Here is a 57671-nt window from a genome sequence, read left to right on the forward strand (position 1 = left end):
TTGTTTGAGCATCGTTTTGAGCCCTGTCGGTGCAATGGCGATACACCGGGGCTTGTCGAAGCCGCTTGCCGCGGCGGCTGGCCCGAGGCGATCGATATGGTTTCGGCTGACGCCCAGCTCATCGCCCGCGAATATCTCAACACCACGTTTTCGAGCAGCTTTCCGGCGGTCGGTCTCGACCCCGATATTGCTCGTCGAGTCTCTGCATCGATCGCGCGCAATCTGGGACAGGCAACCACGTATAAAACGATTCTTATGGATATGTTCGGTGCCGAGGAGGAGCCCGCAGCGTTTGCCGACGAGACCAAGGTGCGTAGGTACCTGGATGCCCTCAAAGGCATGTTCATTCTCGAGGAGGTCCCCGGTTGGGTTCCCGCCGCGCGCGACAAACGACGCTTTACCGTCAAGCCCAAGCGCTATCTGGCAGATCCGAGCCTTGCTTGCGCCTTGCTAGGTATGTCCTTGCAGGCGCTGCTTGCCGACTGGCAGACATTTGGTCTGGTGTTTGAGAATTTGGTCATACGCGACCTTTCGGTCTACGCACGTTCGCTCGACCTGCTGGATAGCACGCCCGTGCGCTATTATCGCGACGATTCGGGCCTTGAGTGCGATGCTATCGTGCAGCTAGCCGACGGACGGTGGGCCGCCTTTGAGATTAAGGTGAGTGAAGATAAAGCGAGCGCCGGCGTCGAGAGCCTCAAGCGCGTTCGCAAGAAGGTCTGTGGAAATCCTCGTTCACGCACACGCGAACCGGAGTTTATGGCCGTGATTGTGGGGGTGGGTGAGTACGCCCGCGAGGTCGAGGACGGTATCTACGCGATACCCGTGCGCGCGTTGGGGTGTTAAGGGGCGGCACGCCGTGTGCCCGCTGCCCGGTGCTGCGGATTGGTGCAAGTGGTCAGGTTTGTTTGCACCATGTCCTTGGCATATGGAAGAAGCTGCTATTCGTAATCTTTAAGACATCATTAAGGCTTGCGCTGTGGAGCAAACCGCAGGTCAATGCTATTCTTTTACCTTATCGTATGGTGTTGTATTCTGCCTGAATTCTATGCCTACGAGCAACGGATTGATCGCGACCAAGCGGAAAGGATGGCACGCCCGCTAGCAGGGCAAACGCAAGCGATGAGTGGCATGGACCGACATAGCGAGCTCCAGCAGCACAAGACGGCGGCCGAGTACCGCCAAGCTGCCGACGAGCACGCGCGGACCCTCAAGGATTTCTGGAAGGATTTCCTGGTGAGCGGTCTGTTTGTGCTGGCCGCCATCGTTGCCATCTTTGCATGCCTGGCCTGGTTTGCCGCGAATAACCGAGTGAGTGCCACGGGGAGCACGATCGCGGCGAAGGGCCCGCGGTTTGTGCTCTCGGGAACGCAGGGCGGCACGGCGGGTAAGTACGACACTCAGGACAACTACGCGTCGGACAGTACAAGCCTTGCCGTGAACAATCTTTTCAACCTCAATAACATGAGCGCCGATGGCGGTCTCTCTCCGGGGTCGGCCGGCCAGCTCCAGCTCAACGTCAGGCCGCTCTGCAATGACCTGCACGATATCACGGTGGAGATGACCTGGGAAATTTCTGTTCAGACGAGCGTTGCGGGCACGGGCGGCACTGCTGCGGATGCATCGAAAAACGAAGAGATCATCAACTCGCTTAAAGATTTGGTGCGCGGTCATATCCTGGTTTTTCAGGGCAAAGACGCCTCTGGCTTTTACTCGAATCCGCTGGTCCCTACGACCACCACGGTGACCCAGGACGGGGCCAGCGTCACCGTCATTACGCAGAGCTTTACCATCCCAAAGTCGAGCTTTTACGCTGCGGACTCAAATAGCACGACCGAAACCGTCACCAAAACCCTCTACTGGATTTGGCCGGAGCAGTTCAAGAGCTATGTTCACACGGGCAACGCCGGCTACGGTGGCAACCTTTTCGCTAACACAGGCGACGAGGGGGGATACACAACCCTCGTCGGCGACATCAACAATAACCACGCGCGCTATTTCCGCGCCGATAGCACGAGCGTGCCAGGTCAGGCGCCTAGCGCGGTTCCGCCTGTCGGAGCCGGCATGTCCTCTGCGGATGTGGAGACCTGCGCCAATTATTACAACAACGCCGACGAGATTATCGGCAAGAACGTCAAGTACATTCGCGTGCGCTTCACCGCCAAGGAGGCGGATAAATAAATGGACGAGCAGCTTAATGCCCGCGAGCAGGGCGATATCAAACACAACGAAGGAGCGGCAAACCCCGGCGGCAACGGGTTCGGCTCGCACGGCGAAGCGCGTCCGGCTGGCCGCATCGAGCGCATCAAGGCTTGGGTGAGCGACCACCGTCGCGAATCCCTGGCCATCGTGGGTCTGGTGGCCGTGCTTCTCGTGTTGCTGGGATTGACGCTCGGATGGTTCGTCGATGCCAATCGCGGCTCCACCGTCGGCAAGATCAAGGAGCCGGCAGAGCTCAAGGTGCTGGGCCCCAACGCTACGGCAGCCGAGCAGATCGACCTGAGCTACAACCCCGAATACGGCGATACCAAGACTGGCAGCACGGTGACGCTCAAGCGCCCGTTTTGCGTGCAGACGGGCGGCGACGGGTTTGAGCTGCAGCTTGCGAATACGACCAACATTAAAGGTCTCACTATCGAGCTGTATAAAGCCGAGAATCCGGGCCTAGGTGATACTCCCGACGTGAGCGGCACTGCGGGCGGCAAGCCCTATAGCTGGAAAATGTCTGGAACGGATCTGCTGAAGAGCTTCACGCCCATTAACGACCCGGGCGACGGCCTGGCAGCCGTGCCGGGCGAGGGCACAAGCGACCCTACATTCAAGGACTATCAAAACGTCCAGCGCAACGCGCGCCCGCTCTACCGATACAAGAAATTCGGCAAAAGCGAACTCAACGCCAAGACGCTCGACGGCTCGACTGGCAATGACACACTCAACTTTATCATCAAGCTTTCGTGGGACGAGAGCACCAAAGAGACCGACGTGATCTACCTGATAGCGCGCAACACGAGCGGTAAGTAGGAGAGGGGGCGCACATGGAGAAGCAAGAGAATCAGCAGGATGCCGAGTGCGAGCAGCTGGCAAAAAGCAAAAGCCTAGTCAAGAATAAGCTGGTTGTGGCAGCAATCGCACTTGTTTGTGCCGTGGCGCTCGTGGCGGGTGGCTACTTTACCTATTCCGCCTACATCGCCAACGGATTTCTTAAGTCCGTCGCCGCGACAGGCACCGCTCAGAGCCTGTTTGCGAGCGACCTGCTCACGGGCTACATGAGCGCGCCCGGCGATGCCGAGCTTGCCCGCGCCCAGCGCTCCGTTACGGTATATCCCAACAACAAGCAGTGCAGCTTCACCTTTAGCATCTATAACTATTTGCTGAGCAACAGCAACTTCTGCAACGATAAAAACGTGACGTATACCTTAACGGTCGAGGGGTGTGGGCTCGATGGCACCACGTGGAGTTATGCGCCCCAACCCGCCGGCAACGTCAAGCTTCCGGAGAATCAGCCCACCAAGCACGACTACACCGTGACGTTCCCTGAGGACAAGTTGGGACATGCCTACTTTGTGATTAAGGCCATGGTTGTTTCGAAGGAGAGCCCCGGCACCGAGCTCACCTGTCTGGCGGCGAAAGTCGTGCCGTCAAAGAAGGCCGAGGTCAAGACCGCGGCGGTCGAGGGCGCGCTGGTCGATGAGGCTGGCAAGTTTGCTGATTACGCTGCGTACAACTACCGCGTGACGGTTACGGGCGCACCGGCAAACGTCGAACTTAGGTGGGGGGAGAACGTGGAGATCGACCCGTTCTTTGAGATCAACCATGGCGCGACGGTGGATGCTGCAGCTCGCAAGGCTACGTTCACCATGGAGCCGGGTTCGATGGTCGTCAACTTTTACCGAGCGGACGGCAAAACGCCCGGTGGCTGGGGTGACCTGGGCATTAACGTGAGTGGAACTACCCTGACGGGCACGACGGAGACTCAATAACTCTGGAAGCAGAGTTTTTAGGATAAGAGGTACGGAATCGATGAGAACGGCAAAGCGCATACTCGCAGAGTTCATGACGGTGGTCATGGTGCTCCAAGCATGCTCGCCCACGGTGGTTGCTGTGGCGGCAGGCTGGCAGAACATCTCGAACGAGATTGCTGCCGCATCTGCGAAGGCGTTGGATACTGCCGAGGGCGGCGAGACCAACGGCGATGTCACGATCGGGTCTGGGTCGAGTGATACCGGCGCCGACAGCGACAGTGCTGGGGATGACGCGGCGAAGGATGACGCTGCAGCAGGCGATACCACCGATAGCGCTACGGGTTCCGATTCCACGGGCGACCAGACGGAAGACGACGATGCCGCTGACGATGCCGCCACTGACGACGCCGAGCAAGATGCCGATGATGCGACTTCGGAGGACGCTGATGCCCAGGCGGGTGCGACGATCACGGATTTGAATAAGCTCGTCGAGCTGCTCGAGAAGAACGGCGCGGAAAGCATCGTGCGCAAAGACGACGAGAGCGGAATCCGAAGCCTCGATGTCAAGTCGTCGGAGGCGTTCGCCGTCCTGTCTAACGCCGACGCTTCGCTTTACTATGATGCGCAGATCAAGGTTATCATCACGGGCGATGCGAAGCTCACCGAGTCGGCTAATAACGGCATGTCTTTCCAGGGTCTTGGCAGTGATGAATGTCCGTTTGAAGGCAGGATCTATAGGGACGTTGATAGTCCCGTCGAGCTTACGACTGATCGGACGGTTTTTAATAACCTCAAGCTGTCTGACCAAAACAAAACGGTCAGGATAAAGTGGGTAGGCGCGACTAGCTATAGCGCACCGATGGTCGCTTCGAAGGTCAGCGGTGCGGAAAACGGCGAAGAGAGCAAGACACTCATCGCGTCGGTTGACATCGTGGAACCCGTGAACGTTGATGTGAAGGATGCGACTTCCGCCTTGACGGCACCCCTCCTGGGTGCGACGACGGGCGACCTTGCTGCGAACGTTACCTATAGCCTCACCGATTCTCGAAAGAATCTCAACGCGAATGCGACGGGCAACATTGGCTTGATTGCCAACACGGTCGAGAGCGGGAGCTTGACGGTTGAGTCCGTCACGTTCCCCAACGATCTGACCTCAGGCGGAGCCGTCAAAACGAGCTCTGGCAACGCTGGCCTGCTCGTAGGCGAAGTCAAGGACGGTGCGACCCTGAGCATTGGCACTCTGGCAAACGTTCCCACCGCCACCGTCCAGTCTACGAACGGCTCCGCCGGTGGCGTTGTAGGACTCGTTGGCTCGAGCACGGGTGCCATGGTCAACGTCGCGAAAGCTCTCGACCTACACGCGCTCACCGTCAAGGGCACAACTGCCAGCGGCGGTTTTATTGGTAAAGCGACCGTGCTCACACTGGGCGCGGATAATAAGCAGATTGGGTGTCCTCTAAATATTGGCGACGAGAACAGCGCTTGCTCTGGTGGCGTTATCGGCGACGTGAGCTTTGCGCAAGGATTTGCCGTTACGTCCAATATGTTCGACCTGGGCGACCTTGTGACTCTTGGTGCGTCGCAGCGCGCCGGCGCTCTTTTTGGCATGGCCGATATCTCTAATGGAGACATCGTGGTGCAAGGCGGGACGTATAAGAGCAAACTCGCCTTACCAGAAGATGTTAGTGTCAACGGCAGCTACGGCGGCCTTGTCGGCAAGGTGTTCGCGACGAAAACGGACGACGACGGCGCTTTGCGCGCCTTTGTTGTTGAAAAGGATGCAGATAATAAGAATACGTGCTCAATTGAGTTTGACCTTGCGAGCAAGTTGTCCGACGCAGGCGGCGTTGTCGGCTATGTTGGCGATAGCGCAAATCCTAACTCGCAGCCCGTTGCCGTTGTCTTCAACGGCGTGACGGTTGCGTGCAAGGGAGATGCTTCGGCGCGAACGGGTACCGGAAAGTTCGGTGGCGCCGTGGGCGTTGTCGATACGCGCAATGTCCTTGACGTGCGAGATTTCAAACTTACAAGCGACAATCCTATCGGTAAGGCGCAAAGCAACCGTGCCGCGGGAATTGCGGGATCCGCGTGGAATGCTGTAATCAAATTCAGCGGCATCACGGATCTGTCGGGCGCAAGTTTTGCCGAGAACGCCACGACGGGTCAGCTCGTATACGAGAACCACAACGCGCTGATCTTCGCTGCCGGCAATGGCTCTAATGGTGATCTGGGAGACAAGGGCGCTGCGGTCTGGACCTTCAAGCGTAGCAACTCAGCCTCAAAGACGGACGACATCGCGACCTACGGTGAAGTTGTTCGTCTGGGCGGCGACTTCATTAAGCTTGATGTGGACACTCATAAGTTGACCTTGCCGGATTCGCTGACGGCAGCTAACGGTGCCTACGCCCTAACCACAGCTGAGGATTTCGCCAAGCTTGCGATTACCTGGCAAACCAACGGCTACTACTCGATGGTTGACGGCGTTACCGAAAACAACCTTAACGGCTTGCAGTCCTCGACCATTACGGTGAACGGCACTATTGATCTCAAGGGCACGGGCCTGACGGGTTTCACGCAGGATCGTGCAGACGGCTCGCAAGTTTTCTCGGGAACGTTGAACGGTGGCGGCACAATCAATCTTGCCGTCGGCGAGGCGTACGGCAAGCGTGGTGAAGACGTGCTCGACGGCAATAACACGAGCAACGGCAACGGCAAAATCTACCGCCACGGCCGCTTGGGCTTGTTCGCGGCCGTCAACGGTGCAACCATCTCCAACGTCACAATCGCTGGCTCCATGAAGTTCGATAACGGTTCGGCTATCGATGCCGGGTCGCTTGCGTGTGCCATCGTCGGCAACCTGTCATTGTCTGGCGTAACGTGCAAAACGAATATCGCGTGCGATGATACGTTTGCCAATGACGTGAACATTGGCGGTATTGCGGGCAGCGTGCTGGCGGCTTCTACGGTTGCGTTTAAGGATAACAGCAAGGCTCAAGCGACCATCGCTGCAACTAAAACGCTTAACGGCAATAGTCGCATTGGCGGCGCCATTGGTTATGCGGGCGATTATGGCTCGTCATTCAATGTTGCGGGCCTCGAAGTCGCCGGATCAATCGAAACTGGCGATTGCGCCGGCGGCAAGATTGCCCAAGTCGGTGGTCTTATCGGCTGCATCGCACAGAGTACCTACAATGCAGGGACAATAGCCAACTCAGCTGATAAGTACGTGAACATTTCGGGCCTTTCGTTCAATTCATTCGAAATGAAAGTCGGCAGGAACGGCGATAAGCTCAATGGCACGGGTGGTTTCTTGGGTTATAGCTGGGGCAACGCGGTCGTAACTATCGGAGATGAGAGCATTAACAAGAATGAAAACTCTTATGCTCTGAAAACGACCAACGCTTCTATAACCGCGACTGCGGATGATTCCAAGGAACTCGGTGGTCTTGTATACGCCGCGAGCGGCCACTGGATTATCAACAACTATGCCATCGATCTCTCGGGCACAACCATTAATGCGGGCGCCGCTCAGACGCTCGGCGTTCTAGTTTGCCGCGGCTGCAAGGTGGATGATAAGACGACATATGGCGTCGAGAGCTACCTAGGCCTGTACTTGGAGGACAGGGCTTATTGGGATACCGCCTATAGGGTGCCCACCGGCGAGGGGGCCATCGTTGCGTCGGGCGTAACGTCCTTCGATGAATGGGTTGGCAGCGGTGTAAAACCAAACAACGGCAGCAAGCTCATGGACGCCGACTGGAACACGGTCGTTTCGCTACACACACAGAAAAACAAGCTGGACATGGACGGCGATGCCACAAAAGACAACAGCTACCATAATCGCTCGTCTTTCGGTCGAAGCCAGAATACGAACGGCAATACCCGCTACTTCTACAACCTCGACATAGCCTCTAAGAATTGTGAAGGCGGCTTTAGTGGCAGTCAAATCGATACAGCGGAAAAGCTGCTCTTATGGTCTGCTTACCGTTATGCTCCCGAAGGTATTCGTTCGACAATCGTTCCCAATGGCACGACAGGGCTCGATGATTCCATAACCATAACGGGTACAATCGATTTGGCCGGCTACAGCTATTATCCCACTCAGCCGAGCGGAGAGGTGACGGTTGAGAATGCGACCATTACCTTCTGTTACTCCAAGATCAAGGCCGAGCAGAATGGCAACAAGCTAAATTCCGATGCTACCCAGCACGAGAACATGCACTGCGGTCTTTTTCGAACGGTGGCAAACGGCGATCTCACAGTAAAAAACGTCACTTTGCGTGGTACTGTTGGGCCCGTTATTAATGACGGAAAGAGCTCTGAAGACACTGATGGAGCAAGCGGAAGCTCTTCGGGCGCGCTCGTGTGCCGCTGCGTGTATGGGTCCAGCGACGGCAATGGCACCAAGATTAGAAAGATCTCAATTGATGGTCTTACGCTCAACAATCTGATTGTCGACGGCGCCAACAGCGCCACGGATGCTAACGCCTATATGCCTCTGCTCATCAACGAGATGCAGAAGTACGTGAGCCTGAACGCGAAGAATATCAAGACTACTGGGTACACGAGTGACACCAAGGCGGCTACGTCGCTGTTCGGAAAGCTTGGTGTAGGCAGTGAGGCCGATCAGGTGACGGCAAAGTTTGAGCAAATCAGCTTGCCCAGCCAAAAGAACAAAACGATCTTCACCCATGCGAGCCTGCTGGAGAGTTTTGGCTACGGAAGCACGAGCACGGGCTCTGCGGACTACACCTTTACTAAGGCCGATGCCGATGCCGATGCAGGCAAGGTGACATACGGATCTGAGATTGATGGGAGTACGGAGTACCCGGGCAAGCAGCTTTGGTATTACGACGAAGCGACGTATGGTGCCGTGAGCGGCTATGTGACGGTTGATGGTAAGAAGGACGGTGACGTCAGGCCTTGGTTTGGTGGCTATCTTCCTTATGTTTATAAGGGAAAGGCCACCGAGAGCGGCGTCCAATATCATGAAATTAAAGTCAACCAGCGCATTCCAAAGCTGGTAGAGGGATGCGGCACATATGGCGATCCGTATGCCGTTAAGGACGCGACTGAGATGAACGCCATCGCCAACTACATCAACAACCAAACTGCGCTCGACGGTTGGGAGGTCACCATTGCCGTCAACCAGAGTACGCTCTGTACTCGCCGCAGCGACAATAAAACCGACAATGAGGTTACGTACGTCTATAAGCAGGCGAAAGACACTGGGAAGAAGTGGGAAAAGAAGACCGGCGACACCACTGATCCTTCGGCCACACTTTCCGACGAGATGATGCACCGCTATATCCAAAGCGCGTACTACAGTATTGAACCTACCGGGGGTAATACGATCACCCTTGACGGCGCATCGTTTGGCGGTTTTGGCAACAAAGCCAACCCGTTCCGTGGCGTCATCGTTGGCAACCCTAAAGGTGATAAAAAGGCAACCATCAAGATAGAGAATAACGAGGGTTCGCTTCGCGGCCTTATTCCCTATAGTTACGGCAGCGTGGTGCGCGATCTGAATATTCGCTATGTGAACGCGTCGGCGACTATTACTTATTCTGCCAAGGATGCCGACGGTGTTCCGACGTCGTTCTTCGGTGGCGTTATCGGCTGCATCCTTGGCGGCGATAACATTATCGACGGTGTGGCCGTGAATGGGACAACGCCCGATAACTCCACAACCGGCTTTACGGTTGCTGGTGGCGGAACTAAGCCACATCTTGTTCCCATCGGCGGTTACGTTGGTGCCATTGCGGGCGGCGGTGTGATCTTCCGCAATATGTCAGGGACGTCTTGGCGCGCTGGAACCAGCGACAAGTCTCAGGGTCTTGGAACGGGCAACTTCCGGCAGTACGACAATCCCTACGTTGGTCGTGTGATTGATGGCTATGCCTTTAGCGAGGGCTGCAAAGTCGAAAACGGTAACGCTAACTACAAGATCAACGAGCTCACAAACAAGGGAGCTGCCTGCGTCACTACCACGGGCACCGACAACAAGTATATCGGCACTGATGCCGAGGCACCCGTGACCACGGTGGAAAACGCCCAGGGCCTTTTGGTGCTCTCGGCCATCATTAGCTCGGGTGCGGGTGCTGGAGCGGCACATACTGACTACGCTAATTATGGCGTGTTCCGCGGCTCCAAGGCGTACTGGGGCAGCGATAAGCAGGACCCGGCGATAAACGGCTACCTGTTTGGCAACAAGGAATATGGTAAGGTGCGAAATGCCAGCTACGACTGCGTGGGCAAGCCTGCGAGCGCTTCCGGCGATTTCGAAACCGCCAAAAACGATGACCAGAAGGCCCCGGGCAAACAGGGGTGGCACGGCCCGCTCAACCATGATGACGATGTAAATTCGCCCTACCTGGTGGCGTCCTACGCTGCCGACTACCAAACGGGCTACGTGTGCGCGTCGAAATCGATCGGCATGAGCCTGGAGTTCAAGGAAAATGCCACCTATGATATGACTGGCTACGGCACGGGATACGTGGGTCTCAGCGGCCGTTACTATTCCAATGCTTGCAGCTCGAACGAGGCGTCCACCGATCGCGACCGCATCACGCCGCACGTGGCAACGATCGACGGCAACGGGGCCACCATCACGGTGGGCACCAAAGATGCCACTTACGGCGTCGTCGAATATGCCGATGACGACTATAAGGTCTCGGGCGTGGGCGGCCTATTCAGCACCGTGATGTTCACCTCAACCAATGTGGGGCAGAGCGTCACCGCGAATGACGGCGCTCAGGTCAAAGACCTCACCTTTAGTAACTGCAACGTATCGCTCACGTACAAAGACGCCAACGGTAGCATTGCCTCGGGACCGGCATCGAACGACCTCATCGGCACCGGCCTTTTGGCGGGCGCAACGGCCAACTACGACGGCAACACGCGTGGCGTCTACCGCAACGTACAGATGAAGAACTGCACCGTGTTGGGCGCAAAGAGCGTAGGAGGGCTTCTTGGCAGCTCGGGCCGTACCAGCCGAAGGACGGATAACGACGTGACCTATATGGTCAATTTCGGCTCCGGCACGCAGGCGCCCGCGAATCTCTGTGACTGCTCATACACTGGCCTTAGCGTCACGGGCGAGAAGTACGTTGGCGGCTATGTGGGTGCGATCGCCTCGCCGTGCGGCGTGTGGACAACCGCGGCCACAGGGGTATACGAGAAGACTATTGGCAAAAACTCGACCATAACCGCCACGGGTACAACACCCTACGTGGGCGGCGTGTTCGGTTATACCTCCAGTAACGTATCGGTGAACACCAAAATTGGCATCACGGAAGCCGTCGCATCGAGCACGGCAGTCATCTCTGGGGTAAATGTACTCGCCACCGGGTCGAACACCGATAAGTACATGGGCGCCGGCGGTGTGGTCGGAAGCGCCTATAGAGGCGTTATTTCTATAAGCAACGTGCGCATTGATGCCGGAGGCGATGCCAAGAGCGCCATCATCGGCGATGCCACCGGAACGAACAATAGCATCCGTAATGCGGGCGGCTTGATTGGCGAGGTCACGAGCAGTGGCAGCCCCAACACGTACTGGTTTGAGGACTGTAGCGTCGAGAATATCAACATTGCCGGCACCGACCAATGCTCGGGCGGACTTATCGGCTACTACTTCAGCAATGTGAACATAGCCTGCAACAATATCGCGATTGAGAGCGCCACGATCAAGGGCAGGTGGAGCGGCGGTCTACTTGGCGCGATTAACAGCGGTGCCGACGTCATCAACGTCACCAACACAAAGGTATCTAACACAACGTTTGGCGGAACCTCCAACGGCGGCATTGCGGGCGACGGACGCGGCCAGTTCCATCTGGTAAACGTGCTCATGGACAGCAATACCTACAAATTGGGCTCTAAGCAGGGCGTGCTCTTAGGCGAGGTTGACACAAACGGCTATAGCCTCTCCGCAGCGGGCGTGAACGTAAAGCTCGGCAACGGCAAGACCACGCGTGATCTGCCGCCGATGGTTTACACGACCAATGCGGCCGCCGTAAACATGAAGTCGTATATCGCGTTTGGTGACTATAACGACACACTGGAAGCACCTGACAAGGGGATCACGCTCTACGGCGCGGACAATACCGCCACCACGGCAGCGAGCCCGTATGTGACCACGAGCCCCGTAAGCACGCTGGCGGCGCGTGCCTCCGACAACGACACCACCGATCGCTACCTGTTTGGCGACGGCGCCACCATCGACACCGCGGCGACCGTCCAGAGCGAGGCAGGCACCGGTGTTGCCGATCGCTACACCTACACGAATATCGGCGGCATTAATGACAACGGCGCCTATCAAAATAAGTCGAGCTACGATGCCTCATCCGTGGCCAGTAAGTTCAATTCGAATAATGATACAAGCAGCAACCAAGCCACAGCGGATTTCCCCGTTTTGGTGATCTCTGGCAACGACAACACGACGGTCAAGAGCTATCTAAACATCGTCACGAACGGCGGCTTCTCCGATGCCTGCAGATTGAATAACGAGAATGGCACCAATCCGCACGTGACGGCCAAAGCAGAGGTTTTCCAACTCAAGGACGGTGTGTTCGTTAAAGACGGTGACGCGTCGAACAATCCCACGCTTCGCGTAGTGAACAATGGCAAGAACAATATGTCGTTTAGCCCAAGCTCCGATTGGGACAACGGCAAAGGTCGCTTTACGCTCCTGACCGTTACCTTTACCGAGGCGGGTCAGAGCTACAACGTTCAGGTGCCGATCATCGTTAAGCGCAAGCTCGAGATCGATTTCACTGCAACGTATGATTACGGCACTCAATTTAAAGAAAAAGACTACGCTAACCTTGGAAAAGATGCACACGTGCTTACGAGCTTTGGCGAGCCGATGACGGGTCTGCTTACCTGGACATACAATTCTGCCAATGGGAAGGAAGTCGACTTTGGCTGGGACAGCTATATGGCTGCTGGCGGCTCGATGAAGGGGCTCGGCAAGAGTATCCTCTTCAATGGTGCCGACGGAAGGTTGCCCCAGGGCACCCAGCTTACGCTCATCGATGCGAACGTTGATGGCAAGGCCGGTGGCAGAGAGTATCACTATACGGTGGGCGAAGGCGGAGCAACGAGCGTTTCCCTGAGCGGAAACGACGGCTTTAAGGATTCTGCGGGCAATCCATATCAGGAGCGATGGCTGAGCGAGATCTTGGGTGTGTCGGCCACGCAGGATGGCGCCGGCACATGGACCGTGTGTGATAACGAGGCAGAGGCGACCGCTAAAGCGAAACTCGATGGCAAGTGGACGCTGTTTAAGGTTGCGGGTGCTGACGTTCCCAGCAACAGTCGCTATACGCTAAAGGTACCCAAGGAGAAGGATACCGGCAGAGAGAAGCGTGCATCGGAGAGCGTCTACCTAGTTGTCAACGTGCCCAAGTCGGGCGACGGCGTGACGCAAGCTAGTATCAACGGTTTTACGGCTTCGTCTATTGACTCGAATTCTTCGGGTGGCCGCATATCTTGGAATCTGCATCATGTTTTACGCACCGATGGCAGCGACGATATTCAAAACAGTACGGCATCGACATACAGCATCTTGTCCAATTATGAGCAGAATGTAGTCGACAAAAAAGATGGGGCGTGCATTCCGGTTTCGAAGTCGGAGGACGGTGCCGCCTACGTTCTTTCTCTCGATGTCATGGATACGGTTACGTTTAGCCCGAGCCAATACTATACAGAGAGCGACCATCTGTTCTATCAGCTCGATACATCGCTGTGTCGCTATGGCGCCAACAACAACCTAATGGGAGTAAGCAGTTTCCCGAGCGGAACTTCGGCAATTGCGAAGTTCTATGTTGCCATCGGCAATCAGAACTACAGGTGGAGTGGCAGCGATTGGGAGCCGTATGACGCTTCGACGCCTGCGTTTACACAGATTGTGACGGATACGGGTGATGACTCACTGAGGCTCACGCTCGACCATGACCTTGCCGGAATCCGCAAGCGTGCAGCGGGCGGATCCTTTACCGTGCGTACGGTAGTGGAAGAGATTCGCCTTACGCCGGACGGCTGCAACAAGGTTATCTCCCTGTCCAAGCAGTCTGGCGAGGACGCCTGTACCAAGATGTCCTATACCGCCAAGCTTTCGACGCGTAAGGAAGGCCTTAATACCTCGAGCCTGACGCAGACGAAGCGCGGTAACGTCGGATACTATCGCATGGACACGGGTGATACGACCATTACGCTTTCTGCGCCAGATAAGTCGCAGCTTGGCATTAACGTGGACGACCTGCGTCCGATCGCGAATGGCACGATTGGTCTGGGTGCCACGTATGAACTGGGTGGACTCAGCAACGCCGCCGAGGCAATTGCGAACGCAGACTCTGTTGTGTACACGCTCTCGCTTCAGCGCCGCGGAACCGACGGCACGTATGAGAGCGTAACGGATGATATCTCAAACTACGTAACAGTGACGGAGAGTAAGCTTGCCGCGGTCGCTCCCTCCGGTAGCACGATCACCTTCACTGACTCGAAGGAGAACGGCAAGTTCAAAACGAAGAACGGTAATACGACGTTTAGCCTGCCCTTTACCGTTAAGGTCAACACGCAGGTTGAACAGCGTGAGCAGTTCCACGCGAACTATCGCTTGGTGATGACAGCGAGCCTGGTTAAGGGTGACGTGGCGAGCGCAACGCCTCAATCGCCCGACTATGTGACCTATACGCTCACGAGGGTGAACCTCAACGGCATCGACCACTAGTTCCGAAGCCAACTGGCTTCGCAAAGGGGGCGGCAACCACCCGGTTGCCGCCCCTTTTCTTGTTCTCCTGGCCTGCTGCTGCCCCAGCTTCCCACCTAGCTTTCCAGCTTTCCACCTTAGGTGGTAAGTTAAGTGGAAAGCTGGAAAGCTAGGTGGAAAGCTGGAAAGTAAGTGGAAAGTTGACATGTAGGTGCGGGCTGAAGAGGGGTTAATAATTACACAAACCATACCAGCCAAACAAAAAGATACCAATCTGGTTGGTAAAACACCGTCAATGAGCCGCGAGCTAACTAGCTGCGTAAATAAAACCTAAAGAACTGTTGCAAATTAATGGCAAATGCCCAGATGCCGCCGTGCGATTTTCAATTAACTGTTACGCGCAAACAGCAAAATGCTACTATCTAACATGCACGTAAGAAAGCAGATTAACGGTTAAGGCTAAGAAGTGGCAGGTATGTCGGAAGCAACAAGGACTCGCACGCATGCGCCCGAGGTTAGGCAGCGCGCCGTCGAGGTCCTCCAAGAGGGGGTCGGTCATCGCGCCCTCGCCGCGGAGCTCGGCATTCCCCAGGCCACGGCTCGTCAGTGGGCCCGCGCATATGCCGTGGGCGGTGCCGACGCCGTTCTCAACGCCGGTTCGCATCATCACACCTATTCGTACGAAGTTAAGCTCGCCGTGGTCAAGGACCGCTTGGAAAACGGCTTAACGGTTCGCGAGGCCATGATCAAGCACAAGATTCCTAGCGAGTCTTCGGTCAAGGCTTGGTGCCGTCAGTACCGCGAGAGCGGTGAGTCCGCACTGGTCGATAAGCCGCGCGGTCGCAAGCCGCGCGTTAAAAAGGCGGAATAGCAAACGGGATGGTGCACCCACAGGGGCGCATTTTTCTTGCCGCCCCTCTGCTCCAATGCGGGCGTGCCCTTACCCCGTACGCCTAAAATTCCCCAGTTGACCGAAAACCCGCCGCCGCTACTCCTCAATTGAGCTATAACGTTAAACAATTGCAGCGTTTTAGCATGGGGGAGTGATGGTATGACGCTACTGTATTTCCTTACCCTGTTTCCGCTGGTACCGGCGCTGGGCATGCTGCTCGCGCGCGGTGACCGCGCCCGCGATGCGGCGGGGCTCATAGGCTCCGGCATTATTATGGCGGTGACAGTTGTAGTCGCCGTCATGTTTTTTGGCACGGGTCCGCAGAGCTTTGAGGTTGCCCCCGGCACCTCGCATGTGCTCTCGATCATCAGTTCCGTTATCGACGTCATCCTGTGCGCTGTCATCCTGTACAACGCGTACAAATATAGGAACGCGCTCACCACGGTGCTCGGCATAGTCCAGCTGGTGGGCTCGCTCGCCTTTGCAGCCATGACGCTGCCCGCGGCCGAAGCCGTCACGGCAACGCCACTCTACCTGGACTACATGAGCGTGATCATGGTCCTCGCCGTCGGCATCGTTGGCAGTCTAATCTGCTTGTATGCCCTGGGCTACATGAAGGACTTCCAGGCCCATGACGAGCACGAGGCCGCGCTGCGCGGGCAGACCGCGCCCGACCGTCGCCCGCAGTTCCTGGCGCTCATGTTCCTGTTCCTCTCGGCCATGTTCGTCATCGTGACGAGCGACAACCTTGAGTGGCTGTTCTGCGGCTGGGAAATCACCACCGTGTGTTCGTTCCTTATGATTGGCTACACGCGTACGCCCGAGGCCATCAAGAACGCCTTTACCCAAATCATCCTCAACATGCTGGGCGGCATCGCGTTTTTGGCCGGACTCATGTACCTGCACGTTAACGGCATGCCGCTGACCATCTCGGGCATGATCGATCTTTCCGGTGCCGGTACCGCGCAGTCCGCGCTGCTGGTGATGCCGGTCGTTCTGCTGTCGCTCGCCGCACTCACCAAGGCCGCACAGATGCCGTTCCACACCTGGCTGCTCGGCGCCATGGTCGCCCCCACGCCCACGAGTGCCCTGCTGCACTCGTCCACCATGGTCAAGGCCGGCGTGTTTTTGATGGTCAAGCTGAGCCCGCTGTATGCCATCTATCCCGTGACCGGCTTTATGGTCACGAGTGTGGGTGCCATCACGTTTTTGCTCGCGGCCCTCATGGCCATCTCGCAGAGCAACGCCAAACGCGTGCTCGCGTACTCCACCATTTCCAACCTGGGCCTCATCAGTGCCTGCTTGGGCGTCGGCGCGCCCGAGGCCGTGTGGGCCGCCATCTTCCTGATCCTGTTCCATACGGTGGCAAAGTCACTGCTGTTCCTGTGCGTGGGCACGGCCGAGCATCATATCGGCAGCCGCAATATCGAGGACATGGACGGCATGTTCAGCCGCATGCCGCACCTGACGCGCCTGATGATGCTGGGCATTATGGGCATGTTCGTGGCGCCGTTTGGCATGCTCGTGTCCAAGTGGGGCGCCCTGGTGGCGTTTGCGCAGACCGGCAACGTGCTCATGATCATGGTGCTTGCCTTTGGCTCGGCCGCGACGTTCTTCTTCTGGGGTAAATGGCTTGCCAAGCTTTCGGGCGTCGACCCCACGGCTCAAAACGTTGAGGTCAATGTCCATAAGACCGAATGGATGGCCCTCAACACCATCGCCGCGCTGCTGATTCTTTGTTGCGTGGCGTTCCCGCTCATCTCGAGCGGCCTGGTGTCGCCTTACTTGGCCATGGTGTTTGGCCGCGTGCCGTACGTTATTGGCAAGGACTCCATGTATTTGATGGTGGTTATCGTGGCGTTTATCGCCGTGGTGCTGCTGACTTCATTCCGCGTGAGCAACAAACCGCACGTAAACGTATATCTTTCGGGCGTGGGAACCGACAATTACCGCCATTTCCGCGGCTCGATGGGACACGAGATGAAGGCCGAAAAGCGCAATTGGTACTCGGAGGACGCCCTTGGCGAGAAGCGTATTGGCCCCGCGGGTAGCGTCGTGTGTTGCAGCATTATCTTGTTTGCGCTGCTGTGTTGCGCGTGGATTGGGCCCGAGCGGCTTGCCATGAGCGCGCCCTCGGTGCTGCGCGGCAAGTATTTTGAAGGTTCGGGTGTCGTGGGCATATTTATTGGTACCGTGGCGTTTGCCTTGATTGCGCCGCTTGTGGGTGGACTGATCGACGGCCTTGATCGCAAGCTTTCGGCCCGCATGCAGGGCCGCGTGGGTCCGCGCCTGCTCCAGCCTTTCTACGACGTTGCCAAGCTGCTGCGCAAGGCCCCTGCCAGCGTAAACACCATGGATGATACCTACATGGCGTGCGCACTCATCTTTACCGTGGTGGGCGGCGGCATCTTTGTGTCGGGCTCCAACACGCTGCTGTGCGCCTTTATGGTGACGCTCGCCGCGATCTTTGTTGTGTTGGCGTCCGCCTCGACGCAAAGCCCGTTTGCCCAGGTTGGCGCCGATCGTGAGTTGCTGCAGGTTATGAGTTACGAGCCCGCCGTTCTGCTGATGAGCGTGGGCCTGTACCTTGCCACCGACAGCTTCGATTCCATCGCCGTGACGGGACAGTCGGCCCCCATCATCGTGTACAGCGCGCCCATTTTCCTCGCGCTGCTCGCGGTACTCACCATCAAGCTACGCAAGTCGCCGTTCGACCTTTCGTACTCGCATCACGCGCATCAGGAGATTGTCCAGGGTGTCGCCACCGAGATGAGCGGCGGCACGCTGGCCAAGATGACCCTCATGCATTGGTGCGAGACCGTGCTGTTTTTGATGTGGGTGGGCATGTTCTTTGTTTGGGACAACCCGGTGAGCTGGGTGGTTGCCCTGGTCGTGATGGTCGCGACGTATTTTGTCGAGGTGCTGATTGATAACACCTTCGCGCGCAGCACCTGGCGCAGCTGCTTTAAGCTCGGCTGGGGCGTGGCGCTGGTGTTTGGCCTGCTCAACCTCATGCCCATCCTTGTCGACGTGTTTATTTAGGAGGCGGCATCCATGGATCATAAAATGTCGCGCTCGCCGTGGGTTATTCATTACGACGGCTCGAGCTGCAACGGATGCGATATCGAGGTGCTGGCCTCGCTCACGCCGCTGTTCGATGCGGAGCGCTTTGGCGTGGTCAACACCGGCAACCCCAAGCATGCGGATATCTTTTTGGTGACGGGGTCGGTCAATGCCCAGAACCTGCCCGTCGTGCGCCAGATCTACAACCAGATGCTCGAGCCCAAGTGCGTTGTGGCGTGCGGCATTTGCGCGTGCTCGGGCGGCGTATTCCGCGATGCCTACAACGTGATCGGCGGCGTGGACCGCGCGATTCCTGTGGACGTGTACGCGCCCGGGTGCGCCATTCGCCCCGAGACGGTGATCGATGCCATCGTGGAGGCGTGCGGCATCCTGGACCAGAAGGAGGCCGTGATGCGCGCCGGCGGCGATCCGCTCACCGTAGGCGGTGCTGCTACCTGGGACGGTGGCGTTGATCTGGGCGAGGACGGGTTTGTGGCCGCGGCTGGGGCCGGCGACGCGCCTGCCGCTGGCGACGCGCCTGCCGCTGGCGACGCACCTGCTGAGACGCCCGCCGCGTCCGTCGCTGCAAAGGAGGCCGAGTAATGCAAAAGGCTATCTATACCACCGTCGGGATCGACGAGCTCCTGTCGCATGTCCAGGCGCTTAAGGGCGTCGGTGCACGCTTTGTGCAAATGCACGCCGAGCGTAGCGTCGACGACGGCTCGTATCGCTTGGTCTATACGTTTATCAACGTTCGTGCTGCTCAGGAGCATATTGCGCAGGACGGCAGCTATGCGATTGAGAACCTGGTGGCTGAGGGCATCGACCAGTACCAGGAGATTCCGTCCATCAGCTCGTATTACCCCGCGGTGTTCCCGTTTGAAAATGAAGCGCACGACCTGTTTGGTCTTGCCATCACCGACATGCAGATCGACTTTAAGGGCTTTTTCTACCAGGTCTCGACTGCCGAGCCCATGAGCGTTATCACGCCCGAGGTGAAGGCCGCGCGTGAGAAGGCCATGAAGGTCCGCGCGGCTGCCGAGGCTAAGGCGCGCAAGGCCGCGGCCGAGAAGGCCGCCGCGGCTGCGGCTGTTGCGGGGGAGGGCGTTGCGGGCGCCGGCGATGCCGCGGGCGCCGCTGCTCAGCCCGCTGCGGCTGCCGGCTCCGATACTCAGCATGACGAGGCCGCGGCCAAGGCCGCACTTAAAGCCGCCGAGATGGAGGCAAAGCTCGCCGCCATGGATCCCGAGAAAGCGGCCAAGGTCCGCGCGGCGCTTGCCGCCAAGGCCGCCCGCGACAAGCAGAAAAAGGAGGCGTAAGGTCCATGGCACATCGCTCCGTTATTCCGTTTGGCCCGCAGCACCCGGTGCTGCCCGAGCCGCTTCATCTGGACCTGGTGATCGAGGATGACCGCGTTATCGAGGCAATTCCGCAGATCGGCTTTGTGCACCGCGGACTCGAGAAGCTCACCGAAAAGCGCGACATGCATCAGTTTGGCTACATCGCCGAGCGCATCTGCGGCATTTGCGCCGTGGGCCACAGCTACGGTTATGCCAGCGCCTGCGAGCGCATGCTCGACATCGAGGTGCCCGGCCGCGTGCAGTATATCCGCACCATTTTGCACGAGCTTTCGCGCATCCACTCGCACCTGCTGTGGCTGGGTCTGCTCGCCGATGCCTTTGGCTTCGAGGCGCTGTTCTATCGTTCGTGGACCCTGCGCGAGCAGATTCTCAAGATCTTCGAGAGCACGTGCGGCGGTCGCGTGATTCTGTCGATCAACGAGATTGGCGGCCTTAAGCACGATATTGAGGACTCCGAGCTGGCCGGCATTGTCCAGACGCTCGATGCCATGCGCCCCGACTACGAGGCCCTGGTGCATACGTTTTTGGACGACGCCAGCTGCGGCGAGCGCCTGCATGGCGTGGGCGTGATCAGCAAGAAAGATGCACTGGAGCTTTCGATGGTCGGCCCGTTCGGCCGCGCCTCGGGCGTGGATTACGACGTGCGCATGTTCGGCGACGGTGCCTATGCGGATCTGGCTGCGTTTGAGCCCATCGTGGCGACCGACGGCGACTGCTATGCCCGCTGCCAGGTGCGTTGCGCCGAGGTCACGCAGGCCATGGACATCATTAAGGAGCTTGTTGGCAAGATTCCGCACGACGGTATCGGCGGGCGCACCAAGCTCACGCCGGCCGACGGCGCGCGCGGCGAGGTTGTGATTGAGCAGCCGCGCGGCGAGGCGTATTACTATGTGCGCGGCAACGGCACCAAGAACTTGGACCGTTTCCGTGTGCGCACGCCGACGTCGCAGAACCTGGCGGGTCTGACACATGCGCTGCAGGGCGTGCTCCTTGCCAACGTGCCCATGATTATCCTGACCATCGACCCCTGCATTAGCTGCACGGAAAGGTAGGCACGGCATGAGTTTGCTGACATTTGCCAAGACGGCCTTGGGTTCTATGGTCAAGCAGCCGGTCACGGTGTGCTATCCGCAGGAGAAGCTCGCGGCACCCGAGCGCCTGCGCGGGCACATCGTCAACGACATGGACGTGTGCATTTGCTGCGGTATGTGTGCGCGCCGCTGCCCGGCGGGCGCGCTCGCGGTTGATCGCAAGGACGGTACCTGGTCGATCGATCCGTACGCTTGCGTGGTGTGCGGCGAGTGCATCGAGAGCTGCCCCAAGCACTGCCTGACTATGGATACCGCCCACACTCCGGTCGCGGCGAACAAGGCTCCCACGGTGGAAACCAAACCGGAATAGAGCTGGGATGGGGCTGGTATAGCGCTGGAATGGGGGCCGGCGGGGCAAAAATGCCCCGCCGGCCCCGCGCTTAAACGCGCCGTGGAGCCGCCGTGAACAAAACTATGCCGGATTACTACGATAAATCGCCTACCCCCAACCGCGCCGCATTTGGCAAAATCAAAACCGCAGGTAGACGGCTTGCGGTTTTGCGAAAAAGTCACGCGTGGTCGGGGATCTTATTTTTATCGTAGTAAACCGGCATAGTTTTGAAATGGCGCCATATCGGTGACGGCCCTTGATCCCCCAAGGACGGAGGAAAACGGATCATTTTGGCCCTGCGAGGGCCGCCACGTGACCCCGCCGCCACGAAACCGGCCCATCTACTACTTTTGAGTGGCAACCCCCAACCATAGCGAAAAACGCAAAAACAAAACCGCAGGTAGAACACCTGCGGTTTTTTATGAAACGCGGTTATGGTCAGGGGTATCGGGCTAAACGTAGTAGATGGGCCGGTTTCGTGGCGGGGTTTATTAATCAACCCCCTCTGGCTGGAGGAAATTGGGCCATTTTGGCCCGTCCATCTTCGGTCGCACCCGTTTTCCTGCGAAAACGCCGTGTCTCAACTTTGGTGAGACATTTGTCTCACGCCCAAAACAGAATCTGGAACATGTGTCACCTGCCCAAATTGTGTCTCATTTCGTAACTTTAGGCTGTTGCAAGGTCTGAGACCGCGAGAAGGGAGACGCGATGAGTAAGTACACGAGGGGTCTCTTGGCGGTGATACTTGCCGTAGTGCTTGTGTTGCCGGCTGCAGCATTTGCCATGCTGCCCGAGGCCAACGCCAGGTCCAGCACAGGAATGGACGGACCGGCCATGACCGGAAAAACGGTCGTCGACCGCGATACCAGCAACTACTGGAAGTTCTGGGCCGGCGGCTATGACGGCAAGGAAGTAACAACTCAAAACGTCGGCCGAATCTGGACCGATAAGACGGTCAAGGCAGTCGAGAACGGGGATTCTGATTTCCTGACCACGCTGTCTGCTATCTCTTCGACATCCGATACGACGGTCTCCGGCAAGCCGCTCGACATCGTGCTGGTGTTGGATGCTTCTGGCTCGATGAAGGATGACATGAGCGGAAATGACGGAACCAAGCGTATTGATGCGCTGAAGAAGGCCGCCAATAGCTTTATTGACACCATCGCCACGCAAAACCAAGGTATTGCAGATGAGTCCAAGCAGCACAAGGTCGCCATCGTTAAGTTCGCGGGCACAAAGTCCACTGATGTCGGCAACGGTAAGGATAGATACGGCTACAACTATTCGCAGACCATGAAGAAGCTGACGCTCTGCAAGGGCGAGGACGCGGAGAGCCTTAAGAGTACGATCGACTCCATCAGTCCCGCTGGCGCCACGCGAGCCGATTACGGCTTACAACTGGCTGAGGGCATTTCGTCTGATCGCGCCGACGCCAAGAAGGTCGTCGTCTTCTTCACCGATGGCTCGCCCACGAGTTGGGACGAATTCGAGAACGAGGTTGCCAATGACGCTATCAACAGCGCCAAGAAGATCAAGGATAAAGGTGCCGACATTTATACGATCGGTATCTTTAGCGGCGTAAACCCCAGTGCCATCCCCACGGCTGATGGCACAAGCAAAGAGAATAAGTTCATGCATGCCGTGTCGAGCAACTATCCTGCCGCCTCATCCAGCATTTCTGTCTGGGACGAATGGACCATCAACTTTGGTGCGCGCGCAGAAAACGCCAATTACTACAAGTCGGCAACCAGCGCTTCTGAGCTCGAGAAAATCTTCGAAGAGATCTCGGGAAGCATTATCCAAGCCGGTTACCCGACCGAAGTTCACGGCGGTTATGGCGAGCATAAGTCTGGCTATATTACGTTTACTGACGAGCTGGGCGACTTTATGCAGGTCGACAACTTTACGTCTGTCGTGTACAACGGCGAGACGTTTACTGGCCCGGCAATGAAGGCCGAGGGCAATGTCGATACCTATACATTTACTGGTGCCGCCGCGAACTTGGTTATCACCGTTCAGCATGCCGGAAAGGGCGAGCCCCAGACCGGCGATATCGTAACGGTCAAGATTCCCGCGTCGCTGATTCCGCTGCGCCACTTTAAGATTACCGATGGCGTTCTTACGGTCGACGATACTGAGCCCATCCAGGTGAACTACACCTCGAGTGTTAAGAAAGACGCGCTCGATAACCTGTTTACACCCGAGCAGGTAGTGGGGCTTAAGGACTACATCAAGAGCAATACGATCACCGCGGAGAACGGCTCCAAGACTGTTAACTTCTACGCGAACAAGTGGAATGGCGGTACGCTGGGCGATACGATTGCGAACTTTGAGCCCGCCGATTCCAATCGTTATTACTATTTCCAGAAGCAGACTCCCATTTATGTGGATAAGAACTGCACAACGCCTGCGACGGGCTCGCTGGCTGCCGAGGGCATCTATTACTACAAGGATGAGTTCGAGGCGCTGGGCGCAGACGGTAAGGCCGAATCCCGTATTGCCGTTATTGAGTTTACCGGCGGAGACGCCGCGAGCTCTGAGGACGCCTTCGTGCGCGACGCGAACGGAAACCTGTCGTTTAGCAAGGGAACCGCGCGCCTGGCCTTTATTGACGAATTGCATACCACCAAGGAGCGTGTGGGCGGTGACAACCCCACCCGCACCGCGGCCGACGTGCTCAACCCCAAGTGGAACAACAACGCCACGGAGGTTGACGTTCACCTGGGCAACAACGGCAAGATCAGCTTTAACGTGACGCCGGCAACGGTGGATACCAAGACGAGCTTTGGCCTGACCAAGGTGCTCGAGGGTCGCGATTGGACGGATACGGACGAGTTTAAGTTTGAGCTCTCCGCGACGTCCGAGAATGACGCCCCGATGCCCGCACCCGCGACCGCGACCGTGACCAATGCCGACCTGGACGACAATGGCAAGGCGGCCATTAACTTTGGCGAGATCACCTATAACAAGCCGGGCGAGTACACCTATGAGGTCCGCGAGGTCAAGGGCGGCGTCGGTGGCATTACCTACAGCGAGAACGTTGCCACGTTCAAGGTGACCGTGGCTGTTAAGGCCACAGGTGGGCTTAAGGCTGACGTTGAAAAGATCTCGGGCGAGACCGAGTTCAAGAACACCTATAGCGTGAAGCCTGTCGAGGACCAGATCACCGCGAAGAAGGTCCTGACCGGGCGCGACCTCAAGGAGGGCGAGTTCTCCTTCGAGCTCGTCGAGGGTAACAAGGTCGTCGCCAAGGGCACTAACGCTGCCGACGGCAAGATCGTCATGGACAAAATCACTTACGATAAGCCCGGCACTCACACCTACAAGCTGCGTGAGAAGCTCCCCAACGAGGCGGGGCTGAGCAACGGGATCACGTACGATAAGACGAGCTACACCATCAAGACGAGCGTCATCGACAACGGCGACGGCACGCTTAAGGTGACCCATGCGCTCGAGGGCACCAAGCCGGCGCGCTTTGAGAACAAGTACAATACTGCTCCGAATGAGTCTAGCGTCACCGATCAGATTACCGCGAAGAAGGTCCTGGACGGGCGCGACCTCAAGGCCGGCGAGTTCCGTTTCGAGCTCGTCGAGGGTAACGATGTCGTCGCCAGGGGCACCAATGCGGCCGACGGCAAGATCACGATGGACAAGATCACCTACACCGAGGTCGGCGAGCACACCTACACGCTGCGCGAGGTCAAGGGCGACGCCGGTGGCATCACCTACAGCACCGCGACCTACACCATCGTGACCACGGTTACGGACAATGGCGATGGCACGCTCGATGTCCATCATGTCCTGAAGGATGCCAAGGCTGCCGAGTTCAAGAATTCTTACGGCTTGACCTCCGAGAGCTCTAGCGTCACCGACGAGATCAAGGCGAACAAGGTCCTGACCGGCCGCGGCCTCAAGGCCGGCGAGTTCTCCTTCGAGCTCGTCGAGGGCGACAAGCTCGTCGCCACCGGCACCAATGCTGCCGATGGCACAATCGTCATGGATAAAATCACTTACGATAAGCCTGGCAATCACACCTACACACTGCGCGAGAAGCTCCCCAACGAGGCGGGGCTGAGCAACGGGATTACGTACGATAAGACGAACTACACCATCAAGACGAGCGTCATCGACAACGGCGACGGCACGCTTAAGGTGACCCATGCGCTCGAGGGCACCAAGCCGGCACGCTTTGAGAACAAGTACAACACTGCCCCGAACGAGTCCAGCGTCACCGACCAGATCACCGCGAAGAAGGTTCTGGACGGGCGCGGCCTCAAGGCTGGCGAGTTCCGTTTCGAGCTCGTCGAGGGCAATAACGTTGTCGCCACCGGCGCCAACAATGCCGACGGCAAAATCGTGATGGATCCCGTCACCTACACTGAGGCTGGCGAGCACACCTACATGCTGCGCGAGACCAAGGCCGGCGCCATCGAAAACGGCATTACTTACAGCACCGCTGAGTACACTGTTGTGACCATCGTCAAGGACAACGGCGACGGCACCCTCAGCGTGGAGCACAAGCTGCAGAACGACGAGAAGGCGACCTTTGAGAACGCCTACAACGTGACGCCCAAGGATTCCAGCGTTACCGACAAGATCACCGCGACCAAGGTCCTGGACGGCCGCGACCTCAAGGAAGGCGAGTTCTCCTTCGAGCTCGTCGAGGGCGAGGACGCCAAGGTCGTCGCCACCGGCACCAACGCCGCCGACGGCAAGATCACGATGAGTGAGATCACCTACAACGAGCCCGGCAAGCATACCTACAAGCTGCGCGAGGTCCCGGGCGACGCCAACAACGGCATCACCTACGACGGCAAGACCTACACCATCGAGACGACCGTCACCGACAACGGTAAGGGTGAGCTCGTGGTAAAGCATGAGCTGAAGGGAGCCGATGAGGCGAAATTCAACAACAGCTACAAGCCGAAGCCCAACGAGTTTAGCGTCACCGACCAGATCACCGCGACCAAGGTCCTGACCGGTCGCGACCTCAAGGCTGGCGAGTTTAGCTTCGAGCTCGTCGAGGGCGAGGACGGCAAGGTCGTCGCTACCGGCACCAACGGCGCCGACGGCACGATTACGATGAACCCCGTGAAGTACGACAAGGCCGGAACGCACACCTATACGCTGCGCGAGGTCAACGGTGGAACCACTAGCAAGGGCATTACCTACGACGACAAGACCTACACTATCGTGACGACCATTACCGACAAGGGCGATGGTACGCTCGAGGCAAAGCACGAGCTGAAGGGTGCCGAGGACGCCAAGAGCATTGAGTTCAAGAACTCCTACAGCGTGACCCCGCTCGACACAGAGCTCGACTTTGGCCTGAGCAAGGCCATTGACGGCCGCGACTGGACGGATGGGGACGAGTTCAGCTTTACCATCACCGCCCCCGAAGGCGCCCCGCTGCCCGATCCCGCAACCGTAACCGTGAGCAAGAGGGACGCGAAGGACGGCATCGCCGCCATCAAGTTCGGTAAGATCCACTACGCCGCTGCCGGAACCTATAAGTACGAGATTCGCGAGAACGCGGGCAGCACGGTCGGCATGACGTATGACGCGCATGTCGCAACCGCCGAAGTGACCGTGACCGAGGACAGCGATGGCACCCTGACCGCCAACGTCACCAAGAAGGAAAACGGACGCTTTACCAACACGTACCGCACTGAGCTTAACTACACCGCTGCCGGCGGTCTGTGGCTCAGCAAGTATCTGGACGGCCGCCCCATGACCGAGGGTCAGTTCACCTTTACCGTGACACCTGCTGACGACGCTTCGGCTCGCGCGCTCGGTCTGCTGCCCGGGGCTAATAGCTTCAAGTCCCCCGCAGCGGCAGAGGCAACGGTCGGACTGATCGACATTCTGGCTGGTCATGAGGTTATATTTACGCAGGCTGACGCCGGCAAGACCTTTACGTACACCGTGGCCGAGAAGAACGACGGCCAGCCCGGTTACACCTACGACGACGCCGTGCGCACGGTGACGATCGCCATCGCCGACGACGCCGCCGGCACGCTCACTGCTACGACGACCGTTTCCGGCGGTCCCGAGGGCACGCATGAGACGGTCCACAAGAGTGGCGAGAGCAAGGTCGAGAAGGCCCTGGTGCCGTTCCACAACAGTTACAGCGCTACGACCAACACGCCTGGCGGCACCGCCGCTCAGGTCGTTGCCACCAAGACTCTGACCGGCCGCCCGATGGCCGACGGCGAGTTCTGGTTCGGCATCGCCTATCAGGGTGAGCTTGTGGCATACGAAAACCTCAAGCCCAATATCGGCGGGCACGTGAGCTTTGATACGCTGCACTACGACACTAAGATGCTTGCTGATCTTGAGGCTGCTGGGCTTGCCCATCGTACCGACAAGGACGGTAAGCTTGCCTGGACCATTAACTACACGGCCTACGAAGATTTATTCGGGCTGCCGAATGGCGTTTCCGCTACAACGTGGAGCTTTGGCTTTAAGGTTATCGTCGTCGACAACGGTGACGGTACCCTGACGGCAACGGTCGACTACGGCGGCGTCGAGCCCTTGTTCGAGAACGTCTACGGCGCCGAAGCCGTCGATGCCGCGCTCACCGGCACTAAGAAGCTCCAAGCTGCCGAGGGCCTGACCCCGGCTGACATCACGGGCAAGTTCACCTTTACCGTGACCGCCGACGAGGCTAGTGCCCCGATGCCCGAGCGCACGACCGCAACCAACGACGCGGCTGGCAACGTGGACTTTGGCAAGATCCGCTTTACGCTCGAGGACCTCAACCGCGCTCTGGGCGTGACGGACGATGCGACCGATAAGGCCGAGGCAGACGAAGCTGACGAAGCCGAGGCCGACGAGGCAGAGGCCGACGAGGCAGAGGCCGACGAGGCAGAGGCTGAAGAGGCCGACGCCGACGCTGATGTCAACGCCGACGAGCCCAGCGACGAGTCCGAGCCCGCAGCCCCCACCGCCCCGCGCTCGCACACCTTTACCTACACGGTGACCGAGTCCGGTAGCGCCCCTGGCGTGACCAACGACGCCAACGCCACGCGCAAGGTTTCCTATACCGTGACTGACGACGGCGCTGGGCACCTGGGCGTCAAGCGCGACGGCGGCGACGGTGCGGACTTTACGTTCACCAACACGTACAGCGTGGCGCCTACCGATTCTTCCGTGACCGATCAGGTCACGACCGTCAAGCGTCTGACCGGACGTGACCTTGCAGCTGGCGAGTTCACGTTTGAGCTGCTCGAGGACGGCGTGACTGTCGCTAGTGGCACCAACGACGCCAACGGCAACGTTACGCTGAGCCCGATCCGCTACGAGGCACCCGGCACGCACACGTACACGCTGCGCGAGGCTTGCCCCAACGCGCTCGGCCTGTACAAGGGCGTCACCTATGACGGCACGACCTACACCGTCGTGACCACCGTCTCCGACAATGGCGACGGCACGTTGACCGCGACGCACAAGCTCGAGGGAACCACCGAGTCGGCTGGCTTTACCAACAAGTATCACGCCATGCCCACGCAGGTTTCCATCGGCGCCATCAAGGTGCTCGAGGGACGCGAGCTCAAGAAGGACGAGTTTAGCTTTAAGCTCGTTGGCGAGGACATCGAGTCCACCGTCACCAACGATGCCGACGGCAAGATCAACTTCGACAAGTTCGAGTACGACGAGCCTGGTACGTACGTCTACACCATCAGCGAGGTCAAGGGCGACGAGGCCGGTATGACCTACGACAAGTCCGTCTTTACCGCGACCGTCAACGTGGTCGACGACGGCGAGGGCAACCTCAAGGCGAACGTCGCCTTTACCAAGGGCGACAAGAGCGTCGAGGGTATCGTGTTCAACAATACGTACAAGAAGCCCGAGACGCCCGTGCCGACGCCCGATCCCGGCACGCCCAAGACCGTGACGAACATCGTCAAGACGGTCAAGGGTTTCCTGCCCACCACGGGTGACCAGCAGGCCGCTGCGCTGCTCATGGCATTTGTTATTGCCATGGCTGGCGTCGGAGCCCTGGTCTGGGGTATCCGTAAGCGCTAGGCACGCTGGCAGCGCCCGGGGCCAAAAGGCCCCGGGCGGCCGGCGGGGAGCCAGAACATAGCCCCCACCCCCACCCCCAGCCGCCACGGAGACGTCTCCCTTCTCCGTGGCGGCACTTTTGTGCGTAGGGGAGGAAGGGCCGCCACGAAATCGGCCCATCTACTACGTTTAGCCCCTTACCCCCAACCATGCCAAAAAAACGCGAAAACAAAACCGCAGGTAGAACGCCTGCGGTTTTCTGAAAAACAGAGGTATGGTCGGGGGGTACTGGACTAAACGTAGTAGATGGGCCCATTTCGTGGCGGGCGCCGTCAGCCGATCTCCGCGGGCGGAGGAAAACGGATCATTTTTGGCTCTGTATGGCTTGTGGGGTGTCGGTGTGACGCCGCGGTTCCAAAACTATGCCGGTTTACGGGGCTGAATCACGAGTCCCCAACCACGCCGATATTCGTGAAAATAAAACTGCAGGTAGACGAGCCGTCATTTTGCAGAAAACGCGGGTATGGATGGGGGTTCTGCGTTTAGCCCCGTAAACCGGCATAGTTTTGAAATGGCATTAAATCGGCGGCAGCCATTTTGCTATGTCGGAGCGGTTGGTCGTCGGACAACTACCCCCGCAGGTAGGCGATGGCGATCTGCGTGCGGTTGCGCAGGCCCATTTTGGCTAGGATCGAGCTGATGTGGTTGCGCACCGTGCCTTCGCCCATATAGGCGGTGGCGGCGATCTCCTTGTTGTCGAGGCCGCGGGCGATGAGCTCGGCGACTTCGAACTCACGGTCGGTCAGGCTGGCAAAGGCGGCGGGCCGGCGGGGCATGCCCGCCGCGGCACCCGCCCCATCAAAGTTGATGTCCTCGATCGCCTTACCCTCGAGCACACGTTTGCCGTCCATGACCTGCGTCAACGCCGGCGGAATGGCGGCGGCATCGGTTTTGATCAGGTAGCCGCGGGCGCCCAGTTTGAGCGTCGATACAATGTACTCGTCATCCGAGAATGTCGTCAGAAACACGACGCGTGCCGCGGGGTCGCGCTCAAGGATCTCGCGTGCCGCCGAAAGTCCGTCACGCCCCGGCATCTGGATGTCGAGCAGCGCGATATCGGGCGCGTGCTCGGCGTAGAGCGCCATCGCATCGTCGCCGTTGGCGCCGGTGCCCATCACTTCGATCTGCGGCTGGGCGCCCAGGATAATCTTGAGCGAATCGACCACCAAGCGGTCGTCGTCGACAACGATGAGCCTCATCGGCCCTCATCTCCTTGCGGTTTGGGAACGGTGGCAAACACACGCCAGCCGGGGGAGCCGGCACGCGGGCCGGCGGTAAAGGTGCCGCCAAGCGCCTCGATGCGCTCGCGCATGGAGCCGAGCCCCATGCCTTCTGTGACGTTGCGGCCGCTTGCTTGAACCCCGCCCGCGCCATCGTCGGTAACGATGAGCTGATAAAACGACGGATGCTCCATGCATCGTACGGTGACAGCATGGGCGCAAGCGTGGCGCATGGTGTTGGAGAGCGCCTCGCGCAGGACCGCCGCAAAGCAGTTGGCGACGTTTGCGGGCGCATGTTCGGCCAAAACTTCAAGCTCAATCTGCGGGCCGCCGTCCGAGCGCGCGCCTTCAACAATGCGTTCGAGTTGCACGGAAAGGTCGACAGCGTTGTCGTTGAGCGCGTGGACGCTGGTGCGTACGAGCTGGAGCGCCTCGTCAACCGTGCGTTTGACGTCGGCGAAATCGGCGGCGACGCCGGGCTCGTCGGCGTGGACCACGCGCAGGGCTTCGGCCTGCAGTGAGGCGCGCGTGAGCTGGTGCCCGACGTTATCGTGGATCTCGCGCGCGATGCGGGCGCGTTCGGCGAGCGTCGCGAGCTCGACTTCGTAGTCCTGACGATCGGCAAGGTCGCGGTTACGTGCCTCGAGCACGAGGGCTCGTTCCTGCAGCTCGTCGCGGGTACGGCGCATGCGCCGCTGCTCGCGCTCCAACTGGGCGGTACGTAGCGATAGCAAGGTGGCGGCAACCGAAAGGATGGCGGTCAGCAGGAGCGTTCGGGCGGCAAGCGCGTCGGCGCGAAGGTCCGCGATGAGTGCAAAGACAAAGGCGACGCCAATGCCCAGCGCGACCCAGGCGTGCTCACGGCGCACGCGCCGCGCGATGTCATAGAGGGCGAGAGGCGCAAACGGCACAAACGGCGGCACGAAGACGGCCGCGATGATGTAGGCGTAGCTCACGGCCTCGCTCGCACGGCGGGCGCGGTTTCCCTGTGCGACCTCGGCCAGCGAGGTGGCAATAACGCCAAGACAAAACGCCGCGACCAGGCGAGCGTCCACAGCAAGGCCCAGAGCGGCCGCAATACAGCACGCCAGCACGATCGATTTGTCGAAAAGCCTGTTCATACGGGTATTGTACGCGAAGCTGCGCGTGGTGGAGGGGCCGCCTGCGCAACCGTGACATTCCTCCCGCGCGGCAAATTGGGGGCATCGACAGGCCGTGCGACCATGCTCCGCACTCGTGACAAAGCTCACTGGTGCGCGCCGGCGGTTCCTGCGATGATGCAATCGTACCGGGCCGCAATCAACAGAAGGGCCGCCTCATGACAGACATCGTCCACGTCGAAAATCTCGTCAAGCGCTACGACGATCTTATTGCGCTCGACCACTTTAATCTGAGCATCGCCCCCGGCGAGATCTTTGGCCTGCTGGGCCCCAACGGCTCGGGCAAGACCACGTCCATCAACTGCATTCTGCAGCTGCTCTCCTACGACAAAGGCACTATCGAGCTGTTCGGTGAACCCATGACGCCCACGCGCTATGACCTCAAGCGCCGCATCGGCGTGGTGCCGCAGCAGGTGGCGGTGTTCGACGAACTCACCGTGCGCGAGAACATCGACTATTTCTGTAGTCTCTACGTCAGCGACCGCAAGCGCCGCCGCGCGCTCGTGGACGAGGCGATCGACTTTGTCGGCCTGGGCGACTTTACCAAGTTCCGCCCCGGCAAGCTCTCGGGTGGCCTGGCGCGCCGCCTCAACATTGCCTGCGGCATCGCGCACAAGCCCGAGCTCATCTTTTTTGACGAGCCCACGGTGGCGGTCGACCCGCAGAGCCGCAACGCCATCCTGGAGGGCATCTGCCGCCTGCGCGACGAGGGCGCCACGGTGGTGTATACCAGCCATTACATGGAGGAAGTCGAGCAGATCTGCAGCCGCATCATGATCATGGACGGCGGGCGCGTGCTGGCACAGGGCACCAACGACGAGCTCAAGCGCATGATCCAGATGGGCGAGCGCGTGACTGTCGAGGTCGGCGCCGTCGAGGCCGCCACGGTCGAGCGGCTGCGCGCTCTCGAGCACGTGCTTTCGGTCGAGCTGTCCGGCGGCGAGCTCGTCTGCACCTGCGAGGCGAGCCCGCACAACCTGGTGGACATCCTCGACACGCTGCGCGCCGCCGACGTGGCGCTCGGCCGCGTGTGGAGCGAGCCGCCGACTCTCAACGACGTGTTCCTCGAGATCACCGGCCGCGAGCTGCGCGACTAGGGGGCGGCCATGTTCAATACCATCATCACCACGCTCAAGACGCTATTGCGTCGACCGAGTACATGGGTTTGGGGCGCGATCTTTCCCATTGCGCTTTCAACGATGTTCATGTTTATGTTTGCGAACCTCAGCTCCGACGGCAAGGTCGACCCGGTGCCGGTGGCCGTCGTTGCCGACGAAGCCTGGGAGGCCTCGTCCTTTAAGGACGTGGCGACCTCGCTTGCCAAGGAGGGCGACGATCAACTGCTCGAGATTCACGAGTGCGAGGATGCGGACGCCGCGAACCGTGCGCTCAAGTCCGGCGAGGTCGCGGGCATCTATACGGTCGACGCTGCGGGCACGCCCAAGCTCACGTTGCTGTCGAGCTATGACAGCTCGCGTGCGTCGACGGTGCTCATCGACCGCAGCATTCTGGAGACGGTGGCAAGCTCGTATACACAAAATGCCGAGCTCATGTCCCAGATTGCCCAGGACAACCCGGCGGCGCTCGCCGATCCGGAGACGGTTGCGCGCGCCCTGTCGCTCGAGGGCGGAACCCGTCGCGTGAGCCTGACGCGCACCACGCCCGACGGCACGACCATTTACTACTACGCGCTCTTTGGTCTGGTCGCGATGATGTCTGCCGAGTTTGCCGCCTTGAGCGTCGTCGACCTGCAGCCCAATCTGTCGGGCCTTGGCGCGCGCCGCTGCGTGGGTGGCCTTTCCAAGACGGCGTCGCTAGCCGGCATCTTTGTCGGCTCGTGGCTGGTTTCCTTTGCCTCGATGGCGGTCGCGATTGGCTACGTGCGCCTAGTCGTTGGCGTCGACTTTGGCGGGCGCGAGGGGCTGTGCCTGCTGGGCGGTGCTGCATCCGCGCTTGCCGCCACGGGCCTGGGGCTCTTTGTGGGCACGCTTCCCGTTAAGGGTGGCAAGGCGTCCAAGTCGGGCATCCTCACGGGCTTTGCCACCACGTGCGCCCTGTTCGCCGGCCTCTACGGCGAGCCGGCGATGGCACTTGCCGACGACGTCGCCCGCGCCTGCCCGGCCGAGTGCTGGCTCAATCCCGTCAAGCTTATCTGCGACATGTTCAACCGCCTGTATTTCTTTGAGGACCTGGGCCCCTTTGCCGTTCGCGCCGGCGCGCTCGTCCTGATGGCCCTGGTGTTCGTTGCCGCCGCCACGCTGATCTTTGGAAGGAGCCGCTATGAGCACCTTTAAGACCGCGCTTCGCATGGCGCTGGCGCACCCGTTCTACCTGCTCATCTATACGGTGTTCATCTCGCTCATGGGCGTATTCATCGCGGCCTCGGTGAGCTGGAACTCGTCGCAGCTTACCGAGTACGAGCCCTACGACACCAACGTGATCGTGGTCGACCGCGACAATAGCGACCTTTCGCGGGCGCTTACCAAGCACCTAGGCTCACGCTTTGACCTGGTCACGGGCGTTGGTGACGACACGTACGACCTTGCGGATGCGCTCTCCAAGAGCAATAGCGCCAAGGGCAGCGCCGATTGCGTGTTCTTTATCCCGGAGGGGTTTGAGGACGATCTTGTTGCAGCCGCCCGTGCGGGGGAAGACCTGCCCAAGCTCGATGTGACGTACGGCTCCGGTACCATGGCGGCGGCGCTCTCGTCTGCCGAGGCCTCGCGGTGGATCTCGCTCGCGGGCGCTGCGGCCGCACTTGAGCCCGCCGCCTCTAACGGCAGCGTCGCAAAGGCCGCCGAGCATGCCGCCGCCAAGCGCGCGAAGGTCGAGATTGAGCAGGTCAAGGTCTACTCGACTGCCGCCGCCACGCTCAAGTCGTACTTCAACTTTGGCGCGTACGCGATCATCTCGTCGGTCATCGTGTCGGTGGGATTGGTGTTCTCGGGCATGAACGAGCCCGAGCGCGTGCGCCGCATGGAGGCCAGCCCGGTCTCCGAGCGCCAGCGTTCGCTTGCTGTGTTCGCGGCTGCCGCGGTGCTCACCGTCTGCATTTGGCTCGTGTCGAGCATGATGGGCGTCGTGGGCTTTGCCGGCGCGGTTGCCGAGGTCGGCGCGGGTCGTGTGTGCCTGGCGCTGGCGGCGACGTTTGCCCTGGCGTGCACGCCTCTGGCCGTTGGCTTTACGCTGTCGAGCTTGGGCGCGCGCGAGGAGCTGCTCAACGGCGTGGGCAACTTGCTTGGCATGCTCATGACGTTTTTGGGCGGCGCTTGGATGCCGCTGTCGCTCATGGGCTCGGCCGTGCAGACCGCGGCGCATTTTGTGCCGACGTTTTGGGTGAACGACGCGATTGGCAAGGCGCTCGCCGCGGACCTGACGTCCACCGTGCTGGGCGACATCGCCTGCGATCTGGGCGTCACGGTGCTCTTTGCCGCGGCCATCGCCGCCGTAGGCCTAGCTCTCGCGCACAACAAATCCCGCGCCTAGCCACCTAGTCATTGGGGACGTTCTTAAACGACTAGTCATCGGGGACAGTCTTTGCCGATTCGCCGGTCTGCCGGACGGGTTGGCAAGGACTGTCCCAATATGCCGGCCTTTGGGACCACTCATTGGGGACATACTCATTGGGGACAGACTTAAATGAGCGATTTCACTCATTTAAGTCTGTCCCCAATGAGTATGTTTACCCAATGACTACCCAATGACTAGTCTGAAATAAATTCCAGGCCTCGCTCCAAAAATAGTTCGCCTGGGTTTACTATTACCCTAGAAAAGTAGCAACAGGCTAACAATGGGGGGATAGCATGGCGACAAAGCATGCCTACGTCCAGGTCAACGGGCTCAAGAAACACTACGGCGATGGTGATGCGCGCCTGACGGTGCTCGATGGCATCGACACGTCCATCAACCGCGGCGAGATCTGCGTCATGCTGGGGCCCTCGGGCTCGGGCAAGTCGACCTTTCTCAACCTGATCGGCGGCCTGGAGGATGCCGACGGCGGCTCCATCATGGTGGACGGCTGCGACCTCACAGTGCTCAAACCTACCGACCTGGGCGAATACCGACGCCGTGAGCTGGGCTTTGTCTTCCAGTTCTACAACCTGGTGCCCGATCTCACCATCAAGGAGAACATCGAGGTCACGGCGCACCTGTCCAAAAACCCGCTCAATGTCGACGACCTGCTGCGTTCGCTGGGCCTCTACGAGCACCGCAACAAGTTCCCGCGCCAAGTTTCGGGCGGCCAACAGCAGCGCTGCGCCATCGGCCGTGCGCTCGTCAAAAACCCGGGCCTGCTGCTGTGCGACGAGCCCACGGGCGCGCTTGACTACAAGACGTCCAAGGAAATCTTGCAGCTCATGGAGGATGTCAACCGCACCTACGGCTGCACCATCATCATTGTCACCCACAATGCCGCCATCGCGCGCATGGCCAATCGCGTGCTGCGCCTGCGCGACGGGCGCATTGTCGAGGATGAGCTCAACGAGTCGCCCGTCGCGGCCGCCGAACTCGATTGGTAGGCGACACCATGACACCTCTCGCAAAGCGACTCCCGCGCGAGCTGCGCCGCAATATCGGCAAGTACCTGGGCATCTTTTTACTCATGTGCGGAAGCATCGCCCTTACCTCGGGCTTTTTGCTCGCGGCGCATTCCATCGGTTGCCTTATCGACGACATGCGCGATGCGTACACGATCGAGGACGGCCGCGTGACCACCTCCTTCGAGGCCACCAAAGACCAGCTCAAGGCAGCCGAGGATGCGGCTGACGACGTCGGCGGCGTCACACTCTACAAGAATTTCTCCATCGACGCCATCATCAAAAAAACCGCCGGCGACGATGGCACCAAGCGCACGCTGCGCACCTATGCGCACCGCACCAAGGTCGATATCGCGTCCTACTGTGAGGGCAGGCAGCCCAAGACGGACGATGAGGTGGCCATCGACCGCGTTTTTGCCACCAACAACGATCTTGCCGTGGGCGATAAGGTCGAGCTTGAGGGTCGCATCTACACTATCTGCGGCATCATGACCCAGCCCGATAGCCAGGCGCTGTTCCTCAATAATTCGGACTTTACGGTGAACACCATCACGTACGGCGTGGCCGAGGTCACCGATGCCGGCTTTGCCGCGCTCGAGGATGCCGGCGGCGCGCCTGCCTACACCTACTCCTTCATCTTTGCCGATCGCGATCTCTCCACTGCAGATCGCATCGATGCCGAACAGGACATGGTCGAGGCGCTGGCCGATGCCGATGCGCGCGTGGACGATCTGATCGATGCCGATTCCAATCAGGGCATTGGCTATGCGCGCGACGACGTGGACGGCGACTCCATGATGTGGATGACGTTGCTCGACATCATCATCGTGATCATGGCGTTTGTCTTTGTGGTGCTCACTGACGCCACCATCGAGGAGGAGAGCGCCATCATTGGCACGCTGCTCGCCAGCGGCTATCGTCGACGCGAGATTGTGCTGCACTACCTGGCACTTCCCGCCATCGTGGGCGTGGTCGCGGCGCTTTTGGGCACTGCGCTCGGCGTTGCGTTCTTTACCGAGCCCATGCGCGGTCTCTACTACGGCTCGTACAGCCTGCCACCCTTCCAGGTGTACTGGAGCTGGGAGATCTTTGTGAAGTGCGCCGTGGTTCCCGCCGCCGCGCTCATCCTCATCACGCTGGTGGGCCTGCTTCGCAAAATGGGCAAGACGCCGTTGCAGTTCCTTCGTCACGAGGCGAGCGGCAAATCGGGCACCAAGCGTGGCCTGCAGCTGCCGGAGCGCATGGGTTTTGTTTCCCGCTTCCGCCTGCGTATCTTCCTGCGCAATCTGGGCAACTTTGCCACGCTCTTCGTGGGCATTGCATTTGCGTCGCTACTGCTGCTCTTTGGCCTGGCGATTCTGCCCACGATGACGCACTATGCGGACAACCTCGAGACGAGCCTGGTCGCTGAGCACCAGTACACGCTCAAGGCGCCGCTGGAGCTCGAGGGTACTGCCGAGGAGCGCGAGCAGTGGTCGGCACTCGAGCGCTTGCAGTCGGTTGACGGCGCGCTGCTTTCCGCCGCCCAGGATGCCGATGACGCACTTGACGACGCGGCCGATGCGGCGCGGGCGGCAGCCGATGCCGCGACCGCGTCTCCGTCTGCCGAGAGCCTGGCCGCAGCGCAGGACGCGCTTGCCAAGGTCCAGGACAAGAAGGACGCGCTCTACGCACGCCTTGACGATCTTGCCGATGCCCTCGACTGCAACCGCGACGAGGCTATCGACCTGATTGACAAGGCCTCTAAGATCGACACTGACAACGACGATATCCACCCGGTCAATACGACCGACAACGGCACGGGTGCAATCGCGCAGGCCGAGAAATATGCCGTTTACCAGCTGCAATACGACCGCGGCGATGGTAATGGCGAGGAGACGATTTCCGTCTACGGCATCTCGCCCGATTCGCGCTATTGGAAAGACCTCAACGTCGGCGATGGGCGCGTCGTCTTTGGCGGCGGTCTGCTCGATAAGTTTGGCTGGAGCGAGGGTCAGAAGGTCGCGCTCGGCGACAAGTACGAGGGCGAGCATTATTCCCTTGAGTACGCGGGCAAAGATTGTGTCTGGGGCTCCAAGTCGGACATGAATATCTATATGAGTATCGACGACTTTAACGAGCTGTTCGACAACGACGCCGCCTACTTTAACGGCTATGTGAGCGACGAGAAGCTCGACCTCGACGCTCGTTACTTTGCCGGCGACACCACGCCCGACGACATGCGTGCCGTGGGCGACCAGTTCATCGGCATGATGGGCAAAATGATCGGCATGATGGTCGGGCTCGCGGTGTTTATCTTCCTGCTGTTTATGTACCTGCTGACCAAGGCTGTGATCGACCACAGCGCCCGTTCGATCAGCTACATGAAAGTCTTTGGCTATCGCGACAGCGAGATCTCGCATCTGTACATCCGCTCGATTACGCTGTGCGTGGTGGCGTCGCTCGTGCTGAGCCTGCCGGTCATAATTGGTTCGCTCACGGCCATCTTCCGCTCTATGTTGCTCGCCTACAACGGCAATATCGAGATCTACGTGCCCACTTGGTCCATGGCTGCATGCATCGGCATTGGTTTTGCGACCTATCTGGTCGTGGCGCTGCTACACACGCGCTCTATCAAGCGCGTCAGCCTGGCCGAGGCCCTCAAAGTCCAAGAGTAGTCATCGGGGACGTTCTTAAATGACTAGTCATTGGGGACAGTCTTTGCCGATTCGCCGGCTCGCTGGCCGTGCTGGCAAGGACTGTCCCTAGCTGCCAGGTGGCGAGGCACTCATTTAAGTCTGTCCCCAATGAGTGCCCAACGACTAGGTGTTGCGCTTGACTTTGACCCTGCTTCAACGGGTACCATCTCCTATGTCTGTAACGCCGTATAGACCGAGGGGATAGATCTATGACCGCAACTGCACCCGTCGCACCGGCAAAGGTGTACTTTACCAACCTGCGCACGCATGCTCGCGAGAGCCAGCTCGACAAGCTCAAGCGCCTCATTCGCCGTGCCGGCATTGAGCAGATCGACTTTGAGAACAAGTTCGTCGCTATCAAGATTCACTTTGGCGAGCTGGGTAACCTGAGCTTTTTGCGCCCCAACTACGCCCGCGCCGTCGCGGACGTCGTGAAGGAGCTGGGCGGCAAGCCCTTCCTCACCGACTGCAACACGCTCTACGTCGGTAGCCGCAAAAACGCGCTCGAGCACATCGACACCGCCTACCAGAACGGCTTTACCCCGTACGCCACGGGCTGCCAGGTCATCATCGCCGACGGCCTCAAGGGTACCGACGAGGCGCTCGTCCCGGTCGAGGGTGGCGAGTACGTGCGCGAGGCCAAGATCGGCCAGGCACTCATGGATGCCGATATCGTGATCAGCCTTACGCACTTTAAGGGTCATGAGCAGGCCGGCTTTGGCGGCGCCATGAAGAACTTGGGTATGGGTGGCGGCAGCCGCGCCGGCAAGATGGAGCAGCATGCCGCCGGCAAGCCGAACGTCGCGACCGAGCACTGCATTGGCTGCCGTGCCTGTGAAAAGATCTGCGCGCACAACGCTATCTCGTTCGACGACACCCGCGAGTGCGAGCTTGCCAACGGCAACACCCGCACGGTCCACGTGGCTGCCATCGACCACGATCGCTGTGTGGGCTGCGGCCGCTGCATCGGCGTTTGCAACCAGGACGCCATCAAGCCCGGCTATGACGCTGCGGCCGACGTGCTCAACTACAAGATCGCCGAGTACACCAAGGCCGTTGTCGACGGCCGCCCGAGCTTCCATATCTCACTGGCTATGGATATCAGTCCCAACTGCGATTGCCATCCCGAAAACGACACGCCCATCGTCAACGATATCGGCATGTTCGCGAGCTTCGACCCGGTCGCCATCGACCAGGCCTGCGCCGATGCCGTTATGGCGTCCGAGCCGCTTCCCAACACTGAGCTCACCGACAGCGCCGCCAAGATGGAGCATGACCACGAGCATCTGGAGGGCGAGCAGGCCAAGGACCCCTTCTGCATCACGCATCCCGACACCGACTGGCGCGCGTGCATCGCGCATGCCGAAAAGATCGGCCTGGGCACGAGCGAGTACGAGCTCATCGAGGTCAAGTAACACCTGTCTATTGGACATATCAAGCGCTTTTGTAGCGCAACGTTAGCAAAAGCCGCCCGTGAGCACAGCGCTCGCGGGCGGTTTTTCGGAAGTATGCGGCAAATTCTGAGACCGCCGACCACACTGTGTTTTTTGCCAACAAAATCGCAGGTAAACCAGGTGCGAAACAGGGGTCTGGTCGGCAAGTTCAGATTTTGCCGCATACTTCCGAAAACAGGGGTCAGCTGGAGCTGTAAATGCTGATATTTGCCTAAAAATTCTCGTCGAGGAAGTTATCGACCGTATTCCAGTAGAGTTCGGGGTCAACTTGCGCGCTCTTGGCGTGGGTGGCGCCGTGGATAGTGAGCTTCTGTTTAACCTTGCTGGCGCACGCGTCGTAGTTTTGGTCGAGCATACTGTACGGTACAAAGGTGTCCCGGTCGCCATGGATAAATAGCATGGGGACCGTCGCGTGTTTAAGCTGTTCCACGCTGCTCGCCTTATGAAAGTCGTAGCCTGCGCGCACGTTGCACACCAAGTTTGCTACATCGAGCAAGGGAAAGCTGGGCAGGCCGAACACGTCCTTGAGCTGCAGAGAAAACTCGTCCCAAACACTCGTATAACCACAGTCCTCGATAATGCATTTTACATTTGCAGGCAGAGATTCCCCCGCGACGTTCATGGCCGTCGCCGCACCCATCGACTCGCCAAAGACCAGGATGCGCGCCTCGGGGTCGGCCTGAACGATGCGCCCGATCCACGCGATGACATCGAGCCGCTCGGGCCAGCCCATGCCGATATAGTCGCCGCCGGAGCGCTCGTGGGCACGGGCGGCGGGCGCGAGCACGTTCATGCCGCGGTCGTGGAAGCGCTTGACGTATCGGGCCATGCCGATGGGCTCGTCGGTGTATCCGTGCAGGCAGATAGCGTAATCGTGCGTGCTTTCCGGGCCGGCAAAATACCAAGCGGCAAGCTCGGTTCCGTCATCTGCGGTGAGGCTGCTGCTCTCGCGATTCTCTTTAAACCACGCCCGCGCCTCGGTTCCCTCGGCATCCGGCTGCTCACTTTCTTTGCCGTCCTTGCCGTCCTGCATCATCTTCATGGTGTATGGCGCGCGGGGATTCAGCGCGAAGTCAAACAGAAAGTTGCCGGCAAATCCGAGCAGCGCAATGACAACCACCAGCGCAACGACGCCGGCTATCTTGAGCTTTCGATGGGAACGTGCGTTTTGAGACATAAGAAGCTTTCCTATAAGATGTTAATACATCAACATTTAATGCAAGCGCATTATGGACGTTCACCGTTGATGCGTCAACAGGCAAAGAATGGGTAAACAAAGGGTCACGTATGGTGCAAATTTCGCACGCACCCAGACGCTTTGATATAGTGTTGAGAACTCTTTACGTTGGAGGATGTAACCGGCATGTCCGATTCGAGCGACAGTTCCAAGCCGCGACCCAAGGCCGCGGCCGTTCCGCACTACACGGTGGGCGAGGAGATTATGAACTCCGTCACCCATGGTGTCGGCTGCTTGCTGGGTATTGCGGGTCTGGTGCTCCTGATCGTATTCGCTGCACTGCGCGGCGGTGGCCCGGCCCACATGGCCGCGGCAATTGTCTATGGCGTCAGCATCATCCTCGAATACCTAGCCTCCACGCTCTACCATGCGATTCAACCCGCGCGCGCCAAGCGCGTGTTTCGCATCATCGACCACAGCTGCATCTACCTGCTCATAGCCGGCAGCTATACGCCGTTTTGCCTCATCACGCTCGCAAACGACGGCGGCGCTGCGCTGTTCTTCGCCGTATGGGCCATCGCCATTATCGGCATCGCCCTCGAGTGCTTTATGCGCGAGCGCCAGCCGCACTGGGTAAGCGGCCTGGTCTACCTGCTGATGGGCTGGCTCGTTGTCTTTAAGCTGCCCGAGCTCGTGTCGCTGCTCAACCCCGTGGCACTTGCCCTGCTCGCTGTCGGCGGCGTGTGCTATACCGTGGGCGTGCCGTTCTACATCGCCAAAAACGTGCGCTATCTGCATAGTGTGTTTCACCTGTGGGTGCTCGCCGGCAGCATCTTCCAGTTCATGGCGGTGATTCTCTTCGTAATTTAGCGACCACGCCTGCGCGCCCGCGTCCTCGTTTGGGCGCCGGTGCAATTGCCGTATCCGTCATCAACGTTTTGACCTGACGTCCCGAATCTTGGAGGTTCGAGAAACTCCCGATGGACATAACCATCTCCCTTATCACTACCCTCGTTTTGACCCTCATCAACGGCTACTTCTCTATGTCCGAGATGGCGCTCACCACGGCCAAGCGCGCCGTGCTGGAGCATGAGGCCGAGGAAGGCGACAAGCGCGCCGAGCGTGCCATTAAGCTGGCTGCCGACTCCGACCAGCTGCTCGCCACCATCCAGGTCGCCATCACGCTCGTGGGCTTCGCCTCGTCCGCCGTTGCCTCGACGAGCCTGTCCGACCCGCTCGCCACGTGGCTCATGAGCTTTGGCATCGCGCCGCTCTCCGCCATCGCGCGCGGCCTGGCGCCGGTCATCATCACCGTCGCCGTCGCCTTTGTGTCCATCGTGATCGGCGAGCTCGTGCCCAAGCGCATCGGCCTTGCTAACGCCGAGGGCGTATCCAAGCAGGTCGTGGGACCGCTCTCCGTATTCCAAAAGATCGCCCGTCCGCTCGTGTGGCTGACTGGCGCTTGCTCCGATGGCCTGGCCCGCATCTTGCGTATCAAGAGTGCCGACGACCGTCAGAACGTCTCGGAGGAAGAGATCAAGTACATGGTCTCGGAGCAGGACGACCTGCTCGACGAGGAAAAGCGCATGATCCACGAGATCTTCGACCTGGGCGACACCGTTGCCCGCGAGGTCATGGTGCCGCGCGTGGACACCACCATGTGCGAGGACGACGAGACGGTCGCCGACGTGTTGTCCACCATGCGCCAGACCGGCTTCAGCCGCATCCCCGTCTATCACGAGGACCCCGACAACGTCGCGGGCATCGCGCACATCAAGGACCTGATCCAGCCCGCGCTCGATGGCAAGGGCGACCAGCCCATCGCCGGCTTTTTGCGCGACGCCACCTTTGTGCCCGACACCAAGGACATCCTGCCGCTGCTGTCCGAGATGCAGACCTCGCACGACCAGATCGTGGTCGTCGTGGATGAGTACGGCGGCACGGCCGGCATCATCACCATCGAGGACATCGTCGAGGAGATCGTGGGCGAGATCGAGGACGAGTTCGACCCCGACAACAAGTACCTCACGCGCCTTTCGCGCCGCGAGTGGCTCGTCGATGGGCGTTTTTCGTGCGATGACGCGATTGAGCTTGGTTGGCCGCTCGAGGAAAGCGATGATTATGAGACCATCGCCGGCTGGATTTTGGAGCTTTGCGACTCGGTGCCCGACATCGGAGAGGTGTTTGAGGTCGCGGGGTACAAGTTTAAAGTGCAGTCGATGCGTGGCCAGCGCATCTCGCTCATTCGCGTGATCGCTCCGGCCGAAACCGATAAGAAGGATTCCGAGTCTTCGGCAGAGAAGCCGGCGGCGTCGGGTGCGGGCTCTGTGGATCCGCACGATGGCGACGAGTAGGACAAGGAAGAGTAGGGGAGAGTTATGGCAGGCCTGTTCAACATCCTTAAGGTCACCGTCAGCGAGGACAAGATCTGTGCGCATGTGCTGGTGAACCCCGGCATGCCGCTCATGACCTCGGAGGACATCGAGGCCACGGCGCGCGTGTACTACCTGGTACCGGCGATTGCCAAGCACCTGTGCCTGGGCGATTCCGGCCGCGAGTTCCAGGACTGCATGGGTCAGACCGAGCTCTGCCACCTGCTGGAGCACGTGACGGTCGAGCTCATGAACGAGACCGGTCTTGCCGGTAGCATCTCGTGCGGCCGCACGCGCGTAAGCGAGCATGACGAGCGTGTCTTTGAGGTCGAGCTTTCGTGTCCCGACGACGCACTGGCCATCGGTGCGCTGTCGTCGGCCACCTTTATGATGGACTGGGCGTACCTGCACGCCGACCAGCCTGCCCCCGACGTGGAAGGCACGGTCGCGGGCCTGCGCAACCTGGTGCTGGGCATGCGCGCCGAGGCCGAGGGCAAGGATCCTCACGAGGCCGTCGCTGCTGCGAACGGCGAAGATGCTGCCGAGGACGAGGGCGCTGACGAGGGCGATGTGCCGGTCGACGCCGAGCCCGTTGCCGATGCGACCGCCGAGCCCGTTCCCACCGAGCCCCAGGGCGTCCCCAACTTTGACGACGAGCCCCAGGTGGCGATTGATACCGAGGGCGCGGTTGCCGAGAACCACGAGGCCTCCGCTGCCGTCTTTGGCGGTGCGGCGACGGTTCCGGCAGGACCTGCGCATGAGGGCGGCCTGCCACTCGTGGACGGCGCCGGCGAGGACCCGGGTGCCACGGTGGCCATGCCGGCTATGCCTCAGGAGTAGGCCTACGCGTTTATCACCATCACGTACCTGCGCCTTTGCCGTACGCAGATGAGCGGAGCGGCAAGTGATGCGCTGCGGGTATAATGGACAGCATTCAAACGGTGGGCACCGACGTGCCCGCAGGAGAGGAATGATCATGGGTAAGACTTTCAGCTTTGTCTCCGGCGCACTTTTTGGTGCCGCTGCCGGCGCTATTATCGGTGTTGCTCTGGCCCCGCGCTCGGGCGCCGAGACCCGCGCCATGGCTGCCGATATCGCCAACGACGCCTGGGACAATATGCGCGACACCTACGAGCACAGCGCCGAGGAGGCCCGTGCTGCGGTGAATGACTTTGGCCCGATGGTCGACGCCAAGACCGACGACCTGCGCGCCAAGGTCGACCTGGCCCGCGAGCGCATGGACCAGCTGCGCGAGCAGCTCAACGACGCCATTTCGGGTGGCAACGTGACGCCTGCCGCCGACGTCATGGTCGAGAACGCCGTCGAGGCTGATGCCGAGGCTGCGGAGCCCTCGACCGAGGCATAATGCGCGCCGGGGATTTTGTCGGCGCCAAGATCTATCGCAAGCCTGCCGAGGACAAGCGCACCAAAAAGGACGGCACGCCGCGCAGCCCTAAAAAGCTCGGAAAGATTCACTTTCCGGTCTTTACCCCGGGCGGTACGCGCGTGGTCGGCTTTATGGTCCGCCAGTCCGATATCGCGGGCATGATCGAGCGTCCCGACCGATTCGTAGCGCTCGACGCCATTGGTGTCTACGAGGGCGCCATCGCGGTTGACGACGTCAAGGGCACCTACGATACCGCTGCGGCCAAGCGCCTCGACATCAACCTGGACGATTGCATCATCTGGGTCGGTATGGACGTGCGCACGGAATCGGGCGACGTCGTGGGCTATTGCTCGGACGTTGAGTTCAAGCCGCGCTCGGGCATCGTGCAGGCATTCTATGTGACCGCCGGCGCTGCTTCGAGTGTTTTGGTTGGTGACACGCAGGTGCCGCCGACGATGCTGCGCGGCTACGAGAACGGCGCGATGGTCGTCTCGGACGAGGTCAAGTCGCTCGGGTATTCGGGCGGTGCGGCTGCCAAGGCCGCCGAGGCCAGCGTCGTGGTGGGCGACAAGGTCAAAAAGGGCGCCAAGGTGCTCGATGACAAGGGATCGGTCGCCGTGGACAAGGGCAGCCGCGCACTGGGCAAGCAGCTCGGCAAGACGCGCGGTATGTTCAAGGCCTTTAAGGACGAATACCAAAAGGCGAGCGGAGGCTCGTCAAAAGCTACAAAATAGCGACGTACCAAATGATGGGAGGCAAGCCGGAGACCTGTTGCTCCGGCTTGCTGTGTTTATGGGGGAGGGCACATGCGCCAAAACGGATCCAACTTAAACGGGCGTTCGGGTGCGCGTCCGACGGCGCGCCGCGACCTGGGGCAGCTGCCCAGCGGTCAGCGCCGCCGTCACCGTAAGCCCGGCGCGATGTATCTCAACCATAGCCGCGGCTTTAGCGATCGCAGCGCGCGCATCGGCAACAGCCGCACACCCCGTCGTTCGTCTCGCCTGCCCTACGCGCTCATCGCCGTGGGTTGCGCGCTCGTGCTGTTTATCGCTGCCGTCGTGGGCTACGTCAACCGCAGTGTGGACGTGGAGCTCAACGGCCAGAAGACAGCGGTGCGTGTGGGCTCTACGCTGCAGAATCTCATCGACGACCAGGAGTTGACTGACACCTACGACGCAGGCGACCTGCTGGCCGTCGATGACAGCGTGCTCAAGCGCCATGGGGGCGAAAAGCTGTCGGTGAAGGTCGACGGCAAGCGCGTGAAGCAGGGCAAATGGGATAGCCGCGAACTTGAGGGCGGCGAGAAGGTGACGGTCAAGGATGGCCGTAACACCTACGAGAAGCACGAGGTTCAGGCTACGGTTATCGAGCCCAAGCTCAAGGTCGAGGGTACGGGCGCTATCGAGTATGTGCAGACGTGGGGTGTCCAGGGCCGCTCCGAGGTGTGGGTCGGCGAGCAATCGGGCAAGACACAGGACCGCGGCGAGGTCGTGCCCGCCACCGATTGCGTCGTTGCGTGCGCCAGCGTGGCGCCCAAGGGCAACAAAAAGTACGTGGCGCTGACGTTTGACGAGGGTCCGAGCAGCGCTACCAAGCAGATCTTGCAGGTACTCAAGGAAAAGGGCGTCACCGCGACGTTCTTCCTGTCGGGCGATGCGGCCGAGGCATCGCCTGCCACGGCCAAGGCGATTGTCGATGCCGGGTGCGAGATCGGATCCAACAGCTACAGCGACGATTCGCTCAAGGGTCAGGACCGTGAGGCGGTACGCGAACAGATCACGAAAGGCACCGATGCGATTAAGTCGGCGACCGGCGTGAAGACGATGCTGCTGCGTGCTCCCTACGCTGCCTTTGACGAGCAAAACTGGATTGATGCGATGGACCTGGTCTCCGCCGTGGTCTCGTGGAATATTGACTCGGGCGACTGGCTGCTCAACGGTGCCGACGAGCAGGTCTCGACGGTGCTCGATTCGGTGACGCCGGGCAATATCGTGCTGCTCACCGATAGAGACGAATGCGCCGAGCAGACGCTCGAGGCGCTGCCGCAGATTATCGACGGCCTCATTGCCGACGGCTACAAGATCGTGACGCTCAGCGACCTGGTCAAGACGGACGCGTCGCTGAGCAAAAAGCTCACCTCGCTGACGAAGGTCACCATGCCCAAGGATGCCGTGTTCCCCCAACTTGCCGAGGACAACGACACCACAGAGTAGTTATTGGGTAGTCATTTAAGAACGTCCCCAATGACTATGTCACGGATGCGTCAGCGTTTGGTATGCCTGCAATGTGCAGCGCATAAATTCGATGCCGCAGGGCGATGCTGATGCTATAGTTACTGCGGTTAATGAGGGTCAAGAGAAAGGTTACAGGTGAAATCCAAACCTCGACCATACAGTCGATGACCCCATGCAGGTGCTTTTTGCGCATGCACGGGGTGTAAGCGTCGAGCGGCGTGCCGCCCGCGCATGCGTATACATATCCAGAAGCCCCCGGACGCCGCACGCGCGGCCGCGTCCGCAGGAATAATGATGGGGAGCACCATTGAATTATCTGAGTGAGATGCTCAAATTGCCGGTCTTGGACGTCGACGGCGAAAAGCTCGGCGTGGTCAACGATTTTGGTATTGCTACCGGCGAAGTTTTTCCACACGTGACGTCGCTCGCGTTCCGCGGTCCCGGCAAGACGCCGTTTATGATCAGCTGGCGCAAATGGGTCGACCGTATCGACGAGACGGGTGTACACCTTAAGACGTCGGCCACCGAAATCCGTTTTTCGTACCTGCAGCCGACCGAACTCTTGCTTGCCCGCGACGTGCTCAACAAGCAGATCGTCGACACGCAGGGCATGAAGGTCGTGCGCGTAAACGACATCAAGTTTTCCATGTCGGGCGAAAATCAGCTGCGCCTGCTGGGTGCCGAAGTTGGTGCCCGCGGTCTGCTGCGCGCGATCAGCCCCACGCTCGAGCACGTCGTCGAGGGCTTTATGAAGCACCTGGGCAAGCCGCTCAGCGAGGACATTATCGCCTGGTCTTACATGGACCTGCTCGATCGCTCGACTAAGAACATCCAGCTCTCGGTGTCGCACAAGACGCTTGGCGAGCTGCATCCTGCCGACATCGCTGACATCATCGAGCAGCTCGACCCGCGCCTGCGCGCGCAGGTGTTCGCGCAGCTCGACACGGCACAGGCCGCCGAGGCCATCTCGGAGTTCGATGACGACGAGCTCATGACCGAGATGCTCGAGGGCCTGTCCGATACCGACGCATCGTCGATGCTGGCCATGATGGACCCGGACGATGCTGCCGACCTGATCGACGAGCTCGATTATGAGAAGGCCGAGAAGCTCCTGCGCCTGATGGGCGTCAAGGAGGAGAAGGCGATTCGTAATCTGCTGGGCTACGAGGACAACACCGCCGGCCGTATCATGACCTCGGAGTTTGTCTCGCTGCCCGCCACGGCGACGGTCGGCGATGCCATCGAGGCGATTCGCAAACTCGACGAGGACTTCGAGAGCGTCTACTACGTCTATACCGAGGATCCGAGCGGCATGCTGACCGGCGTGCTTTCGCTGCGCACGCTGATCGTAGCCGACCGCGACGCCACGCTGGGCCAGCTCGCCTATCGCGATCTGGTCTACGTGTCGCCCGACGAGGACCAGGAAGACGTGACGGACGAGATGACCAAGTACGACCTGGTTGCCATCCCTGTCTGCGACGAGAACCGTCATATCTTGGGTATCGTGACCTTCGACGACGCCATGGACGTTATCGCCGAGGAGCATCAGGAGGACCTGCAGATCGCCGGTGTCGGCTCGGGCGATAGCGCGTCGGACGACTCGACGAACGTGCTCAGCTGGTTCGTGCATCGTCAGTACTGGGTCGTCGTGTGGGGCATCGCCTCGTGCATTATGGCGACCGTGCTGGGGACGGCGCTGGGCTCCGCGCATCTGGTGGTGTTCCCCATGTGCGCCATGCCGCTCGTGCTGCTGGCTGCCTCGCGCATGGTGTCGTTCGTCAAGAACTATTTCCTCGAGTACGACGGTCACGACGACGAGCCCAAACCGTACCTGGGATTCTTCTTCCAGAGCACGGGTATGGGCCTGATCCTTTCGCTCGTGACCTACCTGTGCGCGCAGCTGGTGCGCACCGCCGCGTTCCCCGATGCCACTATGTTTGAGGAGCAGCTCTTTACCGGTTGCTTTAATATCGCTGCCGTCATTTGCCTGGTTGGCAACATGAGCGCCGTGATTTACCTGATGGTGCTGTTCTGGCGCGATGAGCACGACCTTAACACGTCGGGCACCGCCATGAACGTCATCGCCGTCATGATCTCGTGTGTGGCGTACTGCATCGCCGCGGTGCTGCTCACCATGTCGGTCATGGGGTAGGTGGTCGCGTGCAAAATACGAAGCAAAAGCCGAGCACCAAGCAAAAGCTGACCATCGCGGCCATCTTTGGCGCCATGGGCCCCGGTCTTCTGGCGGCGCTTTCGGGCAATGACGCCGGCGGCATCGCCACGTATTCCAGCGCGGGCGCCAGCTATGGCTATAAGATGCTCTGGATGCTTCCCGTCATGACCGTGCTGCTCATCGTGACGCAAGAGACCGCGGCGCGCTGCGGTTGCGTCACGGGCAAGGGCTTGGCCTCGCTCATCCGTGAGCGCTTTGGCGTGCGCAGGAGCGTGCTGGCCATGGCGGCGCTGCTGATCGCCAACACGGCCGTTACCATTTCGGAGTTCGCGGGCATCGCGAGTGGCCTTGCTCTGTTTGGCGTTCCGGCGAGCATCTCGGTGCCGCTCGTGGCGCTGCTGGTGTGGATGCTTACCATGTCGGGCAGCTTCCAGCGCATCGAGAAGATTTTGCTGCTGGTAAGCTGCGTGTTCGTGACCTACATCGTCGCCGCGTTTATGGCCGGCCCCAACTGGGGCGAGGTCGCGGTCGACTTGGTCGTCCCCAATATTCAGAACGATCCCAGCTACGTGTCGCTTGTGGTCGCAACAATTGGTACCACCATTGCACCGTGGATGATCTTCTTGGCTCAGAACAACGTGGTCGATAAGAATGCGGGCGAGGACGACATCGCGCTGCAGCGTATTGATACCGTGAGCGGCTCGATTGCTGCTGATATCATTGCGGGCTTCATTATCATCACGACCGGTACGGTGCTGTTCCCGGCGGGTATTCAGATTAGCGATGCCGCCGATGCCGCCCGCGCGCTGGAGCCCATCGCGGGCCAGTGGTCCACGGTGCTGTTTGCCTCGGGCCTGGTCGCAGCGAGTTTTTTGGCTGCCTGCGTGCTGCCGGGCGTTACGTCGAGTGCCATCTGCGAGGCTTTTGGCTGGGAGCGCGGCGCCGATCGCAGCTGGGACGAGGCCCCGGTTTACCGCGGCATCATTACGGCCATCATCGGCATTTCTGCCGTGTTGGTGCTCATGCCTGGCGTCGATTTGTTCCAGATTATGATGACCTCGCAGGTCATCAACGGCGTGCTGCTGCCCGTAGTCCTGGTATTTCAGGTGGTTATCGCGGCGGATCGCCACATTATGGGCGCCAACCGCAACGGCCGCGTATGGAACGTGCTCACGTGGGCGACTATCGGCGTGATTACGGTGCTGACGGTCGTCATGTTTGTGCTGCAAGCGATGGGCTACAGCGCTTAACGCCTACTTTTGCTTCCGAACAGGCCGCCGCCATGGGCTGCGGCCTGTTTTTCGTCTGCTATAGGGCGTTAGTTATATGGCGGTGGGCAAAAAATGCTAAATATGAGTACTGTTGCTAAGTGAATAGCATTTACATTCAAAAAGATAATGAACATAACCTATAGTATGTTCATTAAAATTGGCTTCAATACGCCTTAAATCAGTCAGGTTGGCTGCTTTAGGGGGCTGTAGGGGTTGTCCGAACGTCAATTTGGGTGGTTTTGCCTGCTACTAAAATGGTAACAGTACTCATATTTGCCCTTTTTTGCCCACAGACCTTTGAGGTCGCGGCGAAAAGGGCTTGTTTTGATTGTTTGGGGCAGGCGCGAGGCACGGAAACGATGTCTGGAGGGGCGGAGCGGCTTGGAATTCATCCGTAGAGGTCTCCATTGGCTGCGCCAGGAGTGCTTCCGGGTGCCGGTGCAAAAGGAGTGTCCCTAACTGCCGCAGGGGGCGTCGGCCGTGGCCGACGCCCCCTGCGGGTGTACGCAGATTTTGCTGCGCGTTACTTGTCGGTGCCCAGCTTGTGTGGCTTGTAGGCGAGGGCATTGACGAGTGCGTCGGCGGCGGACTTGACGGCTGCCGGCTGCGGATCGTTGACGTGGTCCTCGGGGTGCACGGGCAGGTCTTTCTTGACCGCATCGTGGATCAGGTTGAGGTATTCGGTCACGCCGGTGGCCGACAGGTGCGTGCCGTCGCCGTCGAACAGGTCGTTGCGGTTGGCGCTGTGCCCGTACCAGTCGATAACGCGTACATTCTTGTAGCGCGTGGCGGCGTTGGCGATGGCCTGGTTCGTGGACCCGACCCACGGCTGCGGGCTACGCGTGTTTACAAACACGACAATACGCTGCTCGCCGGCGTCGGCCATGATCGCGTCGACCTGGGCGTCCGTTACCAAACCGTTGGTGCCCAGGGCAAAGACCACGATCTTGCCGGCAAGGTTCTGCTGGATATAGCCCTCAAATGTCGCGCGGCCCGCATCAAACTGGCGGCCCTTTTCGGCATCGATATGGCTGTGCGGGAACACGCCGTCAAAGGAATCAACGGCGCGCAGCGACACGGAGTCACCGATCATCAACAGGTCGTAGGAGCCATCGGGGAAGCCGTCGTTGTCCTTGTCGGTGTCATCGGCCGCCTGCTGGTCGGTGGGCGCGGTGTTTTTGGCTTCCTTGTTCAGGACTTCGGCGCCCTCGCCGCTCAGCGCAGACGTCTCGGGCACAAAAATCAGGCCGCCCAGCGCAACGACCAACACGACAGCACAGGCTGCGCAGACAGGGGCGTGTGCGCGTGCCCAGTTGGCGGGCGTGGTGGTGCCATCGCGGAATTCGGTGACGGTGCGGCCGAAGGCACCCTTCCTAAACGGCGTTTCGATAAAGCGATAGGAACACTCGGCTACGGCGACCACCACAAGTACCTGCAAGATGTACTGCCACCAGGGCGTATCGTTGATGTTGGCGACCGGGTTCATGAGCAACAGCAGCGGATAGTGCCACAGGTAGATGCTGTACGAGCGCTTGCCAACCCACACGAGCGGCTCGGCGGACAGCACGCGGGCAACCATTCCCTGGGGCTGCACGCAGGCCGCGATGACCATGAGCGTGAGGATGGAGCATAACAGCGTGCCGCCGCGATACTGGAACGCGGTGTAGCCGTTGGTGAGCGCGACCATGGCGGCAAGGCCAACCAGACCCACGACGCCCAACACATCGATGGATGCGGGCGAGGACCAAAAGCGCACGAGGGCGCTCGGCTGTACCGGGGCGGTCTCGGCTGCTTCGTCGGCCTTCTCGCCAGGCTTTCCCTCGGCGTTCTTGCCATGCTTGGCGGCGCCAGCCAGGCGATTGAGCCCCAAACGATGTGCGAGACGCACCGGCGCCAGGTCGCGATCGGGGATAAAGGCCATCCAGGCACCCAGCAGCAGCGAAAACACGCGGGTGTCGGTGCCGTAGTACACGCGGCTGGGGTCGGCGGCAGGGTTGTAAAGCACCATCATGGCGAGGGCAGATACCGCGGCAAGGCCCAGAACCACGCGGCGCGTGTTGGGCTTGCTCACATGCATGGATACCATGGCAAACAGCAGCGGCGGCCAAATCAGGTAGAACTGTTCCTCGATGGCAAGCGACCAAAAGTGCGTGAGCGGCGAGGGGTCGCCCAGAGCATTGAAGTACGAGACGTTTTGGGCAATCTGCCACCAGTTGTTGAAGAACAGCAGCGACGGCAGGATGTCGGGGCGCATCTTGGTGAGCATCACGTGGTTAAAGATGGTGCACAGCGCGCAGGTCACGAACACTACCGTTACCACGGCGGGGACCAGGCGACGGATGCGGCGAATCCAGAAGCTCTTAAGGTCGATACGGCCGGTCTTAGCGACTTCGTTGAGCAGCAAGCGCGTGATCAGATAGCCCGAAAGCACAAAGAAGATCGTGACGCCAAGCAGGCCGCCCTGAGCCCACGTGAGGTTGAGGTGATAGAGCACCACTGCGACGACGGCAAGCGTGCGCAGGCCGTCAAGGGCAGGGATGTAGCGGGACTTGGGGCGAGCAGGCGTCTGCTCCGCGGCGGGAGTGTTGGCGCGGCCCGCGTTGTTGGCAGAAGCGCGATGGGGGCTCGCGGTGCGTCGCGGCTCGTTGGCACGGCGTTCGCCCTTCACGCGTTCGTGCGGCGCCGGCTCGTTGCCCGTGCGGCGTCGACCGCGCGAGCCCGATTGCGAGAATTGTTCCATAAAACATCATCCAATGACGAGAATAATCAGCACGTATTCATTGTAGCTGCCTGCCCCTGTGAATGCTTGCTGCTGGCGTAAGCTCAAGCGCGCGTCCACATCAAAGTGGACTAAAGTTATAGGGGGTGCGAGAGTGCACAATCGTTGGTCGACGGTGGGCGCAAAGCCTGAAGACGAGGAGGTTTCCATGGCGGATCACAGCATCGTTGCGGTGTTCGGCAGCATGAACATGGACCTTTCGGTGGCGTGCGAGCGCATGCCGCGTGCGGGCGAGACAGTCGGTGGCAGCGGTTTTATCACCAACGCTGGTGGCAAGGGCGCTAACCAGGCCGTCGCCGCTGCGCGCATGGGTGCGCGCACATGCATGATCGGCGCTGTTGGGCGCGATACCTTTGGCGATGCGCTCGTGGCAGGGCTCCAGGATGCCGGCGTGGGCGTTGAGTTCGTGGCGCGTCGCGATGACGTGGAGACCGGTACCGCGACTATCATTCGCTGCGAGAGCGACAACCGCATCGTGCTGTCGCCGGGCGCCAACCATGCGCTTGCGGGCGAGGACGTTGCCCGCGCACTGAGGCGCTTGGTGGCCGACGAGCTCGACGGCGATGCCAGCGAGATTGCCCCGGCTGCTGGCGGCGTCTTTATCGCCCAGGGCGAATGTGACCTTGCGGCGACGGCCGGGGCGCTTGCTTGCGCTCACGAGCTGGGGTTCTATACGGTCTTTAACCCTGCGCCCGCCTGCGATTTGCCGGCAGGAGCGTGGCCTGCGGTCGACTTGGTCTGCCCCAACGAGACCGAGTGCCAGATGCTGACGGGCATTCTGCCCACAGATGATGCGAGCTGCGTCGCCGCGCTCAATGCGCTGCTCGACAAGGGCGCCGGCGCCGCGGTCATCACGCTGGGCGGCGCCGGCTCGGTTACGCTCGGCGATGGCGGTGAGCCGCTGCGCATGCCGGCGCTTTCGAGCGCGGTGGTCGATACGACGGCCGCGGGCGATACGTTTATTGGTGCGCTTGCTGCAGCTCGTCTGGAGGGTCTGCCGCTCTTTGAGTGCATGGCCGCGGGTGCTCGCGCCTCGGCGGTGACGGTATCGCGCCTGGGCGCTCAGCAATCAATTCCCACGCGTACGGAAGTCGAGCACAAGTTTGGTTTAGACGGTTTGGATGTAGACGGAGAAGCGGAGTAGAACAATGGCAACCAAGAAGCTGATCCTTGATCTGGATATGGGTGTGGATGATGCGATGGCGCTCGCCTATGCCATCGCAAGCCCCGAGGTGGAGCTCGTCGGCATCACCACGTGCTTTGGTAACGTGCGCGTCGAGCAGTCGGCGCACAACTGCTTGGCGGTGCTCGACCTGTTGGGTCGTCCCGAGGTGCCGGTGTACCTGGGCGCCGATCGTCCCATGAAGGCGACCGAACCCTACACGCCGCCGGCGTCCACCACGCTTATCCACGGCAAGAACGGTATTGGCGGCGCAAGCGTGCCCGCCTCGCCGTACGAGCCAGTGGGCGCGACGTCGGCCGATGGCAATGCGGCGGTCGATTACCTGATTGATGCCGCGCGTACCTATGGTCCCGATCTGGTCTACGTTGCGACCGGCCCGCTCACCAATCTGGCGCTTGCCCTGGAGCGCGATGCGGCGGCGATGATGTCCATCGGCCGCGTGGTCGTGATGGGCGGTGCGCTTACCGTGCCCGGCAACGTGAGCGCGGGCGCCGAGGCCAACATGGCGGGCGACCCCGAGGCTGCCGACGCCGTGTTGCGCTCGGGCCGCAAGCTCACCATGGTGGGCTTGGATGTGACGCACCGCGTGGTGCTCACACGTCGCGACGTTGCCGGCTGGACGGGCTCGGGCACTATGGCTGGCTGCGCGTTTGCGAGCATGGTCGAGCACTATATCGGTTCGTACGAAATGAACGCGCCCTACCTGGGCGGCTGCGCGCTGCACGATCCGCTGGCGGTTGCCGTGGCGATTGATCCCACGCTCGTGGGTGCGCTCGGCTGCAATCTTCGTGTCGACCTGCTGGGCGAGTACCGCGGCCGCACTATCTGTGACGAGCACCGTCTGTCCGATCCGGATAAGAGCGCGCTCGTGGCGCTCACCGTGGACGCCCCGCGCTTCCTGTCCGAGTTCAAGGCCCGTATGGCTCGTGTCCTGGGCTAAATGATTTTCACGCCCCGTCCCATGTAGTCAATTTGGGACGGGCTTTTTTAGCTACCGAGTAAATACGCCCGTTGGGGGAATAGTCGCGTCGCTTCGCTTGACAACAGGCTAAACTAGCTATTAAACATTTACTATTCTGTTTAGATTGAATTTGCGGTCGTTTAGTTGTCGAGTCACGGGGCGGTCAGGCCACGATGCTCCGCCACGACCGTTGCTAGGGGGAACAATGGCCAAAGCAAGTGTTCGCGAGATCAGCCGCATCACCGGTTTTTCGCCCGCAACCGTGTCCAACGCGCTCAACCGCAAGCGCAGCGTGAGCGAGGAGACCGCCAAAGTCATCCTGGAGTGCGCGCAGTCGCTCGGCTATCAGCAGTCGACGCAGCTCGAGAGCATCCAGTTTGTGCTCGCGCGCAAGACGGGCGCCATCCTGGACGAGAGCACCTTCCACCCCGCGGTCATCGAGGGCGTGGAGCGCCAGGCGCGTCGCCACGGCATGAGCACGAGCTTTGTCTCGCTCGACTTTAGCGACCTAGACGCCGTGCGTCCGCAGGTCGAGGGCCTGATTGCCGATCCGGCCGCCGCTATTGTACTAATGGGTACGGAGTTGGGCGAGGAGGACTACGCCCTGTTCGCTAACGCCGCCGCCCACCTGATTGTGCTCGATGGCTGGAGCGACCGCCAGTACTTTGATGCCGTGGTCATTGCCAATACCGATTCGGTGCTGCGTGCCGTGGACTACCTTATCGAGAAAGGTCACAAGCAAATCGGCTATCTGGCGGGCGACCTTCGTATCCGCAACTTTAAGGACCGCGAGCGCGGCTATCGCCAAGCGCTTGAGGATGCGGACCTCGAGGCCAATCCGGCATGGCGCGTCACGCTGGGCACCACGCTCGAGGGCGCTTATCGCGACATGGGCGCGTGGCTCGACAATGCCTCGCACGACGACCTGCCGACGGCTTTCTTTGCCGAGAACGACGTGCTCGCCGTGGGTGCCATGCGCGCGTTCAACGAGCACGGCATTTGCGTGCCCGAGGATGTCTCGATCATCGGCTTTGACGACCTATCTCTGGGCGCCTTCTCCAACCCGCCACTCACCACGGTGCATGTTCCCAAACACGAGGTGGGCGAGATCGCGGTGCGCCGTCTGGTGGGTAACATCCGCAATCCCAAGAGCTATACCTGCAAAACGGCCGTGTCGACCTATTTTGTCGAGCGCCAGAGCGTGCGCGAAATCTAGGCGGAGACGGCATTGCCTGCAGCGTGCCAAAGCTCGCTAGGGCAGTTAACATAGTGCCATTCAGAAGAGGATCCTTCGGGGTCCTCTTTTTGTTTCCGTTGTATGTTCAGTTTGTTTACATACCGTTTAGGCTGATTTCTCTACCGTCTACGGGTATTTCGCGCTAAACTTCTAAACAAAAGAGTAAAACATTTAGTAAACAGAACAAAACGAAACACACATCTGTTTACTGAACATGTGATTAGGGGAGGACGTACATGGATAAGATCAAGCTCGGCTTTGTACCCACGCGCCGCAGTATCTTTAGCGCGCCGGACGCGATCAAGTATCGCGGCCTTACGGCTGATCGCCTGCGCGAGATCGGCGTCGAGATCGTGGATATCGACGACATCAACG

At 59.9% G+C, this 57671-nt stretch carries 34 protein-coding genes (2 of these 34 cut by a window edge); 30 read left to right on the forward strand and 4 right to left on the reverse strand.

Annotation, left to right across the window (positions count from 1 at the left end):
• The 12 genes from DW180_RS02690 to DW180_RS02750 form a co-directional block, all read left to right on the forward strand.
• Positions 1-846: the 3' portion of an ATP-binding protein gene (locus tag DW180_RS02690; RefSeq protein ID WP_118237299.1), read on the forward strand. 459 nt of this gene lie to the left of the window's left edge; 846 of the gene's 1305 nt are visible here — the last part of the coding sequence; the start codon falls outside the window, past its left edge; the stop codon is at positions 844-846.
• Positions 847-1131: 285 nt separating this feature from the next.
• Positions 1132-2181, forward strand: coding sequence for a hypothetical protein (locus tag DW180_RS02695; protein WP_147351769.1), 1050 nt, complete (start codon positions 1132-1134; stop codon positions 2179-2181).
• A complete protein-coding gene (locus tag DW180_RS02700) occupies positions 2182-3021 on the forward strand; it encodes a hypothetical protein (RefSeq protein WP_118237303.1) in 840 nt (279 codons plus the stop codon).
• Positions 3022-3035: 14 nt separating this feature from the next.
• The gene (locus DW180_RS02705; RefSeq protein ID WP_118237305.1) at positions 3036-3980 is read left to right on the forward strand and encodes a hypothetical protein; all 945 of its coding nucleotides are present in this window, start codon (positions 3036-3038) and stop codon (positions 3978-3980) included.
• Between the two features lie 40 nt (positions 3981-4020).
• On the forward strand, positions 4021-14691 hold the full coding sequence (locus DW180_RS02710; protein WP_118237307.1) for a hypothetical protein: 10671 nt from the start codon (positions 4021-4023) through the stop codon (positions 14689-14691).
• Between the two features lie 454 nt (positions 14692-15145).
• Positions 15146-15541, forward strand: coding sequence for a helix-turn-helix domain-containing protein (locus tag DW180_RS02715; protein WP_117564058.1), 396 nt, complete (start codon positions 15146-15148; stop codon positions 15539-15541).
• Positions 15542-15721: 180 nt separating this feature from the next.
• Positions 15722-18604: a proton-conducting transporter membrane subunit gene (locus tag DW180_RS02720; protein ID WP_118237309.1), complete on the forward strand. Its 2883-nt coding sequence runs from the start codon at positions 15722-15724 to the stop codon at positions 18602-18604.
• A gap of 12 nt (positions 18605-18616) precedes the next feature.
• Positions 18617-19228, forward strand: coding sequence for an NADH-quinone oxidoreductase subunit B family protein (locus DW180_RS02725; RefSeq protein WP_118237311.1), 612 nt, complete (start codon positions 18617-18619; stop codon positions 19226-19228).
• Positions 19228-19944, forward strand: coding sequence for an NADH-quinone oxidoreductase subunit C (locus DW180_RS10210; RefSeq protein ID WP_158570919.1), 717 nt, complete (start codon positions 19228-19230; stop codon positions 19942-19944). Before DW180_RS02725 ends, DW180_RS10210 begins: the two co-directional genes overlap by 1 nt.
• Positions 19945-19949: 5 nt before the next feature.
• Positions 19950-21038 carry a nickel-dependent hydrogenase large subunit gene (locus tag DW180_RS02740; RefSeq protein WP_118237313.1) on the forward strand — a complete coding sequence of 363 codons (1089 nt, stop codon included), beginning with the start codon at positions 19950-19952 and terminating at the stop codon, positions 21036-21038.
• A 7-nt stretch (positions 21039-21045) separates the two neighbouring features.
• Positions 21046-21387: a 4Fe-4S dicluster domain-containing protein gene (locus tag DW180_RS02745; RefSeq protein ID WP_118237314.1), complete on the forward strand. Its 342-nt coding sequence runs from the start codon at positions 21046-21048 to the stop codon at positions 21385-21387.
• A gap of 729 nt (positions 21388-22116) precedes the next feature.
• Entirely contained in the window at positions 22117-29436 is a 7320-nt protein-coding gene (locus DW180_RS02750) for a Spy0128 family protein (protein WP_118237315.1), read from the forward strand.
• Positions 29437-30044: 608 nt separating this feature from the next.
• On the opposite strand, the gene DW180_RS02755 is transcribed toward DW180_RS02750, so the two are convergent.
• Positions 30045-30674 (reverse strand): response regulator transcription factor, encoded by a 630-nt coding sequence (locus tag DW180_RS02755; RefSeq protein ID WP_118237317.1) that lies wholly within the window; start codon positions 30672-30674, stop codon positions 30045-30047.
• Positions 30671-31816 carry a sensor histidine kinase gene (locus DW180_RS02760; RefSeq protein ID WP_118237319.1) on the reverse strand — a complete coding sequence of 382 codons (1146 nt, stop codon included), beginning with the start codon at positions 31814-31816 and terminating at the stop codon, positions 30671-30673. The genes DW180_RS02755 and DW180_RS02760 overlap by 4 nt, the downstream gene beginning before the upstream one ends.
• Positions 31817-32013: 197 nt before the next feature.
• On the opposite strand from DW180_RS02760, the gene DW180_RS02765 reads away from it, so the two are divergent.
• The 6 genes from DW180_RS02765 to DW180_RS02790 all read left to right on the forward strand — a co-directional run bounded on the left by DW180_RS02765 (position 32014) and on the right by DW180_RS02790 (position 40483).
• Positions 32014-32952 carry an ABC transporter ATP-binding protein gene (locus tag DW180_RS02765; protein WP_118237377.1) on the forward strand — a complete coding sequence of 313 codons (939 nt, stop codon included), beginning with the start codon at positions 32014-32016 and terminating at the stop codon, positions 32950-32952.
• 9 nt (positions 32953-32961) lie between these two features.
• Positions 32962-34149: an ABC transporter permease gene (locus DW180_RS02770; RefSeq protein WP_118237321.1), complete on the forward strand. Its 1188-nt coding sequence runs from the start codon at positions 32962-32964 to the stop codon at positions 34147-34149.
• Positions 34136-35341: an ABC transporter permease gene (locus tag DW180_RS02775; RefSeq protein WP_118237323.1), complete on the forward strand. Its 1206-nt coding sequence runs from the start codon at positions 34136-34138 to the stop codon at positions 35339-35341. Before DW180_RS02770 ends, DW180_RS02775 begins: the two co-directional genes overlap by 14 nt.
• Before the next feature lie 317 nt (positions 35342-35658).
• Positions 35659-36372, forward strand: a complete 714-nt coding sequence (locus DW180_RS02780) for an ABC transporter ATP-binding protein (protein ID WP_118237325.1) — start codon at positions 35659-35661, stop codon at positions 36370-36372.
• A gap of 8 nt (positions 36373-36380) precedes the next feature.
• Positions 36381-39047, forward strand: a complete 2667-nt coding sequence (locus tag DW180_RS02785; RefSeq protein ID WP_118237327.1) for an ABC transporter permease — start codon at positions 36381-36383, stop codon at positions 39045-39047.
• Positions 39048-39277: 230 nt separating this feature from the next.
• On the forward strand, positions 39278-40483 hold the full coding sequence (locus tag DW180_RS02790) for a DUF362 domain-containing protein (protein ID WP_118237329.1): 1206 nt from the start codon (positions 39278-39280) through the stop codon (positions 40481-40483).
• A gap of 250 nt (positions 40484-40733) precedes the next feature.
• On the opposite strand, the gene DW180_RS02795 is transcribed toward DW180_RS02790, so the two are convergent.
• A complete protein-coding gene (locus tag DW180_RS02795) occupies positions 40734-41699 on the reverse strand; it encodes an alpha/beta hydrolase (RefSeq protein ID WP_118237331.1) in 966 nt (321 codons plus the stop codon).
• A gap of 186 nt (positions 41700-41885) precedes the next feature.
• On the opposite strand from DW180_RS02795, the gene DW180_RS02800 reads away from it, so the two are divergent.
• The 8 genes from DW180_RS02800 to DW180_RS02835 all read left to right on the forward strand — a co-directional run bounded on the left by DW180_RS02800 (position 41886) and on the right by DW180_RS02835 (position 51115).
• Positions 41886-42569, forward strand: a complete 684-nt coding sequence (locus DW180_RS02800; protein ID WP_197032173.1) for a hemolysin III family protein — start codon at positions 41886-41888, stop codon at positions 42567-42569.
• Between the two features lie 110 nt (positions 42570-42679).
• Positions 42680-44053: a hemolysin family protein gene (locus DW180_RS02805; RefSeq protein WP_117716175.1), complete on the forward strand. Its 1374-nt coding sequence runs from the start codon at positions 42680-42682 to the stop codon at positions 44051-44053.
• 24 nt (positions 44054-44077) lie between these two features.
• A complete protein-coding gene (locus DW180_RS10450) occupies positions 44078-44911 on the forward strand; it encodes a hypothetical protein (protein ID WP_233504106.1) in 834 nt (277 codons plus the stop codon).
• A 136-nt stretch (positions 44912-45047) separates the two neighbouring features.
• On the forward strand, positions 45048-45437 hold the full coding sequence (locus DW180_RS02815) for a YtxH domain-containing protein (RefSeq protein ID WP_117716231.1): 390 nt from the start codon (positions 45048-45050) through the stop codon (positions 45435-45437).
• Positions 45437-46192 carry a PRC-barrel domain containing protein gene (locus DW180_RS02820; protein ID WP_117716174.1) on the forward strand — a complete coding sequence of 252 codons (756 nt, stop codon included), beginning with the start codon at positions 45437-45439 and terminating at the stop codon, positions 46190-46192. Before DW180_RS02815 ends, DW180_RS02820 begins: the two co-directional genes overlap by 1 nt.
• Before the next feature lie 72 nt (positions 46193-46264).
• Complete coding sequence (locus tag DW180_RS02825) at positions 46265-47671, forward strand: polysaccharide deacetylase family protein (RefSeq protein WP_233502315.1); 1407 nt, start codon at positions 46265-46267, stop codon at positions 47669-47671.
• Positions 47672-47999: 328 nt separating this feature from the next.
• Positions 48000-49844 (forward strand): magnesium transporter, encoded by a 1845-nt coding sequence (locus DW180_RS02830; protein ID WP_118237333.1) that lies wholly within the window; start codon positions 48000-48002, stop codon positions 49842-49844.
• A gap of 74 nt (positions 49845-49918) precedes the next feature.
• The gene (locus DW180_RS02835) at positions 49919-51115 is read left to right on the forward strand and encodes an Nramp family divalent metal transporter (RefSeq protein WP_118237379.1); all 1197 of its coding nucleotides are present in this window, start codon (positions 49919-49921) and stop codon (positions 51113-51115) included.
• Positions 51116-51659: 544 nt separating this feature from the next.
• Here the strand turns inward: DW180_RS02835 and DW180_RS02840 are convergent.
• The gene (locus DW180_RS02840) at positions 51660-53876 is read right to left on the reverse strand and encodes an acyltransferase family protein (RefSeq protein WP_118237335.1); all 2217 of its coding nucleotides are present in this window, start codon (positions 53874-53876) and stop codon (positions 51660-51662) included.
• Between the two features lie 187 nt (positions 53877-54063).
• Between DW180_RS02840 and DW180_RS02845 the strand changes: the two genes are divergently transcribed.
• The 4 genes from DW180_RS02845 to DW180_RS02860 all read left to right on the forward strand — a co-directional run.
• Positions 54064-55059, forward strand: coding sequence for a ribokinase (locus DW180_RS02845; RefSeq protein WP_117876942.1), 996 nt, complete (start codon positions 54064-54066; stop codon positions 55057-55059).
• 4 nt (positions 55060-55063) lie between these two features.
• Positions 55064-56038, forward strand: coding sequence for a nucleoside hydrolase (locus tag DW180_RS02850; RefSeq protein ID WP_117564514.1), 975 nt, complete (start codon positions 55064-55066; stop codon positions 56036-56038).
• Positions 56039-56264: 226 nt separating this feature from the next.
• Complete coding sequence (locus tag DW180_RS02855; RefSeq protein WP_118237337.1) at positions 56265-57275, forward strand: LacI family DNA-binding transcriptional regulator; 1011 nt, start codon at positions 56265-56267, stop codon at positions 57273-57275.
• Positions 57276-57532: 257 nt separating this feature from the next.
• Positions 57533-57671: the start of an L-fucose/L-arabinose isomerase family protein gene (locus tag DW180_RS02860; RefSeq protein ID WP_118237339.1), read on the forward strand. Its footprint extends 1262 nt past the window's final position; only the first 139 of its 1401 coding nucleotides appear in the window; its start codon is at positions 57533-57535; its stop codon lies off the right edge, out of view.

It is taken from the genome of Collinsella sp. AM16-21 (genome assembly GCF_003471905.1).
Classification (GTDB): Bacteria; Actinomycetota; Coriobacteriia; order Coriobacteriales; family Coriobacteriaceae; genus Collinsella.

Coding starts and splice junctions, on each gene's coding strand:
- DW180_RS02695 (WP_147351769.1), top strand. CDS start 1,132: ATGGACCGACATAGCGAGCTCCAGCAGCACAAGACGGCGGCCGAGTAC.
- DW180_RS02700 (WP_118237303.1), top strand. CDS start 2,182: ATGGACGAGCAGCTTAATGCCCGCGAGCAGGGCGATATCAAACACAAC.
- DW180_RS02705 (WP_118237305.1), top strand. CDS start 3,036: ATGGAGAAGCAAGAGAATCAGCAGGATGCCGAGTGCGAGCAGCTGGCA.
- DW180_RS02710 (WP_118237307.1), top strand. CDS start 4,021: ATGAGAACGGCAAAGCGCATACTCGCAGAGTTCATGACGGTGGTCATG.
- DW180_RS02715 (WP_117564058.1), top strand. CDS start 15,146: ATGTCGGAAGCAACAAGGACTCGCACGCATGCGCCCGAGGTTAGGCAG.
- DW180_RS02720 (WP_118237309.1), top strand. CDS start 15,722: ATGACGCTACTGTATTTCCTTACCCTGTTTCCGCTGGTACCGGCGCTG.
- DW180_RS02725 (WP_118237311.1), top strand. CDS start 18,617: ATGGATCATAAAATGTCGCGCTCGCCGTGGGTTATTCATTACGACGGC.
- DW180_RS10210 (WP_158570919.1), top strand. CDS start 19,228: ATGCAAAAGGCTATCTATACCACCGTCGGGATCGACGAGCTCCTGTCG.
- DW180_RS02740 (WP_118237313.1), top strand. CDS start 19,950: ATGGCACATCGCTCCGTTATTCCGTTTGGCCCGCAGCACCCGGTGCTG.
- DW180_RS02745 (WP_118237314.1), top strand. CDS start 21,046: ATGAGTTTGCTGACATTTGCCAAGACGGCCTTGGGTTCTATGGTCAAG.
- DW180_RS02750 (WP_118237315.1), top strand. CDS start 22,117: ATGAGTAAGTACACGAGGGGTCTCTTGGCGGTGATACTTGCCGTAGTG.
- DW180_RS02755 (WP_118237317.1), bottom strand. CDS start 30,674: ATGAGGCTCATCGTTGTCGACGACGACCGCTTGGTGGTCGATTCGCTC.
- DW180_RS02760 (WP_118237319.1), bottom strand. CDS start 31,816: ATGAACAGGCTTTTCGACAAATCGATCGTGCTGGCGTGCTGTATTGCG.
- DW180_RS02765 (WP_118237377.1), top strand. CDS start 32,014: ATGACAGACATCGTCCACGTCGAAAATCTCGTCAAGCGCTACGACGAT.
- DW180_RS02770 (WP_118237321.1), top strand. CDS start 32,962: ATGTTCAATACCATCATCACCACGCTCAAGACGCTATTGCGTCGACCG.
- DW180_RS02775 (WP_118237323.1), top strand. CDS start 34,136: ATGAGCACCTTTAAGACCGCGCTTCGCATGGCGCTGGCGCACCCGTTC.
- DW180_RS02780 (WP_118237325.1), top strand. CDS start 35,659: ATGGCGACAAAGCATGCCTACGTCCAGGTCAACGGGCTCAAGAAACAC.
- DW180_RS02785 (WP_118237327.1), top strand. CDS start 36,381: ATGACACCTCTCGCAAAGCGACTCCCGCGCGAGCTGCGCCGCAATATC.
- DW180_RS02790 (WP_118237329.1), top strand. CDS start 39,278: ATGACCGCAACTGCACCCGTCGCACCGGCAAAGGTGTACTTTACCAAC.
- DW180_RS02795 (WP_118237331.1), bottom strand. CDS start 41,699: ATGTCTCAAAACGCACGTTCCCATCGAAAGCTCAAGATAGCCGGCGTC.
- DW180_RS02800 (WP_197032173.1), top strand. CDS start 41,886: ATGTCCGATTCGAGCGACAGTTCCAAGCCGCGACCCAAGGCCGCGGCC.
- DW180_RS02805 (WP_117716175.1), top strand. CDS start 42,680: ATGGACATAACCATCTCCCTTATCACTACCCTCGTTTTGACCCTCATC.
- DW180_RS10450 (WP_233504106.1), top strand. CDS start 44,078: ATGGCAGGCCTGTTCAACATCCTTAAGGTCACCGTCAGCGAGGACAAG.
- DW180_RS02815 (WP_117716231.1), top strand. CDS start 45,048: ATGGGTAAGACTTTCAGCTTTGTCTCCGGCGCACTTTTTGGTGCCGCT.
- DW180_RS02820 (WP_117716174.1), top strand. CDS start 45,437: ATGCGCGCCGGGGATTTTGTCGGCGCCAAGATCTATCGCAAGCCTGCC.
- DW180_RS02825 (WP_233502315.1), top strand. CDS start 46,265: ATGCGCCAAAACGGATCCAACTTAAACGGGCGTTCGGGTGCGCGTCCG.
- DW180_RS02835 (WP_118237379.1), top strand. CDS start 49,919: ATGGGCCCCGGTCTTCTGGCGGCGCTTTCGGGCAATGACGCCGGCGGC.
- DW180_RS02840 (WP_118237335.1), bottom strand. CDS start 53,876: ATGGAACAATTCTCGCAATCGGGCTCGCGCGGTCGACGCCGCACGGGC.
- DW180_RS02845 (WP_117876942.1), top strand. CDS start 54,064: ATGGCGGATCACAGCATCGTTGCGGTGTTCGGCAGCATGAACATGGAC.
- DW180_RS02850 (WP_117564514.1), top strand. CDS start 55,064: ATGGCAACCAAGAAGCTGATCCTTGATCTGGATATGGGTGTGGATGAT.
- DW180_RS02855 (WP_118237337.1), top strand. CDS start 56,265: ATGGCCAAAGCAAGTGTTCGCGAGATCAGCCGCATCACCGGTTTTTCG.